This window comes from Marinobacterium profundum, from assembly GCF_001528745.1.
GTDB lineage: Bacteria > Pseudomonadota > Gammaproteobacteria > Pseudomonadales > Balneatricaceae > Marinobacterium_A > Marinobacterium_A profundum.
In genome coordinates this window covers 57672-115136 of record NZ_BCNS01000018.1, presented here as the reverse complement: position 1 = coordinate 115136, position 57465 = coordinate 57672, and the positions used below count along the sequence as shown (strand labels likewise).

Annotated in this window: 58 protein-coding genes and 1 other RNA gene (2 of these 59 running past the window's edge); 23 read left to right on the top strand and 36 right to left on the bottom strand. The window is 56.2% G+C overall.

Annotation, left to right across the window (positions count from 1 at the left end):
* The 14 genes from MPRO_RS01705 to ffh form a co-directional block, all read right to left on the bottom strand.
* Nucleotides 1-1602: the 5' portion of a sensor domain-containing protein gene (locus MPRO_RS01705; protein WP_067286221.1), read on the bottom strand. Its footprint begins 1056 nt before the window's first position; the window shows 1602 of its 2658 coding nt (coding positions 1-1602); its start codon is at nucleotides 1600-1602; its stop codon lies beyond the left edge, outside the window.
* 352 nt (nucleotides 1603-1954) lie between these two features.
* Entirely contained in the window at nucleotides 1955-2137 is a 183-nt protein-coding gene (locus MPRO_RS01700) for a hypothetical protein (RefSeq protein ID WP_067286219.1), read from the bottom strand.
* A gap of 50 nt (nucleotides 2138-2187) precedes the next feature.
* Entirely contained in the window at nucleotides 2188-3927 is a 1740-nt protein-coding gene (recJ, locus tag MPRO_RS01695) for a single-stranded-DNA-specific exonuclease RecJ (RefSeq protein ID WP_102136246.1), read from the bottom strand.
* Nucleotides 3928-3931: 4 nt separating this feature from the next.
* A complete protein-coding gene (locus MPRO_RS01690; RefSeq protein ID WP_067286217.1) occupies nucleotides 3932-4729 on the bottom strand; it encodes a YdcF family protein in 798 nt (265 codons plus the stop codon).
* 69 nt (nucleotides 4730-4798) lie between these two features.
* Nucleotides 4799-6193, bottom strand: coding sequence for a threonine synthase (thrC, locus tag MPRO_RS01685; RefSeq protein WP_067286216.1), 1395 nt, complete (start codon nucleotides 6191-6193; stop codon nucleotides 4799-4801).
* A gap of 10 nt (nucleotides 6194-6203) precedes the next feature.
* The gene (locus MPRO_RS01680; RefSeq protein WP_067286214.1) at nucleotides 6204-7505 is read right to left on the bottom strand and encodes a homoserine dehydrogenase; all 1302 of its coding nucleotides are present in this window, start codon (nucleotides 7503-7505) and stop codon (nucleotides 6204-6206) included.
* 204 nt (nucleotides 7506-7709) lie between these two features.
* The gene (locus tag MPRO_RS01675; protein ID WP_067286212.1) at nucleotides 7710-8456 is read right to left on the bottom strand and encodes a DsbC family protein; all 747 of its coding nucleotides are present in this window, start codon (nucleotides 8454-8456) and stop codon (nucleotides 7710-7712) included.
* A gap of 79 nt (nucleotides 8457-8535) precedes the next feature.
* Nucleotides 8536-9471, bottom strand: coding sequence for a site-specific tyrosine recombinase XerD (xerD, locus tag MPRO_RS01670; protein WP_216821211.1), 936 nt, complete (start codon nucleotides 9469-9471; stop codon nucleotides 8536-8538).
* 7 nt (nucleotides 9472-9478) lie between these two features.
* Nucleotides 9479-10975, bottom strand: a complete 1497-nt coding sequence (locus tag MPRO_RS01665; protein WP_067286211.1) for an LSm family protein — start codon at nucleotides 10973-10975, stop codon at nucleotides 9479-9481.
* Nucleotides 10976-11139: 164 nt separating this feature from the next.
* Nucleotides 11140-11496: a 50S ribosomal protein L19 gene (gene rplS / locus MPRO_RS01660; RefSeq protein ID WP_067286209.1), complete on the bottom strand. Its 357-nt coding sequence runs from the start codon at nucleotides 11494-11496 to the stop codon at nucleotides 11140-11142.
* A gap of 22 nt (nucleotides 11497-11518) precedes the next feature.
* Nucleotides 11519-12268, bottom strand: a complete 750-nt coding sequence (gene trmD, locus MPRO_RS01655) for a tRNA (guanosine(37)-N1)-methyltransferase TrmD (protein WP_067286207.1) — start codon at nucleotides 12266-12268, stop codon at nucleotides 11519-11521.
* Between the two features lie 3 nt (nucleotides 12269-12271).
* Entirely contained in the window at nucleotides 12272-12799 is a 528-nt protein-coding gene (rimM, locus tag MPRO_RS01650; RefSeq protein ID WP_067286205.1) for a ribosome maturation factor RimM, read from the bottom strand.
* A 24-nt stretch (nucleotides 12800-12823) separates the two neighbouring features.
* Nucleotides 12824-13075 (bottom strand): 30S ribosomal protein S16, encoded by a 252-nt coding sequence (gene rpsP, locus MPRO_RS01645; RefSeq protein ID WP_067286204.1) that lies wholly within the window; start codon nucleotides 13073-13075, stop codon nucleotides 12824-12826.
* A 178-nt stretch (nucleotides 13076-13253) separates the two neighbouring features.
* Nucleotides 13254-14654 carry a signal recognition particle protein gene (ffh, locus tag MPRO_RS01640; protein WP_067286202.1) on the bottom strand — a complete coding sequence of 467 codons (1401 nt, stop codon included), beginning with the start codon at nucleotides 14652-14654 and terminating at the stop codon, nucleotides 13254-13256.
* Nucleotides 14655-14831: 177 nt separating this feature from the next.
* Here ffh and MPRO_RS01635 point away from each other — a divergent pair, with 177 nt between their 5' ends.
* Both MPRO_RS01635 and MPRO_RS01630 read left to right on the top strand, forming a co-directional pair.
* Nucleotides 14832-15626, top strand: coding sequence for a cytochrome C assembly family protein (locus MPRO_RS01635; RefSeq protein ID WP_067286200.1), 795 nt, complete (start codon nucleotides 14832-14834; stop codon nucleotides 15624-15626).
* 89 nt (nucleotides 15627-15715) lie between these two features.
* Nucleotides 15716-16999, top strand: a complete 1284-nt coding sequence (locus MPRO_RS01630; protein ID WP_067286198.1) for an HlyC/CorC family transporter — start codon at nucleotides 15716-15718, stop codon at nucleotides 16997-16999.
* 56 nt (nucleotides 17000-17055) lie between these two features.
* On the opposite strand, the gene MPRO_RS01625 is transcribed toward MPRO_RS01630, so the two are convergent.
* The 3 genes from MPRO_RS01625 to MPRO_RS01615 form a co-directional block, all read right to left on the bottom strand.
* A complete protein-coding gene (locus tag MPRO_RS01625) occupies nucleotides 17056-17358 on the bottom strand; it encodes an MTH1187 family thiamine-binding protein (protein WP_067286196.1) in 303 nt (100 codons plus the stop codon).
* 12 nt (nucleotides 17359-17370) lie between these two features.
* On the bottom strand, nucleotides 17371-17562 hold the full coding sequence (locus MPRO_RS01620) for a DUF1289 domain-containing protein (protein ID WP_067286194.1): 192 nt from the start codon (nucleotides 17560-17562) through the stop codon (nucleotides 17371-17373).
* A 103-nt stretch (nucleotides 17563-17665) separates the two neighbouring features.
* Nucleotides 17666-18262 (bottom strand): CoA pyrophosphatase, encoded by a 597-nt coding sequence (locus MPRO_RS01615; protein WP_067286192.1) that lies wholly within the window; start codon nucleotides 18260-18262, stop codon nucleotides 17666-17668.
* A 142-nt stretch (nucleotides 18263-18404) separates the two neighbouring features.
* Here MPRO_RS01615 and MPRO_RS01610 point away from each other — a divergent pair, with 142 nt between their 5' ends.
* Nucleotides 18405-18959, top strand: a complete 555-nt coding sequence (locus MPRO_RS01610; protein ID WP_067286190.1) for an NUDIX hydrolase — start codon at nucleotides 18405-18407, stop codon at nucleotides 18957-18959.
* A 64-nt stretch (nucleotides 18960-19023) separates the two neighbouring features.
* On the opposite strand, the gene MPRO_RS01605 is transcribed toward MPRO_RS01610, so the two are convergent.
* Entirely contained in the window at nucleotides 19024-19986 is a 963-nt protein-coding gene (locus tag MPRO_RS01605; RefSeq protein ID WP_067286188.1) for a LysR family transcriptional regulator, read from the bottom strand.
* Between the two features lie 213 nt (nucleotides 19987-20199).
* Here MPRO_RS01605 and MPRO_RS01600 point away from each other — a divergent pair, with 213 nt between their 5' ends.
* Nucleotides 20200-21615 (top strand): acetyl-CoA carboxylase biotin carboxylase subunit, encoded by a 1416-nt coding sequence (locus MPRO_RS01600; protein ID WP_067286186.1) that lies wholly within the window; start codon nucleotides 20200-20202, stop codon nucleotides 21613-21615.
* A gap of 117 nt (nucleotides 21616-21732) precedes the next feature.
* Nucleotides 21733-23526: a sodium-extruding oxaloacetate decarboxylase subunit alpha gene (oadA, locus tag MPRO_RS01595; protein WP_067286183.1), complete on the top strand. Its 1794-nt coding sequence runs from the start codon at nucleotides 21733-21735 to the stop codon at nucleotides 23524-23526.
* Nucleotides 23527-23549: 23 nt separating this feature from the next.
* Here the strand turns inward: oadA and MPRO_RS01590 are convergent, their stop codons facing one another.
* A complete protein-coding gene (locus tag MPRO_RS01590; protein WP_067286181.1) occupies nucleotides 23550-24452 on the bottom strand; it encodes a DMT family transporter in 903 nt (300 codons plus the stop codon).
* Between the two features lie 198 nt (nucleotides 24453-24650).
* On the opposite strand from MPRO_RS01590, the gene MPRO_RS01585 reads away from it, so the two are divergent.
* Together MPRO_RS01585 and MPRO_RS01580 are read left to right on the top strand one after the other, a co-directional pair.
* On the top strand, nucleotides 24651-25259 hold the full coding sequence (locus MPRO_RS01585) for a MarC family protein (RefSeq protein WP_067286179.1): 609 nt from the start codon (nucleotides 24651-24653) through the stop codon (nucleotides 25257-25259).
* A 142-nt stretch (nucleotides 25260-25401) separates the two neighbouring features.
* Nucleotides 25402-25590: a hypothetical protein gene (locus tag MPRO_RS01580; RefSeq protein WP_067286177.1), complete on the top strand. Its 189-nt coding sequence runs from the start codon at nucleotides 25402-25404 to the stop codon at nucleotides 25588-25590.
* A gap of 19 nt (nucleotides 25591-25609) precedes the next feature.
* Here MPRO_RS01580 and MPRO_RS01575 read toward each other — a convergent pair whose 3' ends face one another.
* The 7 genes from MPRO_RS01575 to grpE form a co-directional block, all read right to left on the bottom strand.
* Nucleotides 25610-27562: a putative bifunctional diguanylate cyclase/phosphodiesterase gene (locus tag MPRO_RS01575; protein ID WP_158651716.1), complete on the bottom strand. Its 1953-nt coding sequence runs from the start codon at nucleotides 27560-27562 to the stop codon at nucleotides 25610-25612.
* A 237-nt stretch (nucleotides 27563-27799) separates the two neighbouring features.
* A complete protein-coding gene (locus tag MPRO_RS01570; RefSeq protein WP_067286173.1) occupies nucleotides 27800-28117 on the bottom strand; it encodes a YqfO family protein in 318 nt (105 codons plus the stop codon).
* Between the two features lie 130 nt (nucleotides 28118-28247).
* Nucleotides 28248-29051 carry a 4-hydroxy-tetrahydrodipicolinate reductase gene (dapB, locus tag MPRO_RS01565; RefSeq protein WP_173645489.1) on the bottom strand — a complete coding sequence of 268 codons (804 nt, stop codon included), beginning with the start codon at nucleotides 29049-29051 and terminating at the stop codon, nucleotides 28248-28250.
* A gap of 82 nt (nucleotides 29052-29133) precedes the next feature.
* On the bottom strand, nucleotides 29134-29937 hold the full coding sequence (gene cysE, locus MPRO_RS01560) for a serine O-acetyltransferase (RefSeq protein WP_067286172.1): 804 nt from the start codon (nucleotides 29935-29937) through the stop codon (nucleotides 29134-29136).
* A gap of 50 nt (nucleotides 29938-29987) precedes the next feature.
* Nucleotides 29988-31115 (bottom strand): molecular chaperone DnaJ, encoded by a 1128-nt coding sequence (gene dnaJ, locus MPRO_RS01555; RefSeq protein ID WP_067286171.1) that lies wholly within the window; start codon nucleotides 31113-31115, stop codon nucleotides 29988-29990.
* 110 nt (nucleotides 31116-31225) lie between these two features.
* Entirely contained in the window at nucleotides 31226-33148 is a 1923-nt protein-coding gene (gene dnaK / locus MPRO_RS01550) for a molecular chaperone DnaK (RefSeq protein ID WP_067286170.1), read from the bottom strand.
* 120 nt (nucleotides 33149-33268) lie between these two features.
* A complete protein-coding gene (gene grpE, locus MPRO_RS01545) occupies nucleotides 33269-33847 on the bottom strand; it encodes a nucleotide exchange factor GrpE (protein ID WP_067286169.1) in 579 nt (192 codons plus the stop codon).
* Nucleotides 33848-34032: 185 nt separating this feature from the next.
* On the opposite strand from grpE, the gene recN reads away from it, so the two are divergent.
* Entirely contained in the window at nucleotides 34033-35700 is a 1668-nt protein-coding gene (gene recN / locus MPRO_RS01540) for a DNA repair protein RecN (RefSeq protein WP_067286290.1), read from the top strand.
* Between the two features lie 89 nt (nucleotides 35701-35789).
* Here recN and fur read toward each other — a convergent pair whose 3' ends face one another.
* Entirely contained in the window at nucleotides 35790-36215 is a 426-nt protein-coding gene (gene fur / locus MPRO_RS01535) for a ferric iron uptake transcriptional regulator (RefSeq protein WP_067286168.1), read from the bottom strand.
* 76 nt (nucleotides 36216-36291) lie between these two features.
* Here fur and MPRO_RS01530 point away from each other — a divergent pair, with 76 nt between their 5' ends.
* Nucleotides 36292-36627 (top strand): outer membrane protein assembly factor BamE, encoded by a 336-nt coding sequence (locus MPRO_RS01530; protein ID WP_082708385.1) that lies wholly within the window; start codon nucleotides 36292-36294, stop codon nucleotides 36625-36627.
* 79 nt (nucleotides 36628-36706) lie between these two features.
* Here MPRO_RS01530 and MPRO_RS01525 read toward each other — a convergent pair whose 3' ends face one another.
* Genes MPRO_RS01525 through MPRO_RS01515 form a run of 3 tightly spaced genes read right to left on the bottom strand, consistent with a single transcriptional unit; the run spans nucleotide 36707 to nucleotide 38846 of the window.
* The gene (locus MPRO_RS01525; RefSeq protein ID WP_067286166.1) at nucleotides 36707-37012 is read right to left on the bottom strand and encodes an RnfH family protein; all 306 of its coding nucleotides are present in this window, start codon (nucleotides 37010-37012) and stop codon (nucleotides 36707-36709) included.
* Between the two features lie 23 nt (nucleotides 37013-37035).
* Nucleotides 37036-37467 (bottom strand): type II toxin-antitoxin system RatA family toxin, encoded by a 432-nt coding sequence (locus MPRO_RS01520; RefSeq protein ID WP_067286164.1) that lies wholly within the window; start codon nucleotides 37465-37467, stop codon nucleotides 37036-37038.
* Nucleotides 37468-37481: 14 nt separating this feature from the next.
* Entirely contained in the window at nucleotides 37482-38846 is a 1365-nt protein-coding gene (locus tag MPRO_RS01515; protein ID WP_067286162.1) for a sodium-dependent transporter, read from the bottom strand.
* Between the two features lie 235 nt (nucleotides 38847-39081).
* On the opposite strand from MPRO_RS01515, the gene smpB reads away from it, so the two are divergent.
* Both smpB and ssrA read left to right on the top strand, forming a co-directional pair.
* A complete protein-coding gene (gene smpB / locus MPRO_RS01510; protein WP_067286160.1) occupies nucleotides 39082-39555 on the top strand; it encodes an SsrA-binding protein SmpB in 474 nt (157 codons plus the stop codon).
* Nucleotides 39556-39653: 98 nt separating this feature from the next.
* Nucleotides 39654-40012, top strand: a transfer-messenger RNA (tmRNA) gene (ssrA, locus tag MPRO_RS01505).
* 140 nt (nucleotides 40013-40152) lie between these two features.
* Here the strand turns inward: ssrA and MPRO_RS25645 are convergent.
* Nucleotides 40153-40356: a hypothetical protein gene (locus MPRO_RS25645; RefSeq protein ID WP_067286158.1), complete on the bottom strand. Its 204-nt coding sequence runs from the start codon at nucleotides 40354-40356 to the stop codon at nucleotides 40153-40155.
* A 72-nt stretch (nucleotides 40357-40428) separates the two neighbouring features.
* Between MPRO_RS25645 and MPRO_RS01495 the strand changes: the two genes are divergently transcribed.
* The 8 genes from MPRO_RS01495 (at nucleotide 40429) to MPRO_RS24935 (ending at nucleotide 46491) form a co-directional block, all read left to right on the top strand.
* Complete coding sequence (locus tag MPRO_RS01495) at nucleotides 40429-41787, top strand: replication endonuclease (RefSeq protein ID WP_067286156.1); 1359 nt, start codon at nucleotides 40429-40431, stop codon at nucleotides 41785-41787.
* A 40-nt stretch (nucleotides 41788-41827) separates the two neighbouring features.
* On the top strand, nucleotides 41828-42121 hold the full coding sequence (locus MPRO_RS01490) for a hypothetical protein (protein WP_067286154.1): 294 nt from the start codon (nucleotides 41828-41830) through the stop codon (nucleotides 42119-42121).
* Between the two features lie 403 nt (nucleotides 42122-42524).
* Nucleotides 42525-42701: a MerR family transcriptional regulator gene (locus MPRO_RS25380; RefSeq protein ID WP_102136245.1), complete on the top strand. Its 177-nt coding sequence runs from the start codon at nucleotides 42525-42527 to the stop codon at nucleotides 42699-42701.
* A 12-nt stretch (nucleotides 42702-42713) separates the two neighbouring features.
* Nucleotides 42714-43022 carry a hypothetical protein gene (locus MPRO_RS01480; RefSeq protein WP_067286150.1) on the top strand — a complete coding sequence of 103 codons (309 nt, stop codon included), beginning with the start codon at nucleotides 42714-42716 and terminating at the stop codon, nucleotides 43020-43022.
* Nucleotides 43013-44101 carry an Arm DNA-binding domain-containing protein gene (locus MPRO_RS01475; protein ID WP_067286148.1) on the top strand — a complete coding sequence of 363 codons (1089 nt, stop codon included), beginning with the start codon at nucleotides 43013-43015 and terminating at the stop codon, nucleotides 44099-44101. Before MPRO_RS01480 ends, MPRO_RS01475 begins: the two co-directional genes overlap by 10 nt.
* A 26-nt stretch (nucleotides 44102-44127) precedes the next feature.
* The gene (locus MPRO_RS25640) at nucleotides 44128-44616 is read left to right on the top strand and encodes a hypothetical protein (RefSeq protein WP_158651715.1); all 489 of its coding nucleotides are present in this window, start codon (nucleotides 44128-44130) and stop codon (nucleotides 44614-44616) included.
* A complete protein-coding gene (locus MPRO_RS01470; protein WP_067286146.1) occupies nucleotides 44600-45349 on the top strand; it encodes a hypothetical protein in 750 nt (249 codons plus the stop codon). Before MPRO_RS25640 ends, MPRO_RS01470 begins: the two co-directional genes overlap by 17 nt.
* A gap of 167 nt (nucleotides 45350-45516) precedes the next feature.
* Entirely contained in the window at nucleotides 45517-46491 is a 975-nt protein-coding gene (locus MPRO_RS24935; protein WP_082708384.1) for a reverse transcriptase family protein, read from the top strand.
* 400 nt (nucleotides 46492-46891) lie between these two features.
* Here the strand turns inward: MPRO_RS24935 and MPRO_RS01465 are convergent, their stop codons facing one another.
* Nucleotides 46892-47449, bottom strand: a complete 558-nt coding sequence (locus tag MPRO_RS01465; protein WP_245635006.1) for a FlgO family outer membrane protein — start codon at nucleotides 47447-47449, stop codon at nucleotides 46892-46894.
* 9 nt (nucleotides 47450-47458) lie between these two features.
* Nucleotides 47459-48028 carry a hypothetical protein gene (locus MPRO_RS01460; RefSeq protein ID WP_245635005.1) on the bottom strand — a complete coding sequence of 190 codons (570 nt, stop codon included), beginning with the start codon at nucleotides 48026-48028 and terminating at the stop codon, nucleotides 47459-47461.
* Between the two features lie 512 nt (nucleotides 48029-48540).
* Here MPRO_RS01460 and MPRO_RS01455 point away from each other — a divergent pair.
* From MPRO_RS01455 to MPRO_RS01440, 4 genes are all read left to right on the top strand, one after another.
* The gene (locus MPRO_RS01455; RefSeq protein WP_067286142.1) at nucleotides 48541-49653 is read left to right on the top strand and encodes a phosphoribosylaminoimidazolesuccinocarboxamide synthase; all 1113 of its coding nucleotides are present in this window, start codon (nucleotides 48541-48543) and stop codon (nucleotides 49651-49653) included.
* Nucleotides 49654-50220: 567 nt separating this feature from the next.
* Nucleotides 50221-51189 (top strand): tripartite tricarboxylate transporter substrate binding protein, encoded by a 969-nt coding sequence (locus MPRO_RS01450; RefSeq protein ID WP_067286140.1) that lies wholly within the window; start codon nucleotides 50221-50223, stop codon nucleotides 51187-51189.
* A gap of 157 nt (nucleotides 51190-51346) precedes the next feature.
* Nucleotides 51347-51856: a tripartite tricarboxylate transporter TctB family protein gene (locus tag MPRO_RS01445; protein ID WP_067286138.1), complete on the top strand. Its 510-nt coding sequence runs from the start codon at nucleotides 51347-51349 to the stop codon at nucleotides 51854-51856.
* A 34-nt stretch (nucleotides 51857-51890) separates the two neighbouring features.
* Nucleotides 51891-53408 carry a tripartite tricarboxylate transporter permease gene (locus tag MPRO_RS01440; protein ID WP_067286137.1) on the top strand — a complete coding sequence of 506 codons (1518 nt, stop codon included), beginning with the start codon at nucleotides 51891-51893 and terminating at the stop codon, nucleotides 53406-53408.
* A 169-nt stretch (nucleotides 53409-53577) separates the two neighbouring features.
* On the opposite strand, the gene hutU is transcribed toward MPRO_RS01440, so the two are convergent.
* The 3 genes in view from hutU to hutI are tightly spaced (at most 11 nt apart) and all read right to left on the bottom strand, a layout consistent with a single transcriptional unit that may run on beyond the window.
* Nucleotides 53578-55251, bottom strand: coding sequence for a urocanate hydratase (gene hutU / locus MPRO_RS01435; RefSeq protein WP_067286135.1), 1674 nt, complete (start codon nucleotides 55249-55251; stop codon nucleotides 53578-53580).
* An 11-nt stretch (nucleotides 55252-55262) separates the two neighbouring features.
* On the bottom strand, nucleotides 55263-56234 hold the full coding sequence (hutG, locus tag MPRO_RS01430; protein WP_067286133.1) for a formimidoylglutamase: 972 nt from the start codon (nucleotides 56232-56234) through the stop codon (nucleotides 55263-55265).
* Nucleotides 56227-57465, bottom strand: partial view of an imidazolonepropionase gene (gene hutI / locus MPRO_RS01425; RefSeq protein ID WP_067286131.1) — the 3' portion only. It continues 27 nt past the right edge of the window; only the last 1239 of its 1266 coding nucleotides appear in the window; its start codon lies off the right edge, out of view — the gene reads right to left on this strand; it ends in the stop codon at nucleotides 56227-56229. The genes hutG and hutI overlap by 8 nt, the downstream gene beginning before the upstream one ends.

Below are 57465 nucleotides of genomic sequence, written 5' to 3'. Positions count from 1 at the left end.
GCGCGCGATAATATCGGTCTCGCGCAGCGTCACCCGCAGGTGCCCGGCGATCGCCTGCAACAGCCGGTCACCTATATCATGACCGAGGGTATCGTTAATCTGCTTGAAGTTGTCCAGATCCAGATAGAACACCGCCAACTGCTGGCCGGTGCGGCGCACCTTGCGCAGTTCCTGATCCAGCTGCTCGCGGAACAGTCGCCGGTTACCCAGCTGGGTAAGGGGATCATAGAAGGCCAGCTGCTCAATCTGCGCCTGGGAATGCTTCTGAGCGGAGATATCTTCACTGATGCCGATAAAATGAGTCACGTTGCCGTTATCATCCTGAATCGGCGACAGTGACAGTGCCGACCAGTAGAGCGCACCGGACTTGCGCCTATTGCGAATTTCACCGTGCCAGTCCTCCCCCGCCAACAACGCCTGCCACATATTGCGATAGACCTCGGGGTCAGTCTCACCGGATTTCAGCAGCGACGGACGCTGCCACAGCACCTCCTCAACGCTGTAGCCGGTGACTTCGCAGAACTCTTCATTCACGTATTCGATAATGCCGCTGGCGTCGGTAATTACCACCATGCTGGAGCTTTGCTCCACCGCCCGCGACAGCTTTCGCAACTGATCTTCGCGCCGGCTACGTTCCACCGCAAGACTCACCAGCCGCGCCGCCTGTTCCAGCAGCTTGATCTGCGCCGGTGTTGGCGCACCTGCTTCAGGCGAATACAAGCAGAAGGTCCCCAGGATTCCACCCTGACTGTCAAACACGGGCTCCGACCAGCAGGCTACAATATTGGCCCGTGCCACAACCTCTACAAAAGCAGAGAAATAGGGATGTTGCTGCGCATCCTCAACAAGCACGCGCTTGCCGGTGGCGGCAGCCGTACCGCAGGCACCAACGCCTTCTGCTGCGCTCAGACCGTCTGATATTTCGCGAAAATAATCCGGTAATGAGGGCGCAGCCGTAGAGCGCAGCAAGTGATCCTTATCGAGCAGCATGACCGAACAGAGCAGCCAAGGATAGGCCTGCTCAACCGTTTCAATAAGACGTTCAAGCACGATGGGCAGGGCAATGCCGCGCAGCAGACAGTCCAGTGTCATGCTCTGTAGCCGCGTGATAACGGCTTCCTGGCGCTGCTCGGTAATGTCACTGCCGATCACCAGTATCGTCTTTTCCTGCGCCCCCTGAATTGGCAGGCGGGTACGCAAAAAACTTACCAGCCGCGGTCGACGACCGACGCTATGTACCCAGTCTTCGCCAGCGAAAACCCCGTCTGACTCAAGCGCCTGGCGGTCCTGCACCGAAATGCGCTGCCCATCCGACGCCGAGAATATTTCACCACTGGTTCTTCCCTGCAGCGCAGCAACATCAAATCCGGTGAAAGCCTCAAAAGCACGATTACAATCCAGATACTGGCCACGGGCGTTTTTGATAGAAGCCGATTCAGGCAGCGTATCGAAGATGGCTTTATAACGATTGCGACTGGCCTCAAGTTCGCGCAACTGCGCCTGCTGACGCCAGCAGTGAAAACAGACAGCAGCCAGCGCTGCCAGAATGAGCACAAGCATCAACAGCAGGACAGCCGGCACAGGCCCGGGATTATCAAGCAACGTCTGGACGCCTGCCGCTCGCAAGGTCGAAGGCAACAGCATCAAAGCGGGCACAGTTACCAGAGCCAGCCTCGGACACAGCAACCGACTTTGCGCTATACAAGCAGACAAATTGCTGCGTCCTGCTGACATCAATGGCTCCTGACTTGCGTGACCCGACAAAGGCACGGTCAACTTCAATGCTTAGATGCGATGACAAAGCGCTGCGGCGGCAATCAGCACCGCCAAGTCTGGCTGTATTCTTCCCTGAGATCCACCCATACCGCATCCCGCACAATGTCAGCGAGCGGCACAAACCGGCACGATCAATCTGCCAACCATTGCTGCTGACTATAGGTGGCGCTAAGCAGCATTATAGTTTGCAGGCACCGCCGGCGCAGTCGTCAAAGTCCATGCTGTCCAGTTCTTCGCGCTCAGCCTGGGCCTGGCTCAGACGCTGCAGCAGCTCACCCTCGGCACCTGCGCCCGTTTCAACGCCAGCCCTGGCGAAAACCGCCAGCAGGGTGTTGAGTTCATTCAGCGTCAGATCATTCATTCCCGTATTTCCTTTTATCAACAAATTCTGGAGCCAGTACGACCCCACACTTATGCGCTGATCGCTTCGAGGTGATCCACCATCAGCTGCAGATTACGCTGGCCGCGAAACTCATTCACGTCCAGCCGATACACCACCCGTACCCGTTGCACCGAGGTGTCTGGCCAGAGTGCCGTATCAATATTAAACCAGATGGCATCGATCGCGAGCCCGGTGGCCGGCTCCATCAGAACCAGCTTCAGATGCCGCTGCCCGACAATGCGCTGCTGCAGCAAACCAAACTCACCATCGAACAGTGGCTCCGCAAACTGCTGCCCCCAGGGCCCGCCTTCTCGAAGCACTTCCGCCAGCTCGATACTCAGATCGGCGGCACTCAATGCGCCATCCGTCAGCAGACGTCGTGTGAGGGCTTTTTCATCGAGTTGTTGTCGCACTTGCTCATCAAAGGCCGCACTGAAGTCGTCAAAACGTGCCGCATCCAGCGTCATGCCCGCCGCCATCGCATGGCCGCCAAACTTGTGCAGCAAGCCGGGGTAGCGCGCAGCTATGGCATCAAGCCCGTCGCGGATATGAAAACCGCTGATCGAGCGGGCCGATCCCTTGATCTCACCATTGTCGCCAGGGGCAAAGGCAATGACCGGGCGATGTACCCGCTCCTTGATGCGCGAGGCCAGAATCCCGATAACACCCTGATGCCAGCTTTCATCGTACAGGCAGAGCCCCACGGGCAACGCTGTCTCATCCAGCTCCAGCCGTGCCAGCGATTGCAGTGCCTGCTGCTGCATCTCCTGCTCAATACCACGACGCTCCTGATTCAGCTCATCGAGGGTACGGGCAAGCTCCAGCGCACGATCAGGATCATCGGTGAGCAGACATTCGATGCCGATAGACATGTCTTCGAGCCGGCCGGCGGCGTTGAGGCGCGGCGCCAGGGCAAAGCCAAGATCACTCGCTACCAGACGCGACTGGCTGCGGCCCGACACCTCAATGAGCGCCCGCAAGCCAGGACGCGCCTTGCCAGCCCGGATACGCTGCAGACCCTGGTGCACCAGCACGCGGTTGTTGTGCTCCAGCGCCACCACATCGGCCACAGTCCCCAGCGCCACCAGATCCAGCAGACTGGCGAGGTTCGGCGCCCGCAGGTTACGCTGTTCAAACCAGCCACTGGCGCTAAGCGCTCGGCGCAGCGCGATCATGACGTAAAAAATCACCCCGACACCGCAGGTCGACTTGGCAATAAAGCCGCAGCCCGGCTGATTGGGGTTGACGATGGCGCAGGCCGCCGGCAGTTCGCTGCCGGCCAGGTGGTGATCGGTCACCACCACATCCATGCCACAGGCATTGGCGCGGGCCACCCCCTCAATACTGGAGATGCCGTTGTCGACCGTCACCAGCAGATTCGGGTTCTGCTGACGGGCCACTTCAACGATTTCAGGACTCAGGCCATAGCCGTACTCAAAGCGGTTGGGCACCAGGTAATCCACCTGGGCTGCGCCCATCATGCGTAGCGCCAGCACCGCCACTGCGGTACTGGTGGCACCATCGCAGTCAAAGTCGCCGACAATCAGTATGCTCTCGCCGGCGCTAATCGCCTTTACCAGCCGGGCCACCGCCGCATCCAGCCCCTGCAGGCCGGAATCCGGCAGCAGCTCTGCAAGTGAACGCCCCAGATGATCCAGCGATTGCACGCCGCGGGCGGCATAGATGCGCGCCAGCACGGCATGGGTTTGACTGAAAACCGGCAGGCTGCTGTCCGGCGTCGGGCGCCGTTCGATCTGTATATCCGTCATGGCATCAGGCCTCGGGTGCCGGGAAAAACGCAGTGGTGCGCCCTGTGAGGTGGTAAATCAGCAGACCTGTCCATTCTCGCACGCCCACCACCAGATCACGCAGATTGAGGGCGAACTGCACCCGCACCAAATCCCCGGAGCTGATGTAGTCCACCGGATAAGGCACTAGCTGCCAGCCAAGCTGTCGATAGATACCCACGGAGCGTGGCATGTGGAAGGCCGAGGTGACCAGCAGCCAGGGTTGCTCAGGTACGCCACCCAGCAGGCGAGCGCTGAAGAGCGCATTTTCCCAGGTATTACGCGAATCTCGCTCGAACAGCACCGGCCGCTCGAACAGGGATGCCGGCAGCGTGGCCAGCCAGTTCTGGGCCACATCGGCGCCGCGGTACTGTGCATCCAGCACCGCGGCAGAGCCACCACTGAACACAACCTGGGCGTCAGGATAGCGCTGCATCAGCTCTGGCAGCACCATCAGACGCTCGGCCGCACTGTTGAACTGGCTTTGCTCCCAGCGCGCACTCAGGTCGGCATCCTCGCCGCCGCCCAGTACCATAATGCCCGCCACCGACTCGGGCAGTGCCGCAGGCAGAAAGCGTGATTCCAGCGGCTGCAGCAGCAGATTACCCAGTGGCAGCAGCATAAGACTCAACATGGCCAGGGCCAGAAAACCCAGCAAAACCCGACCCCAGCGACGCCCTAGCCAGACACCCCAGGCCGCCAGCAATAGCAGCAGAACCAGCAGGTTATCCGGCTGTACCGCCAGCCACAGGGTTTTGGAAATGAGGAAGAACAGATTATCCATGCAGCTACAGCCGATAGGCAGCGCCACAGGCACTGCAAATCGGCCTCAGCACATCAGGCGCTGGTACTGTCACGCCTTGTGAACATGGGAGGCCAGGAATGCCTGTACCACGGACAGGTCATTAGCCAGCACTTCATAGTGCTCGGGGCGCTCAAACAGATCCGCCATGCCTTCTGGCAGCTGCGGCGACTCGAGACCCGCCTTGACCACCGGCTCCGGGAACTTGACCGGATGGGCCGTGGCCAGGGTGATCATCGGAATGCTGCGATCACGGTTGCGGTCACGCCCGGCCTGCAGACCAATGGCGGTGTGCGGATCCAGCAGATAGCCGGTTTGCGCATGCACCTCACGAATCAGCTTGCAGGTGGTTTCGTCGTCTACCGCCTGACTGTCGAACAGCTCGCGGACATTGGCCCAGCGCGCTGCGTCGAGCTGTACGGCATCGGTACGAAAACGCGCCATCAGATCAGAAATGGCCGCGCCATCACGGTCGTACACATCGAACAGCAAACGCTCGAAGTTGGACGACACCATGATATCCATTGACGGTGACAGCGTGTGCACCAGCTCACCGCGGCTCATGTCGTTACCGGAAATAACCCGGTGCAGAATGTCGTTGCGGTTGGTAGCAACCACCAGCTGAGCGATGGGCAGACCCATCTGCTTGGCCAGGTAGCCTGCGAAGATATCGCCGAAGTTGCCAGTCGGCACCGAAAAGGCGACTTCACGATGCGGGCCGCCCACGGCCAGGGAGGCTGCAAAGTAGTACACGATCTGAGCCATGATGCGGGCCCAGTTGATCGAGTTGACGGCACCGAGCTTCAGCCCCTTGAGGAAGCTCTGATCGGCAAAGCTGTCCTTGACCATCTGCTGGCAGTCATCAAAGTTGCCTTCCAGTGCAATATTGAAGACGTTATCGGCCTTCACTGTGGTCATCTGGCGACGCTGAACCTCAGACACCCGCTTGTTGGGGTGCAGGATAAAGATATCCAGATGATCACTGTGACGGCAGCCTTCGATGGCAGCGGAACCGGTGTCACCGGAGGTGGCACCCATGATAACCAGACGCTCGCCGCGCTTGGCCAGCACATGATCCATCAGCCGGCCCAGCAGCTGCAGCGCAAAATCCTTAAATGCCAGCGTCGGGCCATGGAACAGTTCCAGCACCCATTCGTTGCTGCCCAACTGTACCAGCGGCGCCACGGCGCTGTGATCAAAAGCGGCGTAGGTTTCATCCACCATTTTTTTCAGGTCAGCATCATCGATGCAGTCACTGACGAAGGGCTGAATCACCTTGAAAGCCAGCTCGTGGTACGGCAGTGCCGCCCAGGATGCGATTTCTTCAGTACTAAAGGTCGGCAGTGTTTCGGGCACATAAAGCCCGCCATCACTGGCCAGTCCTGCCAGCAGCACTTCTTCAAAATTGAGTGCCGGCGCCTGACCCCGGGTCGAAATATATTTCATGCTCGTTTCCTCAATCCTTCAGCAACTCGACACGGATGCGGGTTACCTTGCCAAGGATATCGTCCAGCGCCTCGATCTGAGCCAGAGCATCATTCATCACCCGCTCCTTCACCCGCTGCGTCAGGATAATCACCGGCACTTGCTCGGCGGTGGTTTCCTTCTGGATTATGGCTTCGATGTTAATACCGCTATCACCAAATATTTTAGTGATATGGGCCAGTACGCCGGGACGCTCGATAGCGTGAATGCGCAGATAGTAAGCAGTCTGAATGTCCTCCACCGGCAACACCGGCAGGTCCGAAAGCTGACTCGGCTGGAAGGCCAGATGCGGTACACGGTTGCCCTGCGCGGAATCCAGCATGCGCACCACGTCGATCACATCAGCCACCACGGCAGACGCCGTAGGTTCCGCACCCGCGCCAGCTCCGTAGTACAGCGTCTGACCCACGGCATCACCGTCGACCATAACCGCATTCATTACACCTTCGACATTGGCCAGCAGCAGCGGCTTGGGAATCAGTGTCGGATGCACCCGCAGCTCGATACCCGCGTCAGTACGACGGCTGATACCCAGATGCTTGATGCGATAGCCCAGCTCGTCGGCGTAGGTCACGTCGTCCTGAGTAATGGCGCTGATACCTTCGGTATAGGCCTTGTCGAACTGCAGCGGAATACCGAATGCGATGGAAGCCAGGATGGTCAGCTTGTGCGCTGCATCGATACCTTCCACATCAAAAGTAGGATCGGCTTCGGCGTAACCCAGCGCCTGGGCTTCGGCCAGCACATCGGCAAAGTCACGGCCCTTCTCACGCATTTCGCTCATGATGAAGTTGCCGGTGCCATTGATAATGCCCGCCAGCCAGTTGATCTGGTTGCCGGCCAGGCCTTCACGGATCGCCTTGATAATAGGAATGCCGCCGGCAACCGCCGCCTCGAAGGCCACGATGACGTTGTTCTTCTGCGCCGCTGCAAAAATCTCGTTGCCGTGCACGGCGATCAGCGCCTTGTTGGCGGTGACCACATGCTTGCCGTTTTCGATCGCCGTCAGCACCAGCTTGCGGGCGACATCATAGCCACCGATGAGCTCAACCACGATATCGATTTCCGGGTTGGTCGCAACCGCGAAAATGTCGGCGGTAAGGTCAATGCCGCGGGTATCAGCGTTCGGGTTTTCACGCCGCGCGCCCACCTGGGCTACGACTATATCGCGGCCTGCACGACGACTGATTTCCTCTCCATTGCGCTGAAGCACATTGAAGGTGCCGCAGCCTACGGTGCCAAGACCGCAGATACCAACTTTAACCGGTTTCAAATCAATACCTCACTCGCTGTTGAGTCGAACCGGATGACCTTTCGTCATCCGCGGTAAAAATGGGTGAGTATTATAACGGGAGTTGGACCCGACTTGGATAGGGATATACAGAAGATGCAGGATGAATTTGCCGAACGGCAGATCAGGGAAGGACAAACAGACAGCAAGTGACACGAACAAACCGTGCCACTTGCAGGAACAGTTTTACTGTGCCAGACCGAGCATCTGGGCCAGACGCGCCGCCGGCATGTACCCCGGAACCAGGCTACCATCTTCAAATACCAACGCAGGCGTACCGGTTACGCCCACCTTTTGCCCCAGCGCGAACTGATCCATTACCGGCGAATCACAGGCCAGAGCCGTGATGGTTTCACCGCCCTTAACCTTCGTCAGGTTCTCGGCACGCTGATCCGGCGCCGAACACCAGACCGACTGCATCTTGGTAAAGGCTTCGGAACGCTCACCTCCGCGCGGAAAGGCCAGGTAATCCACCTGAATCCCCATGGCATTCAGCTTGGGAACCTCATCGTGCAGCTTGCGGCAGTAGGGACAATCAACGTCGGTAAACACCGCTATCGTCGCCTTGACCTCACCCTCAGGCTTGAAAGAGATGCGATCTTTCGCATCGACCCCCTCTATAAGCGCGACCCGTTGCGTATTCAGACGCGCTTCCGTCAGGTTTACGAAACCCTTGTCATCACTCAGTTTGTAGAGCTGACCCAGCATGAAGTACTCGCCTTTCGGATCGGCATAAAGCACTTCACCGGTACCCAGAACAACTTCATAGATACCCGGCATCTGCGCTTCAGTAACGGACTCCACCGGAATACGGGCATCGACCTTCATCAACTGCTGGGAAATGATTTCGGTAATCCCGGCATCAGCCTCAGCTGCCTGCAACGTGCCACTGAAGCCCAGCACCATAAGGGCACTCAGGATAGATTTATACATAAAAACCCTCAATATCAGTCGATGTTTATAGACCTTCTCAGACGAGACAGGCACTAATAAGTTCCCTGAACCCCAGCTGCTAGCCCCGCGGATGGTGCTGACGGTGTACGGACTGCAGCCGGTGCTGCGCGACCTGAGTATAAATCTGCGTGGTTGAAAGATCGCTGTGACCCAGCAACATCTGCACCACTCGCAGATCAGCGCCATGATTCACCAGATGGGTAGCGAAGGCATGACGTAGCACATGGGGGGACAGGGGCTTATCGATACCGCCTGTCACGGCATGCAGCTTGACCCGATGCCAGAATGTCTGGCGCGTCATTTGCTGTCCGCGTCGGCTGGGAAACAGCACCTCGGAACCCGTTTCAATCAGTTCTCGACGCGCCTGTAGCAGATAACGCTGCAGCCAGTGCACGGCCTCGTCACCCAGCGGAACCAATCGCTCCTTGTCACCCTTGCCAATCACCCGCACCAGCCCCTGACGCAGGTTCACTTGCCCACAGGACAGACCGACCAGCTCCGACACCCGCAGACCGGTGGCATAGAGCACTTCCAGCATAGCCCTATCCCGCAGCCCCAGGGCATCATCCAGCGGCGGTGCAGCCAGCAGCTGCTCAACATCTGCTTCGGTCAGAGTTTTAGGTAATGGCCGGGCACGGCGCGGACTGTCGATCTGCAGCGTCGGATCATCTGCCAGGCGCTCTTCTCGAATCCAGTAACGATAAAAGCCACGCAGACAGGACAGCAGACGCGCCGTGGAACTGGCCTTGAGCCGGGCTTCGAGCCGCCAGTCTAGATGACGGCGCAGCAGCGCCCGGTCCGCGTCAAGCAAGGCCGCACCCTGATCATTAAGCCAGCAGGCAAAAATACTGAGATCACGCCTGTATGACGCCAAAGTATTGGCACTGAGACCCTTTTCAAGCCAGAGAGCATCGATATACCGCTCTATATCGCGCTGATCGGCCTCCTGGGGCGAGCGCCGGCGCAAGCGGCCGTCACCTTCAATATCCGACACGGCCGCCTTAACGCCAGACAGACAGCTCTGCCACCTTGTCAGCCGCAATCGGGAAAACTGCCACTCCGCGGTCCAGACGCTGCTCTACTTCCAGATTACCCCCAGCCACCCGCACCAGGGTGCCTTCGATACGGCGCCCAAAATAGGTTCGCAGCTTAACCTTCTGTCCGGCATAGCTATGCACCTGCTGCACCGCCGTGGGCTTGTAGGTTTTTTCCGCTGCTCTGGCCTTGACCACTATCCCCGGCATAACCTGAATTACATCAGGATCAATAATAGTGGTCACCGACGATGGCTCAGGCCTGGGCTGCTCTAGTTCAACCACCAGGTCTTCTTGCTCGGGCGCACGCTTTTCAACCACGCCTGCGGCCAAGGGCTCCGGCTCCTGCAGTGCGACCGACTGCTCTTCAGTTTGCGGCACTGCAGCGCCCAGCGCCCCATCCGGCAAAGCCTCAGTAGCAGCACCATCTGCGGCAATAGCCTCACCTGGATCAAGCGACCAGTCGATCGTACTCAAATCCTGACTCACACCATTAACCGACACCTGAACATTCAGCAAACCAAGCAGGTCTTCCGGTGATGAAATCGTTGCTATGGATTGAGCCCCAAAGCCCGGCGATGGCTCGGCTACCAGCTGTAAAATGGCCCGCGGCTGCTGCAGATCCGCATAGGCTTTAACCAGCAGATCAGGCATCAACCAGCCAAGCTGCCTCAGCTCGGCCTGCACCATTTCACTGTGTCGCTGTGCATACTCAGCCGGCGCGTAACCACCACTCAGAGCACAAAAACGATTGCGTCTGGCGTTGTAGCCCAGGTCTGCGTAATCCAGCGAGACACGCTCAACCGACGGCTGCGCCTGCACCAGCGAACCTATAGAAAGCACATTACTGGCCAAAGACAGGTCGACATAAAAACTGGTTTTCGCCATATCGGCGACATTGACATCGGAGCGCAGTCGCAACGACTGGGAGCCAGGCATAAAGTCCATCGCCACCAGCATATCCATGGTCAGGCGCTGATACTTCATGGCCCGGGTCGTTGCCAGGTCAAAGCGCTGCACATCACCACAGGCGAGAGCCTCAAAGCCGGTACCTTGCTGAGGCACGGCAAAGGACTGCCCCATGGCCTCCCACTGCGCCAGATAGTCGGCATCAAGAGTCATACTCAGACCCGTAACCGACAACGCCATATGCTCGGGCCAGTTGCCTTCGCGCAGGGTCTTCTCGGCATCAAGGTAAAACAGCGGATCAGGCGCCTGGAACAGCACAGACCCGATCAGCACAGAATCCTTGCTACCCACAGGGGTTATCTGCACGCCAGCAACGCCAGCACTTCCATCGATCCCGGCCACAACACGCGCATAGGTGATTTTAGCGAAGGGCGCCGCAGCCTCAACCATGCGATCGGCGGAGGTTTTTACCTGGTACCAGTAATATCCATAGGCACCACCGACGATCAACGCCGGTATCAGTAAAAATCCCAGCAATCTAAACAACTTCCGCATAGCTGCAGTTCCTTTTGTAGTCTGTCAGTACCGGCTTACAGAGATTTTAATACTAGGCATCATAGCGATAAATGGCGAACAGGCCAACGACAGAGCTACTTAAGCCCGAACGCAAAAAGGGCGACCCGAGGGCCGCCCTTTTAGAAACTGAAGTGAGCCAAGGCTCAGCCCAGCTTTTCCTTGATACGTGCAGACTTGCCGCTACGTTCGCGCAGGTAGTACAGCTTGGCCTGACGCACGTCACCGCGACGCTTGACACCAATGCTGTCAACAGTCGGGCTGAAAGTCTGGAAAGTACGCTCAACGCCCACACCGTGGGAGATTTTACGTACGGTGAAGGCAGAGTTCAGGCCGCGGTTACGCTTGCCGATCACTACACCTTCAAATGCCTGCAGACGCGTACGAGCGCCTTCAGTTACTTTAACCTGTACGACAACGGTATCACCGGGGCCGAATTCAGGGATCTGCTTACCCATCTGCTCAGCTTCGATCTGCTGAATGATAGAGATTTTGCCGCTCATAGCTCGCTCCTAGAGTGAGTACTCAACCGTCGGACCTCTGGGTCTCACGGATGTATTCGTTTAACAACGTCTGCTGCTCGCGATTCAGCTCGAGGATTTCCAGCAGGTCCGGGCGCCTTGTCCAGGTTCGGCCCAGTTGCTGTTTCAGACGCCAGCGCCTGATTTCCTCGTGATTGCCGCCTAGCAGCACCTCGGGTACTTGCATTCCGTCAAACTGTTCCGGTCTCGTGTAGTGTGGGCAATCCAGCAACCCCTCGCTAAAGGAGTCTTCGGCAGCGGAGCTTTGATGACCCAGCACACCAGGCACAAGCCTGGATACTGCGTCGATCAGCGTCATGCCCGGCAGTTCGCCGCCGCTGAGGACAAAGTCTCCCAGCGACCACTCTTCATCGATTTCAGTTTCCAGCAGGCGCTCGTCGATACCTTCGTAACGCCCCGCCACCAAAATCAATTTCTGCCTTGCTGCCAGCTCACAGGCACCGACATGATCCAGCCGTCGCCCCTGGGGCGACAGATAAATCACCGTCGCACCTTCGCCAGCAGCGCTGCGCGCAGCCTGTATCGCATCCCGCAATGGCTGAACTTTCATCAGCATGCCAGGACCGCCACCATAGGGACGGTCATCGACAGTACGGTGTTTGTCCAGAGTATAATCCCTGGGATTCCAGCACCGGACGTCAATCAGCCCATTGCGCACCGCCCGTCCCGTGACCCCGTAAGCCGTAACGGCTTCAAACATCTCGGGAAAGAGGGTGACTACACCAAACCACACCGCCTAAAACTCCGGATCCCAGTCAACCCGAATGCTACCCTTAACCAAATCAATTTCTTTGATCACCTGATCGGGCAAGTAGGGAATCAAACGCTCGCGGCGATCGATACTCTCTTCGGTGCCCCGCACGATCAAAACATCGTTGGAACCCGTTGCGATCAGATGCTCTACCTTGCCCAGCAACTGGCCGGACTCGGTATATACCAGCAGGTCTTCGAGCTGCCTCCAGTAGTACTCACCGGCTTCCAGTTCAGGAAGGCGGCTGCGCTCGACCAGAATTTCAGCACCGCAGTAAAGCCGCGCCACATCCCGATCATCTACTCCAGCCAGCTTGGCCACCAGGCCTTTGCCATGAACCCGACCACTTTCAATCTCGACGAATTTTGTTTCGTTTCCGATTTTCAGCTGCCAGGGGGCATAGTTCAGGATGTTTTCCATCGGTTCGGTACTGGAATGAACCTTTACCCAACCTTTGACGCCGTACAGAGTTGTAATCTTGCCCAGCGTTATAAGAGAACTTGTATCTTCCATCCTTCGACCCGGCCCAACCTTGCGTTACTTAGCTGCTTTCTTTGCTTCTTTGATCAGCTGAGCAACACGCTCGGACAGGCTAGCGCCTTTTTCCTGCCAGTACTGAACACGTTCCAGATCGACGCGCAGGCTTTCTTCCTGACCGCGAGCAACTGGGTTGAAGAAACCAACGCGCTCAATAAAGCGACCATCACGCGCATTGCGAGAATCGGCTACGGTAAGGTGATAAAACGGACGCTTTTTGGCGCCGCCACGAGACAGACGAATTGTTACCATGTGCATGGTCCCTTTATTTGCGCGGGTTTTAGGATCGCCCGCGGTTTCAAATCCGGGCTACACCGGGACTAACCCCATGCAGCTACCGGGCCTACAAAATCAGGGCCGAGATTTTACGTCAAACAGGGCCCCGACAAAAGTACTTTGTGGATATATATTAAGCAGTACCGACGGCGCATTACATGCGGGGGAAGCCGCCACCGCCTCCGCCGCCACCCATGCCCGGCGGCAACATGCCTTTCATGCCACGCATCATTTTGGCCATGCCACCCTTGGTGGAGAATTTCTTCATCATCTTGGCCATCTGCTTGTGCTGCTTGAGCAGGCGGTTCACATCCTGAATCTGAGTACCCGAGCCCAGCGCGATACGACGCTTGCGTGAACCGGAGATAACATCGGGATTGCTGCGCTCGCCGGGCGTCATGGAGTTGATAATCGACTCCATTTGATGCATACCCTTTTCCGCCTTGGCGGCATCGGCAACCTGACCCATCTGGCCCATTTGCCCCATACCCGGCAGCTTGTCGAGCATGCCCGCCATACCGCCCATGTTCTTCATCTGCTGAATCTGCTGACGGAAGTCTTCCAGATCAAAGCCCTTGCCCTTCTTGATTTTCTGGGCAAATTTCTCGGCTTTGTCCTTGTCGATCTTGCGCTCGGCTTCCTCGATCAGGGACAGGACATCACCCATACCCAGAATACGCGATGCAACACGATCAGGATGGAAGGCTTCGAGTGCGTCGACCTTTTCACCCACACCGATAAACTTGATCGGCTTGCCAGTGATATAGCGTACCGACAGCGCGGCACCGCCACGGGCATCACCGTCCGCCTTGGTCAGAATCACACCGGTCAGCGGCAGCACATCACTGAACGCCTTGGCCGTGGTCGCGGCGTCCTGGCCGGTCATGGCGTCGACCACAAACAGGGTTTCCACCGGATTGATGGCACTGTGCAGACGCTTGATCTCATCCATCATGTCGCCATCGACATGCAGACGGCCCGCCGTATCCACCAGCACCACATCGTGGTGCTGGATTTTGGCGTGGGCAATCGCCGCCTGTGCGATCTGCACCGGATCCTGATCAGCGCTGGACGGGAAGAAGTCCACTTCCACTTCGCTGGCCAGCATTTCCAGCTGCTTGATCGCCGCCGGGCGATATACGTCCGCCGACACGACCAGAACCTTTTTCTTGTCGCGCTCGCGCAGGGTGCGCGCAAGCTTGGCGACAGAGGTGGTCTTGCCTGCGCCCTGCAGACCCGCCATCAGCACTATGGCCGGCGGCTGGGCAGCCAGATTAAGTTTTTCGTTAGCCTCGCCCATGATCTTGACCAGTTCTTCCTGGACGATCTTGACGAACACCTGGCCTGGCGTCAGGCTCTTGCTGACTTCCTGGCCGACAGCCCTGTCCTTGACGCTGTTAACGAATTCCTTGACCACCGGTAGCGCGACATCTGCCTCCAGCAACGCCATTCGCACTTCACGCAGCGTGCCCTTGATGTTGTCTTCGGTGAGTTTCGCCTGACCGGTAACGGTCTTGAGCGTTTTCGTGAGCCGATCTGTCAGATTTTCAAACATATCCTGCCTCTGTTTTTCTCCACCGGCTGGGCCGAATCGGGCCCCTGAAGCGGCGAGGGAGACGCCTTGAACTTGCAAAGGATGCGCATTATACAGCAGGGCTCCGGAGGGCGGCACCTCATATTTCACGCCCCCCTTTTTTGTGACACACTTAGCGCCTTTCCATGGAGGTCCCGGATGCTGCCGACGTCGATACTTGTTGCCGTGCTGTTTTACCTGGCTGCAACCCTGTTGCAGTGGCAAGTATTGCAGGGTCAGAAGCGACCCACACGCAACCTTATCCGTGGTCTGGGCCTGTGCGGCGTCATCGTACATGCACTGGCTGTATATCTCGTAGTGCACCAGGGCACTGGACTCAACCTCGGCTTTTTCAGTGTTGGCAGCCAGATCAGCTGGCTGCTGGCGGCGCTGGTTTTGCTGAGCAGCTCACGCCAACAGATCGACAACCTCTTTATCGGCGTATTTCCCGTCGCCATCATTACTCTTGTTACCGCGACCCTGGATCCTGACACCAGCCTGCACCGCAATTATGGCCCCGGCCTGATCGCACATATACTGCTGTCGATACTGGCCTACAGCATTTTCACTCTGGCAACACTGCAGGCGCTGCTGCTGTGGCGGCAGAATACCGCACTCAAGCAGCACCATACCCGTGGTCTGGTGGCCAGCCTGCCGCCGCTACAGACCATGGAGCGCCTGCTGTTTGAAATGCTCTGGACCGGCATCATTCTGCTGTCAGCCTCACTGATCAGCGGCTTCATCTTTGTCGACGATTTTTTTGCACAGCACTTGATTCACAAAACCACGCTGTCGATTCTGGCCTGGTTTGTCTATGCCATTCTCCTGGCTGGCCACAGCCTGCTGGGCTGGCGTAGCCTGCGCGCCATCCGCTGGACCATCGGCGGTTTTGTCGCCCTGATGCTGGCATTTTTCGGCTCGAAACTGGTCATAGAATTCCTTCTGCCAGGCTAGCCGAATGTAATCCCGTGCAGCTCGCTTGACAGCCCCCTCGGCGGGCCAGACAATGGACGCCCTATTGGCTAGTCTAAGGTTCACCCGTCTTGGAAGACGCATCGATAAGTACCCTCGTCGGGATTCTCATCTTCCTCATCTTTTGTTCGGCTTTTTTCTCCAGCTCTGAAACCGGCATGATGTCGCTCAACCGCTACAGACTGCGGCACCTGGTGAAGAACAAGCACCGCGGCGCTCGCAAGGCAAGCCGCCTGCTGGAAAGGCCCGACCGACTGATTGGCGTCATCCTGATCGGCAATAACTTCGTCAACATCCTCGCCTCCGCCATCGCGACCGTGGTCGCGGTACGCCTGTGGGGTGACGCCGGCATCGCCATCGCCACAGCGGGCCTGACCCTGATTATTCTGATTTTCGCTGAAGTCTCCCCCAAGACTGTCGCAGCCATGTTCCCCGAGCGCATCGCGTTTCCGGCGTCCTATGTGCTGTTGCCACTGCTGAAGATCACCTACCCGCTGGTATGGGTCGTTAACAGCATTACCAACGGCCTGCTACGCCTGTTCGGCATCAAGGTGGGCGAGGGCAACAATCACCTGCTCAGCACCGAAGAGCTGCGCACCCTGGTGCACGAGGCCGGCGCCCTGTTGCCACAGACCAATCAGTCCATGCTGCTCGGCGTGCTCGAGCTGAACGATGTCACCGTCAGCGACATCATGATTCCGCGCAATGAAGTCGAAGGTATCGACCTGGATCACGATCTGGATCAGCTATTGCATCAACTGTCCCACACCAGCCATACGCGCCTGCCGGTTTACCACGGCGACATCAACAAGGCAGTCGGCACACTGCACATGCGCAACCTTGCCCAGCTGATTCAGCAAGGCCAGGTCACCAAGGCCTCGATTTTACAGGTGGTGCGCGAAGCCTATTTCGTACCCGAACGTACACCGCTGCATACCCAGCTACTCAATTTTCAGAACGAAAGCCGCCGCATTGGCCTGGTGGTGGACGAATACGGCGATATTCTCGGCATAGTTACGCTGGAAGATATTCTGGAAGAAATCGTCGGCGAACTGTCGGCCCAGAACAAGGCCAGCAATCAGGAAATCCACCCACAGGAAGATGGCAGCTTCTTTATCGAAGGTACGGCCTACATTCGCGAGGTCAACAAGAGCCTGGGCTGGGATCTGCCCACCGACGGGCCCAAAACCCTCAACGGCCTGATTACCGAGAACCTTGAATCCATTCCCGATGCCAATGTCTGCCTGGAGCTGAACAGCTACCGCTTTGAAACCTTGCAGATCAGTGACAACCTGATCAAGACGGCACGGGTTTTCCGCTATCACTCGAGCCCGCACAACGACGAAGACGAATAAACGCACACTGGCCGGCGCCGCTCACACCTGACAGCGACGCCGGCCAGAGATCTGAACTACTGCGCCAGCTTTTGCTCTACGCTACTAATTTTGTCTGCAATAGTCTGTTCACGGTCGGTACGGGTACCCACCCGCATTGAGGTCGACACGCGGGGCGCACCCATGTCGTGCAGCACCTCATGACAACGCCGCACCGCGGCAAATACCGCTTCCCACTCCCCTTCCACGTTAGTGCCATAGGCATGCATCTGATGACTCAGACCCGCATCCTGAAACACCCGTTGGCAGGCCGCCACATGGGGTGACACTGATACCCCGACACCCAGCGGAACAACACACAGATCAATCATTACGTTCATGCTTTAGGCTTCCTAACAGACTTCACCCTTTTCACGCCGCCGAATCAAAGCCAGCACCGCTCTCTTTTCATCATTATTCAGCACACCCCACTCGGCGATTTCCATCGCATTGCGCAGACATCCGGTGCACAGATTGCGCTCACCGGGACAGCAGGCACCGACACAGGGGCTGCGTATCGGCCGCTCTTTTTCAATCGTTTCCATAAGTCTCCAAAACTCTGCACAACCAAAATACGGTTAGTAACCCTAAGGGTCACTGCGCGAAACAGGGATGCCGCATCATTGCGCCTGCCCGGAAGAAATCAGGTTAATAACCACCAGGGTCATGTTCAGGCCGGGGCTTCATCGGGATACCGGCGTCAAAGCCGACATTCAGCAGTTCCACCAGCATGTAGGCGGTCAAACCCCAGATAACGTAACCATCATATTCGTAGGCCGGCACATAGTGAGTCATACCCCGAAAACGCACTATATCGGTACGCTGGCGTCGATCTTCCATAAAGAAGCTCAGCGGCACCCGGAAAAGACTTTCAAGCTCCGCGGGGCTCGGTGTAAGTATTACATCCCGCGGCACTATCCCGACCCAGGGCGTTACCTGCAACTGATGCTTGGACATGACTTGCCCCAGAGGCCCCAGCACATCCACCAACCCTGGCTCCAGGCCCACTTCCTCCTGCGCCTCGCGCAGGGCTGTAAAGAGCAGATCTGGATCGGTATCGTCCTGCTTGCCACCGGGAAAGGCGACCTCTCCCCGATGGGTCGACAGATGGGAGGCACGTCTTGTAAGGATGACGTGCGGCTCAGCCTCGTCCGTCAGGGCGATCAGCACACTGGCATTGGGACGTTCCGATAACAGGCGACGTGGCCGGTAATCGGCCAGGCGGCGGCGCAGCAACTCAAGCATGAGGTCACTCTTTCACGAATAGTAACGCCATGATAACGCGGCGCAGGGCCAAAAATGAATGCCAAAACACCACCGCAGCCAACAGCCTTGTCGCCGACAAAGGCCTGCCATTAGAATGGAGGCAATCAGAAGAGGACATGTCTTGAATTATTGCAGCGATTGCGGGCACAGCGTCAGCCAGAGTATTCCGCCGGGTGACAACCGCCCGCGCCACGTATGCGACCGCTGCGGCACTATCCACTACCAGAATCCGCGCATCATCGCCGGCTGCCTGCCGGTACTGGGTGATCGTGTACTGCTGTGCAAGCGGGCCATAGCCCCGCGCATTGGTTACTGGACGCTGCCGGCCGGCTTTATGGAAAATGGCGAAACAACGGAACAGGCCGCCGCCCGCGAGACGCTGGAGGAAGCCCGCGCCCAGGTCAGCATTGGCGAGCTCTACACTGTGACGTCCATCATTCACGCCAATCAGGTACAGATGCTCTATCTGGCCGAACTGAAAACGCCGGAATTTGGCCCGGGAGAAGAATCACTGGAGGTCGAACTGTTTACCGAGGAGGAGATTCCCTGGGAGGACCTGGCGTTCCAGACCATCCACAACGCCCTGAGATTCTACTTCGAAGACCGTCGCAACAACCGCTTCCCACTGCGCCACCTCGAGCTGGACACGCCCAGGGGCAAGTACATGGCCTGCTAACAGCCTGTCGGACTTAACACTGATCCACTGCGGAAAAGCCAGACAGGCCTTTAGCCCCCTTGTACTATTCTGGGTCGCGTGGGCCGTAGAGGTTTTCAAACTGGGTTTTGATCTGGGCCAGATTATCACGCACATAGGCCACAAAGGCCTCGGCCACAGGCGTCAGATGCTTGCTGCGCGGATAGACCGTACACCAGGATCGACGTAGCGGAAAGCCGGTCACATGAGCCTGTTGCAGCAGGCCGTTATCCAGCTCAAGCTGTACGCTGAGACGCGGCATCACCGCCACCCCCAGCCCTGCCAGCACACCGTGCTTGATCGCCGCATTGGAGCCCAGCTCCATATAACCATTGAGCGGCAAACGGTGCTCGGAGCAGAAAGACTCCAGCGCCCGCCGGGTGCCGGAACCCTGTTCGCGCAGCAGCAGCGGCTGCGCCAGAAAGGTCGCCAGCGGTACCGATTTTTTCTTGCCCAATGGATGCCCCGCAGGCACCAGCGCGATCAGCTCGTTATCCAAAAACGGCATAAAGGTCAGCGAGCGATCCTCAGGCACCATGCCCATGATCACCAGATCATCGTGATTTTCCGCCAGGCGCTCGATGGCCTGGGCACGGTTAACCACCTTCATCTTGACCTCAACCTTGGGATACTGCTTCAGAAACCCCGACAGCAGATGAGGCACCACATATTGGGTTGTACTGACCGCCGCCAGGCTGAGGGTACCGGACACAGTTCCCTCAAGCTCGGACAACTGCATCTGCAGCTGCTCCAGCTCACCAAATATCTGCCGCACACTGCTCGCCAGCTGCTCACCGGCGGCGGTGGTATAGAGTTTTTTGCCGACGTAATCGAACAGCGGTTGCCCCAGGGCCTGTTCAAGCTGGCGTATCTGGGCACTGATGGCCGGCTGTGTCAGCCCCAGTTCAGCAGCTGCACGACTATAGCCTTTCAGACGGTAAACCGTCGAAAACACCTGAAGCTGACGAAATGAAAGCCGGTTCAGCAGCTGTGGCAGTGAATAAGCCATACGAATCTCTCAACAGTTAACACCGGGCAAAGACCGGATTCTCACCGAACAATCCCCTTGCGGGGCGATTTTGACACAATGTATAAGCCAAAAATTATACAAAAACAAAAAAATATCAATTTTTAATTAACATTGTGCCTGTACTACCTTAAAACGGTCACTGACGCACCACTATCATCTTCGCATGTGCGCTCCCGCTGACGGAGGAACTCAATGTTCAAAAAGTTGTTGATCGCCAACCGTGGCGAGATTGCCGTACGGATAGTCAGAGCCTGCGCAGAAATGGGTATCCGCTCGGTCGCCATATTCACCGAGCCTGACCGCTACGCCCTGCATGTCAAGCGTGCCGATGAGGCTCACTTCGCCGGAGCAGACCCTCTCGCGGGCTATCTGGATCCGCGCCGCATCGTCAGTCTCGCGGTGGAGACTGGCTGTGACGCCATTCACCCAGGTTATGGTTTTCTGTCTGAAAACGCCGACTTCGCCCGCATCTGCGCCGAGCGTGGTATTGCCTTTGTCGGCCCCAATGCCGACGTAATATCCCGCATGGGTGACAAGACCGCTGCGCGCAGCAGCATGATCAGCGCAGGTATTCCCGTCACGCCAGGTTCAAACGGCAACCTGGCCGACCTCAAGCAGGCGCTCAGCGTGGCCGAGCAGATCGGCTATCCGATTATGCTCAAGGCGACCTCCGGCGGCGGCGGCCGTGGCATCCGCCGCTGCGACAACCCGACCGAGTTGCGCGCCCAGTACCCCCGTGTTATTTCCGAAGCCACCAAGGCCTTTGGTTCGGCCGATGTATTCCTCGAGAAGTGCATCGTGGACCCCAAACACATAGAGGTACAGATACTCGCCGACAGTCAGGGTGAAGTCATTCACCTGTTCGAGCGTGACTGCTCCATACAGAGGCGCAACCAGAAGCTGATCGAGATCGCCCCCAGCCCACAGCTGACACCGGAGCAGCGCGCCTATGTCGGCGAACTGGCGGTACGGGCCGCCCGCGCAGTGCATTACGAAAACGCCGGCACCGTTGAATTCCTGCTATCGAACAATGAAGTGTATTTCATGGAAATGAATACGCGCGTGCAGGTCGAGCACACCATTACCGAGCAGATCACCGGCGTCGATATAGTCCGCGAACAGATCCGCATCGCCGCCGGATTGCCGCTGCAATACCGCCAGCAGGACATTCAGCACCGCGGCTATGCGCTGCAGTTTCGCATCAACGCAGAAGACCCTAAAAACAACTTCCTGCCCAGCTTTGGCAAGATCACCCGCTACTACGCCCCCGGCGGCCCTGGCGTGCGTACCGATACCGCCATCTACACCGGCTACACCATTCCGCCCTACTTCGACTCCATGTGTCTGAAACTGGTGGTCTGGGCGCTGAACTGGGAAGACGCCCTGGATCGCGGCGCCCGGGCCCTGGCTGACATGCGCCTGCAGGGTGTTCGCACTACGGCGCCCTATTATCAGGAAATTCTCAAGAGTCCGGACTTTCGCAGCGGTGTATTCACCACCAGCTTTGTTCCCAACCATCCGGAACTGCTGAATTATTCGGAAAAACGTCACCCCAGCGAAATCGCTCTGGCCATCGCCGCCGCTATCGCCGCCCATGCCGGACTCTGACGCCCGGATAAGCTGCAGTAAAAACAGCAGCGCAGGCCACACGCGAGCCCTGAATTCAGAATTGGTACTGCAGGCGGCACTTGAGCAAACCGCCGGGCAGTACCCAGAGGAAAGAAAATGAGCAAAGTTAATGTAACCGACGTTATTCTGCGCGACGCCCATCAGTCCCTGATCGCAACCCGCATGCGTACCGAAGACATGCTGCCCATCTGCGACAAGCTGGATCAGGTAGGTTACTGGTCGCTGGAAGTCTGGGGCGGCGCCACCTTTGATGCCTGCGTGCGATTCCTCAAGGAAGATCCCTGGGAGCGCCTGCGCCAGCTCAAGGCCGCACTGCCTAATACCCGCCTGCAGATGCTTCTGCGTGGCCAGAACCTGCTGGGTTACCGCCACTACGCCGATGATGTAGTCGAAGCCTTTGTCGAACGCGCCGCCGCCAACGGCATCGATGTGTTTCGCGTCTTCGATGCCCTGAATGATCTGCGTAACCTGGAAACCGCCATCAAGGCGGTAAAGAAAGCTGGCAAGCACGCCCAGGGCACCATCTGCTACACCACCAGCCCGGCTCACACCACCAAGCTGTTCGTCAAACAGGCAAAGGCGCTGCAGAAAATGGGCGCAGACTCAATAGCCCTCAAGGACATGGCCGGGCTACTGACGCCCTACGCCACCTACGAGCTGGTGAAAGCTATCCGCAAGGCGGTCAAACTGCCAATCTTTATCCACTCCCACAACACCGCAGGCATAGCCGCACAGTGCCAGCTAAAGGCCATCGAAGCCGGCGCCGAGCATATAGATACCGCCATCTCGGCTTTCGCCTGGGGCACCAGCCATCCGGCCACCGAATCCCAGGTAGCGGCGCTGCGCGACTCCCCCTGGGATACCGGGCTGGACCTGGAGCTGCTGCAGGAAATTGGTGACTACTTCCGCGAAGTGCGGAAAAAGTACCACCAGTTCGAGAGCGAATTTACCCGCGAGGATGTCGGCGTACAGATAAACCAGGTGCCGGGCGGCATGATGTCGAACCTCGCCAACCAGCTTAAGGAGCAGAATGCTCTCGGGCGGATTCGCGAAGTCTTCGCCGAAATTCCCCGCGTGCGCGAAGACCTTGGTTTTCCGCCTCTGGTGACGCCAACGTCTCAGATCGTTGGCACCCAGGCTGTACTCAACGTGCTGTCGGGCAAGCGTTACAACACCATCACCAACGAGGTGAAGCGCTATCTGGCAGGTGGTTACGGCCAGCCCCCGGCGGAGGTCAACAAGGAACTGCAGAAGCAGGCCATCGGCAATGGCGAAATCAATGAAGGGCGCCCGGCAGACCAGTTGCCCGCCGAAATGGCGCGCCTGAAAAAAGAGATCGGCGACCTGGCCCAGAGCCCTGAAGATGTACTGACCTTTGCCATGTTCCAGGATATAGGCCGCCAGTTCCTCAGCGAGCGCCGCGACGGCACGCTCAAGCCCGAAGTACTCCAAGGCATCGAGAGCAAGAGCCGTGCGAGTGGTGAGGGCGTTCCTACCGAATTCAAGATTGACCTGCACGGCGAAACCTATGAGATCGCCGTGACCGGTGTCGGCACTCTGGACTCAGGCAAGCGACACATATTCATGACGCTGGATGGCATGCCCGAGGAAGTGGTGTTTGAACCCCTTAACCTTTACGTGGCAGGCGCTGCCAGCGACCGTGCCAAGGCGACGAGCCCCGGCCATGTCACCACTGCCATGCCGGGTAACATCGTTGATGTACTGGTCAGCGTAGGCGATACCGTGACGGCAGGTCAGGCTATTCTGGTAACCGAAGCCATGAAAATGGAGACCGAGGTGCAGGCGCCAATTGCCGGAACCATCAAGGCCGTAAATGTTGCCAAGGGTGATCGCATTACACCGGGCGAGATACTGATCGAAATCGAGTAAGCCTGCGCACTGTCACTCTGCCTTCAGCCCGCCACCGCCTGGGTCGCCGACCGCGACTCGGGCCACTGACTCAACACCACACCGCCAATAATCAGCGCCGCAGCAGCCAGTTGCTGAACATTCAGGGTTTCGCGCAACAGCACATAGGCCAGGATAACGGTAAACACCGGAATCAGGTTGATGTACGCCGACGCCTGGCTGGCCGGAATCCAGGACACGCCGAGATTGAAGAGTCCGTAGGCAAAAATATTCACCACCAGCCCCAGATACAGGATGGCCAGTACCGCCTCCGTTACCCAGACGGTCGGCATTTCCACCCCTGGCACCGCCAGCGCTGGCACAAAGAACAGCGTGCCACAAAACGACTGCAGCGCCGTCAGCAGCCAGGGTGAATAGCGTGATGACAGCCGTTTAAGACATAGGGTATAGACCATGGCGCACAACATGGCGCAGAACTCGAGGAAGTTGCCCAGTAACGGATTAGGCGCCACATCCGATACCTGAGCGGCAAAACTCAGCCAGAGCGCGCCTGCGACCGCCAGGGCAAAACCCATCCAGGCTTGCAATCGCAAGCGCTCACGCAAGAAGAACCAGGCACCCAGGGCAACCAGCAACGGCAATAACGCGGTGATCATGCCGGCCTGGGCCGCGCTGGTGTACTGCAGCGCGCTGGCCTCGAACAGGAAATAAAGGCAGGGCTCGGCCAGCATCAGCAGGCCGATAAGTTTCCAGTCGCCGGCACTGTAGCTCACAGGCCCCAACCGTCGCAGCACCCAAAAAAAGCAGCATGATGCCACCAGCATGCGCCCCGCCAGCACCACCATGGGATCGTAATGGCGGAACGCCAGCTTGAGGGCGATAAAGGCACTGGCCCACAGCAGCATGGCCAGTGTCAGACAGAGAATGGGCGTGATACGGGACGACATGACAGCGATATCCAATAAAGGCGCCGCGAAAACAGGCGACGATAAAATCGGGCAGGATAACGCGCAGGGGTATGAATGACAGTTAATTATTTTGCAGCGGCATCAGTAATACTGATCCGCTACGCCTGCAATAGATACAGGTATACCCGTATAGCGTGATAAGATGCGCCCCCTCCCAACTTTTTGAGCCCTGTAGCAATGAGCCTGTTGGTTACCACCTGGATCAAGTTTCTGTTCCTGTTCGCACCTTTTTTTGTGGTCTCGATGTTTCTGTCACTGACCCGCAACGACAGCCGCGCCGAGCGCCGCTCCATTGCCAACCGTGCGGTTCTCGCAGCCTTCTTTATCTGCCTGATGCTGTTTTTCTTCGGCAGCCCCATGTTTGATGCCCTGGGCATCACACTGGATTCATTCCGTGTAGGCGCCGGTGTACTGCTGTTTTTGTCCGGCGTGAGCCTGGTGCGCGATGGCGTGCGCGTCAATGCCGAACTCCCCCACGAGCAGCGTGACGATATCGCCGTAGTGCCACTGGCGATGCCCACCATCGTAGGGCCCGCCACCATAGGCGCTATTCTGGTGTACGGCGCAGAGTTAGAGGGGCTGAACATGATCTTTGGCATCGCCGGCATGATGGCGGCTCTGGGCTGCCTGCTGGGCTTTCTGCACATGGCCACCGCCATGGAACGCCTTTTGGGCCGCACCGGGCTGAATATTCTCAGCAAGGTCACCGGCCTGATTCTGGCAGCGATGGCGTCCCAGATCGTCCTCACCGGCATACACGGCTTTATCCAGGCCAACGCCTTCTGAAATTACTGCCGGTCGCCCTCTGTCCCATGCCGATCTAAGACTATCTACCGCGGAAAAACCCGACAGACTGCTAATATTCAGGACTTGGCGCGACCGGCGCGAGCGGGTTTCGAGCACTCAGACAATAACAGGGCAGACAAGAATGCTGCGGCTGATGATGGTACTGGCAATCATTGCGATAGGCGCAGTGAGCATGAAAAGCTGCGATGCTGCCGTGGCCCTGAAAACCGAGCAGACCCTGATGCGCAAGGAGCATATCAGGGAAAAGATACAGCAAAGCGAAGATCAGGTACGTGAACGACTGCAGCAGGGCGAGCGCCAGACGCAGTAACCAAAAACACCGACAAGCATTACGCCTGTCGCAATTCTGGCTGAGGTTCATACATGGCTGCTGCCGCCAGGCGCGCCGTCATCTGCCGCGTACTCAGCGGCTTGGCATACAGGTATCCCTGTCCGGTCTCACAGCCAAGGGATGCCAGAAAGTCCTGCTGCTGCAGCGTCTCGATCCCCTCAGCCACCACACTCAACCCCATATGCCGGGCCACATCCAGCATCGCCTTGATGATGACACTATCATCCGCATCCTCCGGCAGACCACTGACAAATGAGCGGTCAATCTTCAGTTTGTCGAGCGGGAAGCGCTTCAGGTATGCCAAGCTTGAATGACCGGTGCCGAAATCATCCAGCGCCACAGTGACCCCCAGTTTCTTGAGTTGCAGCAACAGCTGCGTCGTTTGATCAAGATCCTGCATTAGCGCGGTCTCGGTCACTTCAATCACCAGCAGATGCGCCTCAAAGCCGGAGTCCTGCAGCGCATGAGCCACCTTGGCAGGCAGCTCTGGCCGAAACTGGCAGGCCGACACATTCACCGCCAGCGGCATTGCAATGCCCTGGGCGAGCCACTGCGCGCCTTGCTCACAGGCGCTGCGTAGTACCCAGTCACCGATCGGACCTATCAAACCCGTTTCCTCGGCCAGCGGAATAAAGTCTGCTGGCCCTATAGGCCCAAGCACGGCAGAATGCCAGCGCAGCAGGGCTTCAGAACCCGACAGTCCACCACTGGACAGAGAGTATTGCGGCTGATACACCAGGCGCAATTCATTACGGCTCAGCGCCTGACGCAGGGCATTTTCAGTCTGCAACCGCTTCGATACACGACGATTCAGCGCCGGCATGAAAAACTGATATTGATTGCGCCCTTGTGCCTTGGCGAAGCTGAGCGCGGCATCGGCATTGCGCAGCAGCGTTGAATAGTCATTACCATCCTGTGGATAAACTGCCACACCGATACTGGGGGTCACTATCAACTCCTGCCCCTGCTGCGTTACCGGCTGTGCGATCTGCGTCAGCAGCGTCTGAACCAGCGCTCCGACTCTGAGCAACGAGGGCTCATCCGGTAGCAGCACGGCAAACTCATCCCCACCCTGGCGACACAAGATGCCACCCTGCGGCATCAGCTCGACCAGACGACCGGCGACGCCCTGCAAGACCCGATCGCCTATTTCGCGCCCCAGCGAGTCATTGATATTGCGAAAGCGATCCAGATCGATCAACAGAACCGCAAACACAAGCTCCCCAAAGCCCCCCGACTGTACGATGGCCTGACTGACCTGCTCCGCAAACAAGTGCTGGTTAGGCAAGTCGGTCAGCCTATCGTAGCTGGCCAGATAGCTCAGCCGTTCCTGGGCTCGCTTGCGCTCGGAAATATCACGGAAGGTGGCAATATAGTTTTCGATCTGATGCTCAGCATTGCGGTGCACGTTGATGGATAACCACTCGGGGTACAGCTCGCCGTTTTTGCGCCGGTTCCACACCTCCCCCTGCCAGCAATCCTGCTGCTCAAGCTCGTGCCACAACTGGCGATAAAAGCCCGCGTCGTGCCGCCCCGACGACATAAAGGACGGATTGCGGCCTATGGCATCCTCGGCACTGTAGCCGGTGATCTCGCAGTAAGCGCTATTGACCGCCTGAATCCTGTTGTTCGCATCAGAAACGATAATGCCCTCCCGCGAAGCGTCGAATACCCGTGCCGCAACCTGCAGCGCCTGAGCGTTGCGGGTCAACTCCAGCTCACGCCTATTGATGTCATGCTGGTAGCGTGCAAACAGTGCCTTGTTCCAGCGGCCATAAAACAGCGACACCAGCAAGATCACCGCCGCCGCCAGATCGAGCGCGCCGCGGCTATCCAGATAATTGCTACCCATCAGATCGCTCAGAACCACCAACAAAAGGAGCAGAACAGCACCGATCACGCCCACAGTCAGATAGCGGGGCATCAGGGTAGCGTCAGTACGAAAAGACATGTTTGGACCAGCAGTAAATAGGTGAAATAACGCGGGGATATAACCGTTGCTGCGCGTCACAGTAAAATCCGGGCAGGCCCCAGCGGCTATCTCAAACAGCCAGCGCAGAAAACCAAAAAGCGAACGGTTACAAGAACAAACGCCCTTGTAGCAGGGCATCAGCCAGACTGTCGAACGCTACCTGCTGTGTTATTGATCCAGATCAATAAGCAGCCAAAAAAACCTGCCGCTTCGTTGTCAATCGTCAAAAGACTCCAGGCGCCAGGCATCGAACGCCACTTCCTCATAGGGGTGTGCCAGCTTCAGGGTGGTCACGGCAAGACGAATCAAACTGTCGTCACACACCATTTCCACCTTCCATTCACTGAGCTGCTCCAGCTCACCCTGACGGCCAATATGCGGATCACTGCCTGCAAGAGGCCGGAACTGCCCCGTACCCAGGGTTTGCCAACAGCAGCTGTCGTAATCACCAATGCGACCCACACCGGCATCAAACAGCGCCTGCTTTACGCTCTGCAGATTTTCATCCGGTACATAGAAACACAGCTTGTACATACAGCTCCTCCTTGCCTGCGGGCACCTCTTTCCCCAGCCCCGCAAGAACGACAATGTCACTTGAATCCAGACGCCTAAAAGTGAAAAGGGAGCCTCAGGGCTCCCTTTTACTCAATGTTCACCACCGATCTTAGCGCAGATCCAGCACGTCCTGCATGTCGTACAGGCCCGGTTCACGCTGACCCAGCCACAGGGAAGCCCGTACAGCGCCCTTGGCAAAGGTCATGCGACTGCTGGCCTTGTGGGTAATCTCGATGCGCTCGCCTTCGGTAGCGAACAGAACCGTATGATCACCCACCACATCGCCGGCACGAATGGTCTCGAAACCAATTTCCTTGCGTGAACGTGCCCCCGTCTGACCTTCACGGCCATAGACTGCACATTCCTTCAGATCCCGCCCCAACGCATTGGCCACGACCTCACCCAGACGCAACGCAGTGCCTGAAGGCGCATCTACTTTATGGCGGTGGTGAGTTTCGATGACTTCGATATCGTAGTCATCGCCCAGGGTTTTGGCGACCAGATCCAAAATCTTGAAGCAGACATTCACACCAACGCTCATGTTGGGTGCAAACAGAATGGCGATCTGGGTGGCACGCACTTCCAGCTCGCCTTTTTGTTCCTCGTCCAGGCCCGTGGTACCGATAACGATTTTCTTGCCGTGCTGGGCACAGATAGCAACGTTATCCATAGTGGTCGCCGGCGTGGTGAAGTCGATCAGTACATCGAAGTCATCCAGCACATCGTTGATATCGCCCACAAGCGCAACGCCCAGACGCCCGACACCGGCCAGCTCACCCGCGTCGGCGCCCAGCAGCGAACTGCCTGGCTCAACAATGGCGGCACTCAGCTCGACGCCTTCTGCCAGATGCAGCGCCTCAATATTGGTCTTGCCCATACGCCCGGCTGCACCGGTAACTGCTACTCGAATCATGTTTACAGAATCCATCGTCGAAAAAGGGAGGCTGAGCTGTGACAGCACTGCGCCACTCGCGGCCTGGCAGCCTGTCTGGCTACTAGCAACCGTCCTTGGGAAAAGACTGGTTCATGTCCAGCGCCGGCTTGTCACAGCCAGGATGACCCACCACCCGGGCCGGCACACCCACCACAGTGGTGTGGGGTGGCACATTTTCCAGCACCACACTGCCGCCACCAACCTTGGCGCCGGCACCGACTTCGATATTGCCGAAGATCTTGGCGCCCGCGGCGATCAACACACCTTCGCGAATCTTGGGGTGACGGTCGCCACTGTCCTTGCCGGTACCGCCAAGGGTCACGTTCTGCAGGATCGAGACATCGTTCTCAATCACACTGGTCTCACCGATAACAATACCGGTGGCGTGATCGAACATAACGCCGTGACCAATACGCGCCGCCGGGTGAATATCCACCTGCATCACCGAACTCACACGACTCTGGAAATAAAGCGCCAGGGCACGACGTCCCTGTTTCCAGAGATTGTGGGATACACGATGGGTTTGCAGCGCAGAAAAGCCCTTTAGATACAGCAATACGGTACAGAGACTGTCGACCGCCGGGTCACGGGTTTTTACGGCCATCAGATCAAGGCAGGCACAGTGGATAATGCCCGGATCGTCGGCATAGGCCTGCTCGATCATTTCGCGCAGCGAAACCGCCGACATAACTTCGTCGGCAAGCTTTGAGGCCAGCAGAAACGACAGCGCCGAGGACAGGTCCTTGTGACTGATAATGGCGGCATGATAGAAACTTGCCAGAAAGGGCTCACGCTCTATCTCAAGCCTGGCTTCCTGCTGAAGCTGGGCCCAGAGCGCGGCGGGTTCTATGGCTACAGAGTTCATAGCTCCCCCTTGGATGCGAAACACGGGTACCTGTCAGGCACCCGGTTTGATCAGGTCATATCTTCGAAAAACTGCTTAACAGAATCAAAGAACGAATTTTTTTTCGGGCTGTGCTTCTTGCCGCCTTCGGTATCCTTCTGGAAATCCTTCAGCAACTCCTTCTGACGACTGGTAAGGCTCACCGGCGTCTCCAGCACCACACGCACCAGCAGGTCACCCACAGGACCACCGCGCACAGGGGTTACGCCCTTGCCCCGCAGACGGAACAGCTTGCCGGTTTGCGTTTCAGCAGGAACCCGCAGCTTGACCCGACCGTTCAGGGTCGGCACTTCGAGTTCGCCGCCGAGCGCCGCATCCACGAAGCTGATCGGTATCTCGCAGTATAGATCGCGCCCGTCGCGCTCGAAGATCGGATGCTGGCGAACGTTAACCTGCACATACAGATCCCCGGCCGGGCCGCCGTGACTGCCCGCCTCACCTTCACCGGAAAGGCGAATACGATCGCCGGTATCCACACCTGGCGGAATCTTCACCGACAGCGTCTTAACCTGCTCAACCCGACCCTGACCACGGCAGCTGCCGCAGGGCTCGGAAATCACCTTGCCCTCGCCACGACAGGTCGGGCAAGTCTGCTGGACCGAGAAGAAGCCCTGCTGCATGCGCACCTGGCCATTACCGCCACAGGTACCACAGACCTTGGCACTGGTGCCGGGCTTGGCGCCGGAACCATTACAAGGATCGCAGCCGACCAGCGTAGGTACACGAATCGATTTCTCGACACCGCGCACAGCATCTTCGAGGCTCAGATCCAGGTTGTAACGCAGATCTGCACCACGCTGCACGGAACTGCGACGACGGCCACCACCAGCGCCACCACCAAAAATGTCGCCGAAGACATCGCCGAAAATATCGGAGAAGCCGCCGTCAAAACCACCCTGGCCTCCGGCGCCCTGCTCGACACCGGCATGGCCATACTGGTCGTAGGCGGCCTTTTTCTGCGCATCGGACAGTACTTCGTAGGCCTCGTTGACCTCCTTGAACTTGTCTTCAGATTCAGCATCACCCGGATTACGGTCCGGGTGAAACTTCATCGCCATGCGCCGGTAGGCTTTCTTGATATCGCGGTCGGCCGTGTCTCGCGACACGCCCAACACTTCGTAATAATCTCGTTTGGACATAAGCGGGTCTGTCATGTTGCAGCGGTTGGCTCCACCGGGAGCCGGACACGACAACGCGGGCTATTGCCCGCGCTGCCACATTTCAGAGTATTGCGAAGCTACTCAACGACTTACTTCTTGTCGTCTTTGACCTCTTCAAACTCTGCATCGACAGCATCTTCGCCGGGCTTGCCGGACGCTTCTTCACCTGCCTGCTCGCCTTGAGCTTCTGCTGCGGCATCGGCATACATCTTCTGTGCCACACCGGAGATAGCTTCGGTCAGGGTAGCAACCTTGGTATCGATACCTTCCTTGCTGTCACCCTTGAGGGCTTCTTCCAGTTCGGAAATGGCTTTCTCGATCTGCTCTTTCTCTTCTGCAGTTGCCTTGTCGCCGGCTTCGGTCAGCGTTTTGCGCGCCGAGTGAACCATGGCGTCGCCCTGGTTACGAGCCTGAGCCAGCTCTTCGAACTTGCGGTCTTCATCAGCGTGGGACTCAGCGTCCGCTACCATCTGATCGATTTCGTCATCCGACAGGCCGGAAGAAGACTTGATCACGATGGACTGCTGCTTGCCGGTGGCCTTGTCCTTGGCGGACACGTTCAGGATACCGTTGGCATCAAGGTCGAAGGTGACTTCGATCTGCGGCACGCCACGCGGCGCCATCGGGATATCTGCCAGGTCGAAACGGCCCAGCGACTTGTTCTGCGCCGCCTGCTTGCGCTCACCCTGCACCACGTGAATGGTGACAGCGTTCTGGTTGTCGTCAGCGGTAGAGAACACCTGCGACTTCTTGGTCGGGATAGTGGTGTTCTTCTCGATCAGACCTGTAGCTACACCACCCATGGTTTCAATACCCAGGGTCAGCGGCGTTACGTCCAGCAGCAGTACGTCTTTAACATCGCCAGACAGTACGGCGCCCTGAATAGCAGCACCAATGGCAACAGCTTCATCGGGGTTAACATCCTTGCGCGGTTCCTTGCCGAAGAACTCGGCAACGGACTTCTGCACCATAGGCATGCGGGTCTGACCGCCCACCAGGATGATTTCGTCGATAGCAGATGCGCTCAGGTCGGCATCTTTCAGGGCAATACGGCATGGATCCAGAGTGCGCTTGACCAGATCTTCAACCAGGGATTCCAGCTTGGAGCGGGTCACCTTGACGTTAAGGTGCTTAGGACCTGTAGCATCGGCGGTGATGTACGGCAGGTTGACGTCGGTCTGCTGGGCAGAGGACAGTTCAACCTTGGCCTTCTCGGCGGCTTCTTTCAAACGCTGCAGTGCCAGCGGATCGTGGTGCAGATCGATGCCGGACTCTTTCTTGAACTCAGCCGCCAGGTAGTTGATCAGCTTAAGGTCGAAATCTTCGCCACCGAGGAATGTATCACCGTTGGTAGCCAGTACTTCGAACTGGTGCTCACCATCAACATCGGCGATTTCAATGATGGATACGTCGAAGGTACCACCACCCAGGTCGTATACGGCGATGGTGCGGTCACCCTTGCCCTTGTCCAGACCGTAGGCCAGTGCAGCGGCTGTCGGCTCGTTGATGATGCGCTTGACGTCCAGACCGGCGATACGGCCAGCATCCTTGGTCGCCTGACGCTGAGCATCGTTGAAGTAGGCCGGCACTGTGATAACGGCTTCAGTTACCGCTTCACCCAGGTAGTCTTCGGCGGTCTTCTTCATTTTTTTCAGGATTTCGGCAGACACCTGGGGTGCAGCCATCTTCTTGCCTTTAACTTCAACCCAGGCGTCGCCATTGTCGGCTTCAACAATGGAATACGGCACCATCTTGATGTCTTTCTGGACGACATCATCTTTAAAACGACGGCCGATCAGGCGTTTGATGGCAAACAGGGTATTGGTCGGGTTGGTTACAGCCTGACGCTTGGCCGGCTGCCCTACCAGGATTTCGCCATCGTCGCTGTAGGCAATGATGGACGGCGTGGTGCGGTCGCCTTCGGCGTTTTCCAGCACACGAGTCTTGTCGCCATCCAGGATCGCCACACAGGAGTTGGTGGTTCCCAGGTCGATACCAATAATTTTACCCATGTCTCTTTGCTCCAGTTCTGCAGTGCCTGTGTTGCAAGGCACGAAATCCGATTAACTTGCTTGCAGTTCTATATAGGGCCGAATATCGCCGTTTCAAGCGCCAGCCCCTAAAGTCTCTGCTTAACTTTTCGAAACCATGACCATCGCCGGGCGCAACAAACGACCGTTGAGGGTGTAGCCCTTCTGCACCACCGCGACCACGGTGTTGGGCGCCGTATCAGGCGCATCCACCAGCGACATGGCCTGATGCAGGGCCGGATCGAAGGGCGCACCCTGCGCCTCGACAGACTCGACTTTGAACTTGTTCAGACCCGACACCAGCATGCCCAGCGTCAGCTCGACACCTTCACGAATGGCCTGGGTCGCAGCATCTTCCTTGTCGAAATTTTCAACCGCACGCTCCAGGCTATCCAGCACCGGCAGCATTTCGTTGGCGAACTTCTCGACACCAAACTTGTGCGCTTTTTCCACGTCCTGCTCGGCACGACGACGAACATTCATGAAGTCGGCCTGGGTGCGCAGCAACTGATCGCGCAACTCATCCATTTCAGTGGTGACAGTCTCGAGTTCCTGAGCCAGGGTTTGAGCATCAGGCAGCTCTGCGGCATCTGCTGTTGCAGCGTCTGCGTCTGTCTTCTGTTCTTCAGCTACCGGTGATTCCAGGATTTCATCCGCCGGATTTTTCTCTTGCTCTGCCATTCCTGCTACCCACCTCAACGCAAAGATGTTTGAAAACATTACTGCTGCTGTATATGGGGTTATTCACCGGTGATTCAACCGTTAGCACCGAAAAAATTTGCTGCGCGGCGCGGCGATGATTGCAACGGCCATGGAAATGACCTATACAGTAAAAGTACTGTATGAAAACACAGGTAAATACCATCATGCTCAGTCAGCTGACGATCCGCAACTTTGCCATTGTCGAAAGCCTGGACCTGGAACTTGCCGCCGGCATGACCGTTGTCAGCGGTGAAACCGGGGCCGGCAAGTCCATTATGCTCGATGCCCTCGCCCTTGCCCTGGGCGATCGCGCCGAAACAGGCGTGGTACGCACGGGCGCCGAGCGCGCCGAGATTGTCGCCAGTTTTAATATCAGCGGTCTTCCCGATGCCACCGCCTGGTTGCAGGAGCAAGATCTCGACCAGGCAGGCGATTGCATCCTGCGTCGGGTAATCACCCGCGAAGGGCGCTCGCGTTCCTATATCAACGGCCAGCCCTGTCCGGTCACGGCCATTCGCACTCTGGCGAGTCACCTGGTGGATATCCACGGCCAGCATGAGCACCAGCGCCTGCTCAAGCGCGACTACCACCGGATTCTGCTGGATGAACACGCAGGCCAGAGCAAACAGGCCAACCAGGTACGTGACTCCTACCTGCGCTGGCGCCGGCTGGATCAGGAACTAAGCAGCCTCACAGAACAAAGCGCGGAACAGGCCGCCCGCATCCAGCTACTCAGCTACCAGACAGACGAACTGGATCAGCTTGGGCTGCAGGACGATGAACTCAGCGCACTGGAAGAAGAGCAGAAAACCCTGACCAATGCCGATGATATTCTGCACACCGGTCACCAGCTGCTGGAGCTCACCGCCGACGCCGAACAGGCCAACTGCCTGAGCCTGCTGGCACACTGCGAACAGCTGCTGCACTCTCTCGACGTTCAGTCGCCAGCCCTGCAGCAGGCCGCCGAGATGCTCGGCAGCGCGCAGATACAGATAGAGGAAGCCAGCCAGGAGATTCGCCACTATCTGGATCGGGTTGAGGTAAACCCGCAGCGCCAGAAGGATGTCGAAGAGCGCCTCTCCAGCATCTATGACATAGCACGCAAGCACCGCATCAAGCCCGAAACGCTGGTGAGTTTTCACGGCGAACTGCAGCAGGAGCTCAACTCCCTGAGCCGCTCCGATGAAGAGCTCGATCTGCTTTCCCAGGCGGTCACCGCAGCGCGGGAATCCTACAGCAAGGCCGCGGCGCGGCTAAGTCGCGGCCGACAAAAAGCGGCACGACTGCTCGGCAAGGCCGTGGATGCACAACTGCACGAGCTAGGCATGAATGACGCCCGCTTTGAAGTCAGCCTCAGTCCATTGCCGCCGGAGCGCCAGGGCGCCTATGGGATGGAAGAGGTGGAATTCCTGATCAGCGCCAACCGTGGTCAGCCCGCACGCCCACTGGGCAAGGTCGCATCAGGCGGCGAGCTGTCCCGTATCAGCCTGGCGATCCAGGTCATTACCGCACAGACATCCGCCACCCCCACACTGATATTCGACGAAGTCGATGTCGGCATAGGCGGCGCCATCGCCGAAGTCGTCGGCCGCATGCTGCGCGAGCTCGGCGAACGCGCCCAGATCCTTTGCGTAACCCACCAGCCACAGGTCGCCTCCCAGGGACACCAGCACCTCTTCGTCAGCAAAATTGCCGGCGATGTGCATACCCACACCCGCATTCGCAACCTGGACAGCAACGATCGCGTGCAGGAAGTGGCCCGCATGCTGGGCGGTATCGACATCACCGAGCGCTCCGTCGCCCATGCCCGGGAAATGCTGGGTTTCGGATAATACCTGCACTGGCTTAACAGCTTTTCAAACGCAAGAAAGCCGGTTTTCACCGGCTTTCCTGTGTGTAACTCATGTCCTGTAAAAAGCGCTTAGCGCTTTTCGCAACCATCCTTGCACAGGCCATACAGATACAATGTGCGGTCGGTCAGGCGAAAGCCCAGATCTTCTGCAATCGCATTCTGGCGCCGCACCAGCTCAGGATCGGTAAATTCCCGCACCTTGCCACAACGTACACAGACCACATGATCGTGCTGCTGATCACTGGCCAACTCGAACACTGAATGCCCGCCTTCGAAGTGATGGCGCGACACAAGACCTGCCGTTTCAAACTGCGTCAACACCCGGTAAACCGTTGCCAGGCCGACGTCTTCTCCCTGTTCAATCAACAACTTGTATATATCTTCAGCGCTAAAGTGATCTCCTTCACCGGCACGCTCCAGAATCTGGTAGATCTTGACCCTGGGCAGGGTGACTTTCAGTCCTGCTTTACGCAGTTCCTGATTTTCAAGCGCCATAATCTTTCTCTATGCTGTTCGCGATTTTGGATGTTAGACTTCATTATCTTTGTTTATGCACCATAGTGGAAGTTTAATGCAGATACGGAAGTTTCTTATCGGCATCACCGCCAGCGTTTTGATCACCGGCTGTGCCGAGTTCCCCGGCGTCCACAAGATTGATATCCCGCAGGGCAACGTCGTTTCACAGGAAATGGTCAATCAGCTTAAGCCCGGCATGACCCGAAATCAGGTCCGCTTTGTGATGGGCACGCCACTGATCACCGATACCTTCAGCCCAGATCGCTGGGACTACATCTACAGCATGGAAAAGGGCGGAGAAGCCCGAACCCAGGAAGGTGTATCCCTGTACTTCAGCGGCGATCAGCTGAGCCGCATCAGCGGTGACTACCGCCCCGTCGCCACTCAGTAACGACCTGTTTACGGCAGCGCATCCGTCGCTGCCGAGCTCCCACCTGCTCCTTTCCGTTTTTTAAAGACCCGCTTCAGGCTTAATCCTGACCGGAGCCCTTTTGCGCCTTCATCTTGGCGGCCCGCTTGGCACGCGCTTCCTTGGGGTCTGCGATCAGCGGTCGATAAATTTCGACCCGATCACCATCACGCATCACATATTCCCGGGGATTTCGAATCGCCTTGCCGAAAACACCCATGGGCGCCTGATCGGGATCGATCTGCGGAAACAACCCCACTATGCCAGATTTGATCACCGCATCATGCGCCGTACAGTCACTTTCCACTTGCAGCGATATGATTTTCTGTTCGTTGGGCAGCGCAAAGGCAACTTCAACTGTAATCATCTGTATTAGGTCCTTGAATTAACTTAGCCGTATACCTTGTCGGCTCGTGTCACAAAGGCATCCACCAGCGTCGTTGCCACCTGGCTGAACACCTTGGACATCGCCATTCCGGTCAACTTGCCGGCAAAATCAAAGCTCAAATCAAGATGCACCTTGCAGGCTTCATCACTGAGCGGCGTGAAGGTCCAGACACCGCTAAGTGATGCAAAAGGCCCTTGCACCAGTTCGATGATCATCCTCCCCGGCCTATCGAGTCTATTGCGGGTCGTGAAGCTGTACTTCAGCCCAGCCTTGGCTAGGTGCAGCGTTGCCACCAACTCATCTTCCGATGACCTGATCAGCTCCGTGGACGCACACCAGGGCAGAAACTGCGGGTAGGCATCGACATCATTGATGAGGTCAAACATTTCCTCGGCTGTATGCAGCACCAGGGCGCTGCGCTCGACACGGGTCATCGGATAAGCGTCCTTCAGGCCAATTTTTGATACAGATTAAGCGCGAATATTATCGCCACCGCAACCGGCGCCACGAATCGCACCGCGCCGTACCACAAAATAAAGTGCAGTGGCTTTTTCATCGCCAGCTCATCCATGATTGCCGTGCGCTGCATAAACCAGCCTACATAGATCGCCAGGAAGAGCCCGCCGAGCGGCAACATGATATTGGCCGTCACGAAATCGAGAAAATCGAAGGTGGTCATCCCCAGGAGCTTGAAGTCCGCCAGCACGTTGAAGGACCCCAGACTCAGAATCCCCATGGCCCAGCCCGCAGCACCCAGAATAAGACAGGCCGGCAGGCGCTCCAGCTTGAGCCGCTCAACCAGCCAGGCCGTTGCCGGCTCCATCAGCGAAATCGCCGATGTCCAGGCGGCAACACCCACCAGCAGGAAGAACAGGAAGCCAAACAGCTGACCGCCTGGCATCTGACCAAAGGCCACCGGCAGGGTGATAAACATCAACCCTGGGCCCGCGCCGGGATCCAGCTCGTTGGCGAATACGATAGGGAAAATCGCCATGCCCGCCGCCAGCGCAACCAGAGTATCCAGAAAGGCAATTGTCATAACGGTGCCGCCAATAGACGCATTCTTGGGCATATAGGAGCCGTAGGCCAAAATGGCCCCCATCCCCAGGGACAGCGTGAAGAAGGAGTGCCCCAGAGCCACCAGCACGCTGTCCCAGGTCAGATCTTCAGGCGCAAAATGGAACAGAAACTCCAGACCCTCAGTGAAATGCCCGGTCGTAAAGGAGTAGCCCAGCAGTAGCGCCAGCAAGGCAAAAAGCGCCGGCATCATGATACGGGTAGCGCGCTCAATCCCCTTGTTAACGCCACCGACCACGACCAGCATCACCAGCACAACAAATACCGAATGCCAGACCAGCATCAATTTGGGATCTGCCAGCAGCAGTTCGAACTGGGCTGCGGCCTGATCCCGCCCCATATCGATATAGTCACCGCGCACCATGCCAGCGATATAGTTCAGCACCCAGCCGGCCACCACCGAGTAGAAACTGAAGATCAGGAAACCCGCCAGTGCCGCCATCCAGCCGATGGCCTGCCAACCGGTTGAAAGACCCGACTCGCTGGCGGTGATCTTCATGGCATTGACGGGGTTAGTGCGCGCACGCCGCCCGATCAGCGCTTCGCCCATCATGATGGGCACGCCGACCAGCAGGATGCAGACCAGATAGACCAGTACAAAGGCACCACCACCATTCTCTCCGGTGATGTAGGGGAATTTCCAGATATTGCCCAGACCGACGGCCGAGCCGGTCGCTGCCAGAATAAAGATCCAGCGGTTGGCCCAGGTACCATGTATCGACTGCCGTTCCTGCATATTTGCCTCTATCAAAGCTATCAAATCGCGCTGTCTGCGAATGCAGATACCTATAAATGCAACACCTGAGCGGTGCCGGCACTCGAACTTCACAACGCAAAACGGGGCATTCTTCCTATTTTGCCGGATTCAGGCAACCGTTTTACCCCACCTGGGCTGTTTTTTTGCATTTGTCAGCCGCGAAACTCAAGGTCCTGCTTTCCAGCTCGACAGTGCATCGATATAATCGCCCACCATGGCAACCAAGAAATCCAAGAACACCAGCTCGACAATCTGTCTCAACAAGAAGGCACGGCACGAATACAGCATCGAAGAAAAATTCGAAGCAGGTGTCGCCCTCACCGGTTGGGAAGTTAAGAGCTTGCGCGAGGGCCGCGCACAACTGGTCGACTCCTACGTCATCCTCAAAAACGATGAGGCATGGCTCGTGGGCGCTCACTTCACTCCACTGCTCAGCGCTTGCACCCATGTGGTTGCAGACCCCAGGCGCGATCGCAAACTGCTGCTGCACCGTCGTCAGATCGACAAGCTGGAAGTCGCAACCCAGGCCAAGGGCCACACCTGCGTGGCGCTGGCCATGTACTGGAAAGGCGGCCGGGTCAAATGCGAAATTGCCCTCGTAAAAGGCAAGAAACTGCACGACAAACGCGCTACCGAAAAAGACCGTGAAGGCGAACGCGAGAAACAGCGCGCACTGGCTACACACTAGCCTCCCCCTCTTTTTACAGCCTGTTAAAAACGCTGCGTTTTGCGGGCTGCAAAAAGATACCACTCCTGCTAGAAAAACCGTATACTGGCCGCATCTACGGGGGTGACTTGGCTTCGACGCTGATTACGAACCCTTGGGTGCATGTCGAGTTTGTAGTGAATCTCGTAAATCCGTCACTACACAGTTATAGTTGCTAACGACGATAACTACGCTCTAGCAGCTTAAGGCCGCTAGCGCCGCTCTCTAAGGTGTCTGTAACTCAGAGGTTTTGCGGTGTCATTGGAGACAGAATCGCCTGGATGCTTTGTCTCAAGCTGAACGGTTAAAACTAAAGAGGCTCGCCCACAGCACCCTGGCTCTCGGGTCGCGACGGGTTAATTTAATTGAGATGCCTAAGCATGTAGATCTTAAGGCAGAGGATTGGCGGACGCGGGTTCGAAACCCGCCACCTCCACCAAATGCAGGAACGGCCTAGACCGCTCCAGACCACTACAGGCCAGCAACCATGCGGCCTGTAGTCCCCCTCCCCAGAATTCCCAACTAGTCTCCAATGGTCCACACCGGTCCCCGGTTTGGCACAATCTCGTCACAACTTCGTCACAGCATTCCGCTGATGCGGCCTGTGACCTGCTCCGTGACTATGGCACCCACGAGTGCCACGACTTCCGCAAGCGCATCTTTCTCAAGCATGAAGCCCTGGTGCCAGAGCTGGCCGGTGGCTATCTCCTTGCTGTTCAGGAAAGCAGTTACGTCGAAGCTAACCGCAGTCTGCTCGGTATCGACAGCCGTCTGTCCATCCAAGACCTGAACCTCTCTGCCGAATTGGACGACATTAAGCGATTCTGCCGCAGGCGGGCACAGGAGTGCACGACTGTGGCTGAACACAACCGCTATTCAGCGGCGGCATTCGACTGGACCAGCAACCTCGTACAGCAATACAAGCTGACAGCCCCAAGCCCGAAAGACTTCCAGGGCGATCTTTACCCCTGCATCAAGCGCATGTGCAGCGAACGGTGGTGGATGCGTAAAGTGCTGGGGCTACAGCGGCGCACCATCGAATCAATCGCTAGAGATATAGGGTTGGTCTGTTCGCAGCGCTCGGCCTACTCCAGCCGCTTTACAAAGGCGGCAAGAAAACGCCAGAAAGAGCGCAATGCTGCGTACCTGGAAAACACCTATATCGAGAACGATGCTGGCGACCAGTTCAGCCTCAAGGAGCTACACGATAAGTCCGTCGCTAATCCCGCAGTACGTCGGGCTGAATTGATGACCAGAATAAAAGGCTTTGAGCTAGTCGCACAACACCTGGGACACTGCGGCGAGTTTTACACCATCACCACACCATCGCGGATGCACGCCAGGCTAAAGCGCGGCGGGAAAAACCCACGATACGACGGCACAACTCCCGATCAAGCGCACCAATACCTGACCAACCTATTCCAATGTATCCGCGCCAAACTGCATCGCAATGGCCTGCATGTCTATGGCATCCGTGTTGTGGAACCCAACCACGACGGCACACCGCATTGGCACCTGCTGTTGTTCATGGAGCCATCCAAGTGCGACGAGGTGCGCGGCATTTTTCACGACTATGCACTGCGCAGCAATCCGGACGAAAAAGGCGCTGCCAAACATCGCTTCACCGCAAAGGCTATAGACCCAAATCGCGGCAGTGCTGCCGGCTACGTCGCAAAGTACATCGCCAAGAACATCGACGGCGAGTACCTGGACGTTGATAAAAACGGTCAGGATGCGAAAGAGTCTGCCAGGGCAATCGACGCCTGGGCAAGTACCTTCAATATCCGCCAGTTTCAGTTTATCGGCGGCCCCAGCGTCACAGTCTGGCGAGAACTTCGAAGGCTCGCCCGATCTGAACAAGAAGCCCCTTCCCCCGTGGTTGTCCAGCAAGCAACGCTGGCGGCTGATGCTTCGGAGTGGGCTGCATTCGTTATGGTCATGGGCGGGCCGATCATGCGGCGGGTATTGCGACCCATCCAGTCACTGTATGAACGCAAGCAACCATTCGACCCAGAAACCGGCGAAGTGGATACAGACGCGATTACCGTGTACGGCGACCCGAAAGCACCTCGCATCATCGGACTGCTTGCTGATAGCACGCGGATTGTCACCCGCACTCGCCTTTGGAAATTAGTCACAGGTGGAGCGCATTCGCCCCCTGTGGACTCCGGACACAGGGCGCGAATGCGGCCTGTCTTGGACTTGTGTCAATAAGTGTACGCAGTGAAGAACCGAACAAATCGGAGATAGAAAAGTGGGCGAAGAATACGAAATGACAACGGTTGGTGACTGGAATCCGGAACTGAGCTTTGAACTCCAGGAGGCATTCGCATTGGTTAACAGGGAAGTGATCCGCCTAGAAGATCGGGACACGCTGCCAGCACCTCCAATCGAAGCCATCGGGGTCGTCTGTGGTGTGCTAACCATGAACGACGAGATAGAAATCCTGGTTCGTTTCGCCGATAGCATGGAGCAACTGGTAAAAACTGAACTGTGCGGGGATTACCTGCTGCTCAACGATACGGGCGCCCCTGTCTCAGAGCACTAAACCCGAGTAGCGCTCAGATGGTCAAGCTTAAGGTCAAGGAGGGACTCGACCGGAGGGGCCCCCGCTTGCGGGGAGGAACCGGTCGTGGCAATCCTTTACCGCCACGGAGCAAGATAGAATGGAATAAGGTGAAGATGTCGCAAAGCGACAGCTTTACCTTGATCACCAATACCACCAAAATATATTTACTGGAGACCGGTCCAGACTATTTACAAAACAATTTTTATCAGCTAGATTCGGAAACAAGTTTACGGGTTACGAGTCATCTGACTCCGACTGAAAACTTTAAGATCTTCCCTTCGGGCAACTGCCCAAACACTTTAAAACTTAACCTAACTACCGATCCCATCCTGTTCTTGAAAAAGAACCGGGAGGCTTTCGCACGTCTTAAGGAAATCAACCGATGAACTGGAAAACGATTCAGAAAATATCTGAAGAAACAGGCATGTCCCAAGAATCTCTACGCGCTCTGAAAAAGAAAGGTGTATTGCGCGAAAAGATACACTGGATAAAGGCGCCTAACGGTCGCGTTCTTATCAACATCCAGGCACTAGAAAAGTGGCTTCTAACAGGCGTTTGAGGAGAGATAAAAATGGATAGATTAGCACAAGAGCGATTGAAGAAAGAGTTCAGCCTTCCCGGCGGAACAAAGTGCCTTGGTTACGTAATCAATGAAGAAAGATCGGACGAATACCTCCACTCCTTTAACGAGAATGACTATTTGTATAGCTGGTACTGGACTATTAGGCCTGAGCTTGCATTCCGCTTCAAAAAGCTCCACAGCGCAAAGAAGGCTAAGCAAGGCTATACAAAGAGAGCGACTATAATTTGCTATCTCTTTGAAACGCCGACTCATTTCTTCGTCACACCGGTTGAAGGAGAAATCAAAGAATGGGTATAGACTTCCCAGGCGTCCGTCCACGCGGAAACAGCATCGTGATTGACTTCAACTTTAACGGGACTCGCTGCCGCGAGTCTCTACGTATTAAACCAACAAAAACGGCAGTGAGGGAAGCCGTTCGTAAGCGAGAAGCTATTCTATTCGAGATAGCGATGGGAAACTTCGACTATGGAAAGCACTTTCCCAATAGCAAGAACGCCCTGAAATTTTCAAAGAACAAGAGCGCTCTCGTCACTGTCGAGGAAACTCTAAAACAATGGATCAAGAAGGCAGAGATGCGTTGCCAACACAGTACTATCAGAGATTATAACAGTGCAATTTATTACCATCTCATTCCGGCGTTCGGCCAAATCACGCTAGAAGATTTCAATGTTTCTTATGTCTATGACTGGCTGGATGAGATAAACATTTCGAACAAGCGGATCAACAATGTGCTTGGCCCGCTACGCCAAGCGCTGCAAGACGCCTTCTATGATGGCATCATTGAACAAAATCCAATGGACCGATTCCGCTACCTCTCGCCCGAAACCCGTGAACCTCAGCCCTTCAACCAGGATGAAATCAATCGAATACTAAACCAGTTGGAGGGACAGTGCCGCAACCTTATACAGTTTGCATTCTGGTCAGGCCTTCGCACATCTGAACTGATTGCGCTTCGCTGGCAAGATGTGGACTTACCAAACAATAGAGTCCATATCCGCACTGCCATCGTTCGGAAACGTGAAAAGACGACCAAGACCGTATCAGGACTGCGAACAGTGGAACTACAGCCCAAGGCACGGGAAGCTATAGAAGCCCAAGCGACTTGCAATGGTCAGTCATTGCGAGTCTTTCATGACCCCTCATCAGACACACCCTGGGCCGGCGATCACATCATTCGTAAGCGCCTCTGGATACCGGCGCTCAACGCCGCAGACGTGACTTACAGGAACCCGTACCAGACAAGACATACCTTTGCATCAATGCTATTGTCCGCTGGTAAGAATCCTCTTTGGGTGGCTCAACAGATGGGACATAAGGATTGGGGAATGATCCGAAAAACATATGGAAGATGGATACCGGCTTCAACCGGTAATTAGAAACACGCTCGATAGGGAGTTATGAGTTGAAAATAGTTGGTGACGCACTTACACAGCTAGCTAACGAGAATAATGGCAACGATGCAGAGCTATTCTGTAGAAGCGCCTTCAATCGCTATTACTATAGCGTATACTGGAAAGCTAGAGAAATGCTTTCTGAAGTTGGAATAGATGAAAAAGGACACGCAAATATACCAAGCCTCCTCTCTGGAAAAATTAAGAGAAGAATACATGCAGAGATAAGAAAACAAGAATTAAATGGACTATTGAAATCTAGTGAAGCATACAAATTAAAAAATACTGTGACGAGCAGTATAGGTAGCTTGGCGACCATACTTACTACTGCTCGAAACATCAGAGAAATTGCAGACTACGAGCCAAACTATAAAATTAATATAAAATCATATAGCTTCATCATCGACGAATGCTCTCTAAGTACCGCTGAGAAGTGGCCTGCAAAAGCATCCGCATATTGCAAAACAATAAGGAGGGTATGGAGTGAGCTCGGACTCTGAAGATCTATCCATTGTTAAATCATTTCTTTCTAGAAAGAAATTTCCATACGTTCGTGAAGTAAAAACAAACCCACTCTCTGGGAAGGTTGTCATATATGTATCATTTGATATTACCTCTAAAGAGTACAAAAATAACACTGCATCTAATCGGCAAATATCATACTTAAAAAGAAGGATATTTAAAGATCTTGAAATTGATATAGAAACAATAAAAATAGAGGGGGCAAATCATCAAGATCTAGAAGATTCATTTTTAACAATTATTCATCAAGATTTTCCACATTCAGTCGAATCGATATCGATAACAGGCGAAAGAGACAGGCAAACAATAATAATAGAAACTGGAAATTTCCCTATAGACAAAAAGATCGAAATAGAAAGAAAAGTCAAAGAACTAATTAATCTTTCTAGTTTGAAACCCGAGAATATACTTTGGGTTTCACCGGAAAAAACAAAGCCAACAAAGGCATTTATTCTCAAGAAAATAAAGATACTACAACCAATATCTTTAGATGATTTAAACGTAGAAATTAATCTTCACGAACTGTTCTACTGCGACCCAAAATGGCTAAATTCAATGCTAGATAACCTGAGAAAGAAGAAATTCATAACACGCTCAAAAAATGCAGGCTACAGTCTCACGGCTCTGGGCATAGAGATAGTTCCTGCTGGCACATCGCGCACTAGTTCAGACATTGAGAGGGCGCTTGCTATCTCTAAAAAAAAGTGGTGAAATGTGGCCGGGAGTGGTGGAAAAAGATCACGCAGGTGTGCATCATGCCTATTAGTGAAGGCTTACCACAGAAGGGCCGGCAGTCTATTGGCCTCCGCCCCTTCGGGACGTCAGCCAATAGACTGCCGTCATCAACGAAAGTCAACCGACTTTGCTATAATTAAGCTATGAATATTCCACCACTCCTTTTTTCTTTTACAACATTGGATCAGCTCATTTCCTCGCTAGATGAGGAAACGAGACATTCAAAAGAAAACGAAATAGCAAGCCTATTTAAAAATAAGCTACCCCCACTTGTATCAATACAGGTATTATCAACTCTAACTGGGTTTAGCATACCATTCATATATTCGATGACTAATAAACCTGAAAAATATTATCGCACGTTTATTATTAGCACTGGAAAAAAGAAAAGAATAATTCACTCTCCAAGGGTATCTATAAAAATAATACAGAAGTGGTTGGCGCATCATATATCAAGCTCGGTTAACTTTAATGAATGCGTGTATGGTTTCGTAAAGAAAAAGTCACATATATTAGCCGCGTCAAAACACTGCGGTTCAGATTGGGTATACTCAGTTGATATAAAGGACTTCTTCCCTTCTACTACAATAGAAAAAGTCCGACTCGGATTGATTGATATTGGATATTCCGAGAAAGCAGCAGATCTAATATCAAAAATATCTTCTTTCGAGTCGTGCCTTGCTCAGGGGTCACCGTTGAGCCCATGCCTTTCTAATATTGTATTTAAAAATGTGGATAATAATCTTTGCGAAATCGCAAAAAATTACGAATTAACATACACCCGATACGCCGACGACATTGTTTTTTCGGGAACTGGTAATAAACCATCCCAGCTATCGAGCGCCATCAAAGATGAGATAGAATCTGCTGGATGGAAGCTAGCACCAGGAAAAGAGTTCTACTCAGATAGAAAAGACCATTTGAAGGTACATGGCCTATTAGTAAATAGTAATAGACCAAAGCTTGGAAAAAGATATAGAAATAGAATACGCGCATATGAACATTTGCTACGGAATGATAAAATTTCTCCAGCAGACAAGCCAAAAATAATGGGGCACGTATCATATCGGGACTCTGTAGATACGCTTGGAAAAAAAGAAGACACAACTCCGGCCTAGCTGAAGCTAACCATATGATAAGTAGGGCAATATGAAAGGTTCGAAACCCGCCACCTCCACCAAATATCGACAACGAAGGTCACCGAAAGGTGGCCTTTTTTGTTGGAATTTTGAAAGTAATGGACTGGAGCGCCCGCGTAATAAATGTCGGCCTAGATTTGCTACATATGGCAGCAATTACTATCCAGCCCACCACCTATCTATAGAGGCGCCCATTTACAAATAGCCGGATGCCATCACAATAGCTCACTGAGATACTCAAACGGAGCTTGCCGCTTGCTTATTGAACGATGCGGACTTCCCTGTCCTCACGTCATAACTCTTCGTTACCCCGTCAGCGGCACCACATCCTCGATCAAGGTGCAGATAGCCTTACTTAACTTACTTAGAAGACCGAGGGCTAGCGACGTCTCGGCAATAGACTGCGCATATCCCGGTTGATCGGTATAATAAAGTCGTCAGCAGCAAGGATCAGGTTATCAGAAGTTCTAACAAGCCTGACGGTTACATAGACGTTGCTACCCCCCATCGCGTAGGTTCCAACGACAACAGCCTGCGCATCATGCGCTTGTACAATATTGTGCAATTGCCGCGATAAAAGCAGCTCACCTGTTCCCTCTTTTATGAACAGAGCCTCCCGCATCTTGACCTCTACCATTGGTAGACCAGCCTGAGTCATCGCACTCGAAAACTGCTCGCCAAGAACTCGCCCTAATGTGGAAGACTGGCTCAAGTCATCAATATCCGCGAAACTAGTGGCGATAAATGGTTTCCCCTGCACAAAGTTACCAGGCTGGGATACCAGTTTCTGTGCCGCACTAGCGACCACCGCTTCCAAATCCACAACAGGGTCAGTAGACGCCACGACGCTGTTTGTACTGCAACCAACGGTACCAAGAAGGAGAATAGACAGCCCGGCGGTCAGAAGACCTTTCCGGTAGTGAGAAATCATAGACATAACGCCTCCTTACCACTGATCCGTTACACGAAGGGCTCGCGCAGGCTTATCACTCTTTGAGTAGTGATCACTGTCGCCGCCATTGATGTAATAAATATTGGAAGAGGAATACAGTATCTGATCACCCACAGTCGCCTGAGTTGTAATAACGACTTCCTGGTTTGTTTCGCTAGTCCAACTGCCACTAAACAGGTCAGCCGCTGCAGCGAGTGGAATGAGGGCCAGGGCAGGCTCAGCCCAATTGTTAAATGGAACCGTCGCTACCGCTATACCCGCTGCCAATGTCGTTAAAGCACCTTCTGGCGCCCTAATCGGGCCACGATCCTTGTGTTTAATCGGCTGCACCTTGTAACCAATCTTGGCTGCACCTGTCTCTGTCGTTTGGACCCTTCCACCTTTTGATACAAGCTCACTTGTGAGAAGAGAATCAAAGGTGTCTGAAAACGGCGTGGATTCTCCCGAACCGCCAATGTACAGGGGGCGACCGCGAAGCAAGGGAGTTGTAAGCAGCTGGTCCGCTTGATGCTGCGCCAACACATTCCAGTGGTGCGCGGCTTGCATTTTCTGCTGTTCTGTCAATGGATAGGTACTTGCAATGGGCGCCTGCGATGTATGAACATTAAAGCATCCCGATAGCAGGGTACTGCTTATCCCTAAGATACACACTGTCCGAAGCATGGTAGTTCCTTATGTTTTGATCCTTCGAAATCAAGAATAACGCATAGGTGCGGTTATCACTACGATTCAACAGACAATAAAATGTCGAAGTTGCATGTAAGGTAGGATGCACTAAGCAACACGCTTACACGACCTAGCAGGGATGTCACACCTTCCGAAGCGATTGAAACATGGCCATCCCCACCGTAGTGCTTTCTTGTTGATTTACCTGCCTCTTATAGTCCTGCATTACACTTCAGCCTCATCTTCACGCTCCGGCAATACACAATGAAGTCCAGTGCTGAGGCAACGGCACTGCAACAGGATGTCAGGGCCGGCCAGATCTGCTACATTCGCGCTCTTGAATTTGCTCGTAACGTGCTTGTGTATCTGCAACTATTAACTCTATCCAACTCGACACAGGACAACTTGCCATGAGTCTTGCCAACCAAGTATTGGCCGTGAACAATGATCTGCCGATTCGTACCGATCGCCCTGTCCACAGTGGCAAAGTCCGCTCCGTGTACTGGCTGACCGAAGCGGATAGCCGTCGCCTGATCGAAGAAAAAGGCTATGACGTTGTCTCCGACGCCCCCTTGGCCATCATGGTAATCAGTGACCGCATCTCCGCCTTCGACTGCATCTGGCACGGCGAAGGCGGCATGCAGGGCGTACCCGGCAAGGGCGCCGCCCTTAACGCTATCTCCAACCACTGGTTCAAGCTGTTCCGCGAGCAGGGCCTGGCCGACAGCCATATTCTGGATATCCCCCACCCCTTTGTCTGGATAGTGCAGAAAGCCCGCCCGGTGATGATTGAAGCAATCGGCCGCCAGTACATTACCGGCTCGATGTGGCGCGCCTATGCCAAGGGAGAACGCAGCTTCTGTGGCATTGAGCTGCCCGATGGTCTGCAGAAAGACCAGCAGCTGCCTGAACTGCTGATCACCCCTTCTACCAAAGGAATTCTGCAGGGTATCCCTGGCGTACCGGAAGCGGACGATGTAAATGTATCCCGCAACGATATCCGCGACCACTACCAGGCCTTCAACTTCCGCAGTGCCGAGGATATAGAGCGCTACGAAGAACTACTGCGGGACGGCTTTGGCGTGATCAGCACTGCGCTGGCCAAGCTGGATCAGGTCTTTGTCGATACCAAGTTCGAGTTCGGTTACGTCACCGACCGTAGCGGCGCCGAGAAGCTGATCTACATGGATGAGGTCGGCACGCCGGACTCGTCCCGCATCTGGGACGGCGCGGCGTACCGGACCGGCAAGGTAGTAGAGCAGTCCAAGGAAGCCTTCCGCCAGTTACTGCTCAATCATTTTCCCGATCCCGATATTCTGCTCAACAAGGATCGCATGCGCGAGCGCCAGGCACTGGCACAGGACAACGCCCTGCCACAGGAAGTGCTGATGCAGGTATCCGCAACCTATCGCGCCATTGCCGAGAAAATTACCGGCACCCCCGTCGAGCTGCCGCAGAACCCAAAGGCGGAAATCATCGCCATCCTGCGCGATCAGTACAACCTGATCGACACAGACGCATAACAACACCCCAACCGAGGGCTCGGCATACCCGCGCCCTCGGCGATCAGGCGATCACTAGTGCCAAGCGGTACATCGCCTTCCTCTCGCTCATGCCCTCCGGACACTCCACTATTCATTCCATTCACATGGGCCGCCCACACCTGGCCACACCGCTTAGCTGACACAGGCAGTGTCACCCACCTGATAAAGATCCCGGCAACTCACTATGCAGGCGGGGCTTGCCTACCTCAGAAGCCGCTGCGACACAGCGCTGGGAGCAGCTATACTCATGCTGGAAATGGCGCTGTTAAAATACAAATACTTACAAATAATTACAAGATGGCTTGATTTTATAAGTCATACAATACTATTATTGCTGTCAGCGAGAACGGGGGACGGCTGACGCCTAAGCTGGAACAGCTTTAGACCGGGACAGCACAGGTGATAGTCTTTTGAAAATCCAGACTATTTCTGCACTCACCGCCGTTACATCTCGCCAATGCACAACACCTGAGCAAGGCTCATCGGCAGGCTATGACCGCCAGCCAATGAGCCAGTATAGGCTCTCCATAAAAACAAGAGGTTAGTATGAAATCACGCAAGCTTGTAAGCACATTGGCCAAAGCAATTATCACCAGCACCTTTATACTGGGTTCGATCGCCAGCGCCGCCAGCTATCCGTCCAAGCAGATTGAAGTCATAGTGCCCTATTCCGCCGGTGGCGGCACCGACCTGGTAACCCGGGCCTTTGCCGATGCCGCCAAACAGTACCTCCCCGAAGCTATGGGCGTCGTGAACAAGACAGGTGGCGGTGGCGCTGTAGGCCTGTCTGAAATAGTGCGTGCTCGCGCCGATGGATACCATATCGGCATGGGTACCGTTGAACTGGCGATGCTGCCGCACCTTGGAATGGTCACTTTCCAGGCTGAGGACTTTGTCCCTATCGCCCGTCTAAACGCCGAACCCAGCGCCATTTCAGTTAACGCCGACTCCCCGTGGCAGACCTATGACGAGTTCATTGCTCACGCCAAGGCCAACCCCGGCGCCATCCGCATTGGCAACTCAGGTACAGGCGCTATCTGGCACTTGGCAGCTGAAGCCCTCGCCGACAAGACCGGCACCCAGTTCAGCCACATCCCTTACGATGGCGCCAACCCTGCGGTTACAGCACTGCTCGGCGGACACATTGAGGCGGTTACTGTGAGCCCGGCTGAAGTGGCCAACCACGTTAAAAACGGCAAGGTTCGCATCCTGACGATTATGTCGGATGAGCGCATCGCCGGCTTCGAAGATATCCCGACACTCAAGGAAAGCGGTGTTGATCTGAGCATCATGACCTGGCGCGGTATCGTCGTTCCGAAGAAAACACCTGAAGACATTCAGATGGTTCTGCGTGACGCTGTAAAACAGACCGCCAACGATGACGGCTTCAAGAGCGCGCTGGCCAAAATGAACCTGACCCATGCCTACCTGGATGCGCCTGAGTTTCAGAAAACCATCAGCAGGGATGATGTATTTTTCAAAGACCTCATGAAGAAACTGGGACTGGGCAGCTAAGCGGTAGTCCTCCTAAAACCCGGTCTCTGTGCATCTGCATGGGCCGGGGCATCTGACGCTTAAGGCCGGCCCCAGGCCGGCCTTAAGCGCAAACACGACACTATAAGAATCAGGCAGCATAAGATCCGTACCAGGCTGCAGACAGAAGGTACCGCCCATGAGCGCGCAACAGGAAAAAAGCTGTCCTGGCTTTCAGATTCACAGCCGCTGGCTTGAGCTCAGCATACCGCTGATCACCATTGCACTGGCGTCTTTTGCACTTTTTACCGCATCGTTCTTTCCGGCATCGCTGTTAAAAACCGATGTTGGCCCCTCACGCTTCCCCATTGTCTACGCCATTTTGCTAATCGCACTCTGCCTGGGGTTAATCGTACTTATATTGCGCACCAAGAACGCAGCATCAACGGCCAAAATATCCCTGCGAGACTTTCGCACCGAAATCAAATCCGTCGTCGGCATAGTCGCTTCAGTTGCGAATTTCGTGCTGATCCCGCTGGTCGGTTTTCTAGTCGCCAACACTTTATATATGACCTGTCTCATATGGCTGCTCGGTTATCGCCATCGCCTCATGACGCCGCTGGTGGCCGTGGCCATCACCAGTCTCATCTATGTTGTTTTTTACTTCGGATTGAATGTTCCCTTGCCAGAAGGTGAATTACTTGATTAATCCTTCTGATTCCTGCTCGACAAGGAGAATATAAATGCAAGATTTCAGCATGCTCATCAACGGCGTATTGGCGCTGTTTGATCAGCCCATGTCACTGCTATTCGCCGTGCTTGGCGTCACTCTGGGTGTATTGCTCGGCATACTTCCAGGCCTTACAGCGACCATGGGCGTCGCTATACTGCTGCCCTTTACCTTCGGAATGGATCCGGTGCCAGCACTGCTGATGATTTCGGGTGTGTACTTCGGTGGCATCTATGGCGGCTCCATCACCGCGATTCTGCTGAACATCCCGGGTACGCCCGCCGCCGCCGCCACAGCGCTGGACGGCTACCAGCTGACCCGCCAGGGCAAGGCCGGCATAACCCTTGGCACCGCGACACTGTCGTCCTTTATCGGTGGCACCATCAGCATACTCATCCTGATATTCATGGCGCCGCTACTGGCCGACTTTGCGTTAAAGTTCAGCGCCGCAGAAAACTTTGCACTGGCTGTTTTCGGCCTTAGCATCATCGTCAGTATCTCCAGCCACTCCATGCTCAAGGGCTTGATTGCGGGCGGCATCGGCCTGCTGATCGCCACCGTGGGGCTGGACCCCATGAGCGGCTACCCGCGCTTCACTGGCGGCTTTAACGAGCTGATGAGCGTGCCCTTTATTCCGATCATGATCGGCCTCTTTGCCGCATCGGAAGCTTTCAAGTCGCTATCCGAAACCCAGGCCGCACGGTCCAGCGCCAGCGCCATCGGTCGCATCATCCCAAGCTGGAGCACCTTTAAGGGCCTGATTCCCACAATTCTGCGCTCAGCGGGCCTGGGCAGCTTTATTGGTTCCATACCCGGCGCCGGTGCCGACATCGCATCTTTCGTGGCCTACAACGAAGCCAAGCGTTTCAGCAAGAACAAGGAGAATTTCGGCAAGGGCGAGCTTCAAGGCGTTGCCGCCGCTGAGTCTGCCTCCAATGGCTGTACCGGCGGCGCGCTGCTGCCCATGCTGACCCTGGGTATTCCAGGCGATGCGGTTACCGCCGTCATGCTTGGCGCTCTGGTACTGCAGGGTCTGCAACCCGGCCCCATGCTCTTCGCCGAACATGGTGAGCTGGTATTTACGGTCTTTGCCGGCATGCTGTTCTGCTACCTGATACTGCTGGCCATTGGTCTTGCATCCCTGCGAATGGTGGTAAAGATCATCCGTATCCCCAAGGCGATACTGACACCGACCATTCTGTCGCTCTGCGTGGTAGGCACCTACGCCATCAACAACAGCGTATTTGATATAGCGATCATGCTGGCCGCAGGCATTGCCGGCTACATCATGCAAAAGCGTGATTTCCCGCCCTCGCCCATAGTGCTGGCGCTGATCATGGGACCCATGGCAGAAAGCAACTTCCGCCGGGCACTGTCACTGCAAGGCGGCAGCTATGACTTCCTCTATACCCGCCCTATCACAGTGGTACTGCTGTCCATCGCGCTGCTCACCCTGAGCTACCCGATTTACCGCAAGCTGCGCAGCAAACCCAAGGCACAGGCCGCGGCGGATGCGGCTTCAGGCCAGTAATTCAAACAGGCAATAAATGATCGATTGATGACGCAAGCCGACACTTGCGCCAGGCACAAAAAACAAGGCCTCCTTTCGGAGGCCTTGTTCGTTTTGAAGCCTGATCGAGCCATTGTTTAAGCAGGCTTGGCAGTCCCTTGCCGAGCCTTAGCCAACTGTAATGCCCAACTTAGCTCTCAAGCATGGGCAGATCAAGGCCCTGCTCTTTGGCGCAGTCAATAGCCAGGTCGTAACCGGCATCGGCGTGGCGCATGACACCGGTACCCGGATCATTGCGCAGCACACGGCCCAGACGCTTGTCCGCCGCCTCGGAGCCATCGGCCACTATGACCATGCCAGCGTGCTGGCTGAAGCCCATACCGACGCCGCCGCCGTGGTGCAGAGAGACCCAGGTGGCGCCGCCTGCCGTGCTGAGCAGTGCATTCAGCAGCGACCAGTCGGAGATGGCACCGGAGCCGTCTTTCATGGCTTCGGTTTCACGGTTCGGGCTGGTAACGGATCCGGAATCCAGGTGGTCGCGGCCAATTACGACCGGTGCCTTGAGTTCGCCACTGCGCACCATTTCATTGAACGCCTGCGCCAGACGGGCACGGTCCTTCAGGCCGACCCAGCAGATGCGTGCCGGCAGACCCTGGAAAGCAATGCGCTCGCGCGCCATGTCCAGCCAGTTGTGCAGGTGGGCATCGTCCGGGATCAGCTCCTTCACCTTCTGATCCGTCTTGTAGATATCTTCCGGATCACCGGACAGCGCCACCCAGCGGAAGGGCCCTATGCCTTCGCAGAACAGCGGACGAATGTAAGCCGGCACAAAGCCAGGGAAGTCGAAGGCATTCTCGACGCCCTTCTCTTTCGCCATCTGGCGGATATTGTTGCCGTAGTCCGTGGTGGCGGCACCGCGCGCCTGCAGCGCCAGCATTGCCCGTACCTGCACGGCCATGGATTCCTTGGCAGCATCCACCACAGCAGCTTCATCTTTCAGACGCATCTGTGCGGCATATTCCATGGTCCAGCCCTGGGGCAGGTAGCCGTTCAGCGGGTCATGGGCGCTGGTCTGGTCGGTGACTACGTCCGGCGTAATGCCGCGCGCAACCAGTTCCGGGAAAACATCGGCGCAGTTGCCCAGCAGGCCTATGGAAATGGCTTGGCCATTCGCCTTGGCGTCGTCGATCATCTGCAGCGCTTCATCCAGGCTGTAGGCCTTCTTGTCGACATAGCGGGTACGCAGACGGAAATCGATGCGGGTCTCGTCACACTCAACGGTGATGCAGGAGAAGCCGGCCATGGTGGCGGCCAGCGGCTGAGCGCCCCCCATGCCACCAAGGCCACCGGTCAGCACCCAGCGACCGGACGCATCGCCGCCAAAGTGCTGCTTGGCCATGGCAACGAAGGTCTCATAGGTGCCCTGGACTATGCCCTGGGAACCGATGTAGATCCAGGAACCGGCGGTCATCTGGCCGTACATCATCAGGCCCTTCTTATCCAGCTCGTTGAAGTGTTCCCAGGTCGCCCAGTGCGGTACCAGGTTAGAGTTGGCGATCAGCACGCGGGGCGCATCGGCGTGGGTCTTGAACACGCCCACCGGCTTGCCGGACTGAACCAGCAGGGTTTCGTCGTCCTCAAGACGTTGCAGCACTTCCACTATCTTGTCGTAGCATTCCCAGTTACGGGCGGCGCGGCCGATGCCACCGTACACCACCAGCTCTTCCGGGCGCTCGGCCACGTCTGGGTGCAGGTTGTTCATCAGCATGCGCATGGCGGCTTCGGTCAGCCAGCTCTTGCAGGTAATTTCGCTGCCGGTGGGTGCCTTGATGACACGGCTGGTATCGCGACGGGTATTGGTCATTTTTATGGGCCTCATTTAACAATACAGTGGAGAAGACGCGCGGCGACCCGGGCGGTCCAGTTATCAATATCAAAGGTCGGGTTATATTCCGCGACATCGGCAAGTGTGAGTTTTCCGGTGTGTCGGACTGACTCGATCAGGGGCTCCAGAACATCCAGACCTACGCCCCGGGGGGCCGGTGCACTAACGCCGGGCGCTACACTCGCCGGCAGTACATCCAGGTCTATGGTCAGGTACAGCAGGTCACAGTCGTCCATAAAGCGCTCGAGCTGCATACGGGCCTCGTCCAGCTGGTTGAGCCCCATGTCACTATCGCGGCGATAGCTGACATTCAGTTCATCCGCGCGTCTAAACAACGCGGATGTATTCGACAGTTCACTCACGCCCAGGCAGCAGTAGCGGAAATCCCAGCCCTGCTGCGCGCAGCGCTGCGCGATCTGATAAAAGGGTGTGCCGGAGCTGCAGCCATGAGTGTCCAGGCGCAGATCAAAGTGGGCATCGAAGTTGATGATGCCGATGCGCGGCATTATCGCGCCGACAGCCAACTGCGACTCGCAATGCTGTGCCAGACCCAGCCAGCTGCCATAAGCAACTTCGTGACCACCGCCCAGCACCAGCGGAAAATGCGATGCACCAAGGCACTGCTGCACCCGGCTGGCCAGGGCCTGATGAGCGGCATCAAGCTGCTCGGCCTGGCACAGCACATTGCCGGCATCCCAGGCGGAACGCTCAGGGTGCCAGGGCATGTTGGCCAGAGCGCGACGCAACAGATCCGGCGCCAGCCTGGCACCCACACGGCCCTTGTTGCGACGCACGCCCTCATCGGAACAGAAACCAATAATCGCCAGGCCTGCTGGGCTGCCTTCCTGCAGCGGTGCAATGACCTGGTGCAGGCGCGTGGCAAGCTCGGCCTGTTCTTCAGAATCGACGCGACCGCTCCAGAGGTCGCTGAAATTCTCCAGGCTGTAATTCGGCTCAAACATTACGCACCTCCCCTGCCACGATGCGCTCACGCACAAGATTGACGCCAAACTGATAGGCAAGCTCTGCCGGATGATCAATATCCCAGAGCACCATATCCGCCTGCATGCCTACCTTGAGTTCACCCACCTTGCCCTCAAGCCCCAGTCCTCTGGCGCCAAAACGGGTACAGCCGGCCAGGGCTTCTTCGGGCGTCAGGCGAAACAGGGTGCAAGCCATGTTCATCGCCAGGCGAATGGATGCCAGCGGTGAGGAGCCCGGATTCAGGTCCGTCGCCACCGCCATGCCGACGCCGTGCTGGCGCAGCAATTCGATGGGCGGAATCCGTGTCTCGCGCAGGAAATAAAAGGCACCGGGCAAAAGGGTTGCAACGGTACCGGCTGCGGCCATCCCCTGGACACCCTCTTCATCGAGCCACTCCAGGTGATCAACGGACCAGGCGCCGTAGCGGGCGGCCAGCGCAGCACCATGCAGATTCGATAGCTGTTCGACGTGGGCGCGCACACCCAGACCATGCTGCTGCGCCGCCTTGAATACGCGCTCACACTGGACTGGCGAAAAGGCGATGCTTTCGCAGAACACATCCACCGCATCCACCAGGCCTTCAGCCACGGCAGCCGGGATAATCTCGTTGCAGATCAAGTCAATATAGCCATCGGCGTTACCGGAAAATTCCGGCGGCAGCGCATGGGCGGCCAGCAGCGAGGTCGATACCCGCACCGCGTTGCGCTCACCCAACCGGCGTGCCGCCCGCAGCATTTTCAGCTCATCATCAAGACTCAGGCCGTAACCGGACTTGATCTCGACCGAGGTCACGCCCTCGCGCATCAGCGCCTGCAGGCGCGGCTCGGACAGGCGAACCAGCTCCTCAACCGTCGCGCTGCGCGTGGCTCGCACGGTAGAAATAATGCCGCCGCCATTGCGGGCGATCTCTTCGTAGCTGGCGCCCTTGAGGCGCTGCTCGAACTCCTGCGCCCGGCTGCCAGCAAACACCAGATGGGTGTGCGCATCCACCAGGCCCGGCGTCATCCAGCCACCGCGGGCATCGATGATCTCGGCCGATACCGCGGACACATCAAAGGCAGCCATGGGAGCTATGGCGGCTATACAGCCATCACGCACGCCTATCGCCTGGGCAGCCAAGGCACCGTAGCTCGCCTGGACAGCAGCATCGAAGGTCGCGAGGTTTGCATTGATCCAGATTCGCTCACAGGTATCGAACACTGCGTTCAC

Excerpts from the sequence above, each read along its gene's own strand:
- MPRO_RS01700 (WP_067286219.1), bottom strand. The coding sequence starts at position 2,137 with ATGAATGATCTGACGCTGAATGAACTCAACACCCTGCTGGCGGTTTTC.
- oadA (WP_067286183.1), top strand. The coding sequence starts at position 21,733 with ATGAGCAAAGTTAATGTAACCGACGTTATTCTGCGCGACGCCCATCAG.
- dnaJ (WP_067286171.1), bottom strand. The coding sequence starts at position 31,115 with ATGTCCAAACGAGATTATTACGAAGTGTTGGGCGTGTCGCGAGACACG.
- MPRO_RS01445 (WP_067286138.1), top strand. The coding sequence starts at position 51,347 with ATGAGCGCGCAACAGGAAAAAAGCTGTCCTGGCTTTCAGATTCACAGC.
- MPRO_RS01585 (WP_067286179.1), top strand. The coding sequence starts at position 24,651 with ATGAGCCTGTTGGTTACCACCTGGATCAAGTTTCTGTTCCTGTTCGCA.
- MPRO_RS01520 (WP_067286164.1), bottom strand. The coding sequence starts at position 37,467 with ATGACCCGTGTCGAGCGCAGCGCCCTGGTGCTGCATACAGCCGAGGAA.
- ffh (WP_067286202.1), bottom strand. The coding sequence starts at position 14,654 with ATGTTTGAAAATCTGACAGATCGGCTCACGAAAACGCTCAAGACCGTT.
- MPRO_RS01450 (WP_067286140.1), top strand. The coding sequence starts at position 50,221 with ATGAAATCACGCAAGCTTGTAAGCACATTGGCCAAAGCAATTATCACC.
- MPRO_RS01615 (WP_067286192.1), bottom strand. The coding sequence starts at position 18,262 with ATGCTTGAGTTGCTGCGCCGCCGCCTGGCCGATTACCGGCCACGTCGC.
- cysE (WP_067286172.1), bottom strand. The coding sequence starts at position 29,937 with ATGAACTCTGTAGCCATAGAACCCGCCGCGCTCTGGGCCCAGCTTCAG.
- MPRO_RS01580 (WP_067286177.1), top strand. The coding sequence starts at position 25,402 with ATGCTGCGGCTGATGATGGTACTGGCAATCATTGCGATAGGCGCAGTG.
- MPRO_RS01530 (WP_082708385.1), top strand. The coding sequence starts at position 36,292 with ATGCAGATACGGAAGTTTCTTATCGGCATCACCGCCAGCGTTTTGATC.
- MPRO_RS01590 (WP_067286181.1), bottom strand. The coding sequence starts at position 24,452 with ATGTCGTCCCGTATCACGCCCATTCTCTGTCTGACACTGGCCATGCTG.
- MPRO_RS24935 (WP_082708384.1), top strand. The coding sequence starts at position 45,517 with ATGAATATTCCACCACTCCTTTTTTCTTTTACAACATTGGATCAGCTC.
- MPRO_RS01600 (WP_067286186.1), top strand. The coding sequence starts at position 20,200 with ATGTTCAAAAAGTTGTTGATCGCCAACCGTGGCGAGATTGCCGTACGG.
- fur (WP_067286168.1), bottom strand. The coding sequence starts at position 36,215 with ATGGCGCTTGAAAATCAGGAACTGCGTAAAGCAGGACTGAAAGTCACC.
- MPRO_RS01455 (WP_067286142.1), top strand. The coding sequence starts at position 48,541 with ATGAGTCTTGCCAACCAAGTATTGGCCGTGAACAATGATCTGCCGATT.
- MPRO_RS01605 (WP_067286188.1), bottom strand. The coding sequence starts at position 19,986 with ATGGCTTATTCACTGCCACAGCTGCTGAACCGGCTTTCATTTCGTCAG.
- grpE (WP_067286169.1), bottom strand. The coding sequence starts at position 33,847 with ATGGCAGAGCAAGAGAAAAATCCGGCGGATGAAATCCTGGAATCACCG.
- MPRO_RS01620 (WP_067286194.1), bottom strand. The coding sequence starts at position 17,562 with ATGGAAACGATTGAAAAAGAGCGGCCGATACGCAGCCCCTGTGTCGGT.
- MPRO_RS01575 (WP_158651716.1), bottom strand. The coding sequence starts at position 27,562 with ATGTCTTTTCGTACTGACGCTACCCTGATGCCCCGCTATCTGACTGTG.
- MPRO_RS25380 (WP_102136245.1), top strand. The coding sequence starts at position 42,525 with ATGAACTGGAAAACGATTCAGAAAATATCTGAAGAAACAGGCATGTCC.
- MPRO_RS01440 (WP_067286137.1), top strand. The coding sequence starts at position 51,891 with ATGCAAGATTTCAGCATGCTCATCAACGGCGTATTGGCGCTGTTTGAT.
- MPRO_RS01515 (WP_067286162.1), bottom strand. The coding sequence starts at position 38,846 with ATGCAGGAACGGCAGTCGATACATGGTACCTGGGCCAACCGCTGGATC.
- smpB (WP_067286160.1), top strand. The coding sequence starts at position 39,082 with ATGGCAACCAAGAAATCCAAGAACACCAGCTCGACAATCTGTCTCAAC.
- rplS (WP_067286209.1), bottom strand. The coding sequence starts at position 11,496 with ATGAGCGGCAAAATCTCTATCATTCAGCAGATCGAAGCTGAGCAGATG.
- MPRO_RS01635 (WP_067286200.1), top strand. The coding sequence starts at position 14,832 with ATGCTGCCGACGTCGATACTTGTTGCCGTGCTGTTTTACCTGGCTGCA.
- rpsP (WP_067286204.1), bottom strand. The coding sequence starts at position 13,075 with ATGGTAACAATTCGTCTGTCTCGTGGCGGCGCCAAAAAGCGTCCGTTT.
- MPRO_RS01525 (WP_067286166.1), bottom strand. The coding sequence starts at position 37,012 with ATGATTACAGTTGAAGTTGCCTTTGCGCTGCCCAACGAACAGAAAATC.
- rimM (WP_067286205.1), bottom strand. The coding sequence starts at position 12,799 with ATGGAAGATACAAGTTCTCTTATAACGCTGGGCAAGATTACAACTCTG.
- MPRO_RS01625 (WP_067286196.1), bottom strand. The coding sequence starts at position 17,358 with ATGAACGTAATGATTGATCTGTGTGTTGTTCCGCTGGGTGTCGGGGTA.
- MPRO_RS01675 (WP_067286212.1), bottom strand. The coding sequence starts at position 8,456 with ATGTATAAATCTATCCTGAGTGCCCTTATGGTGCTGGGCTTCAGTGGC.
- thrC (WP_067286216.1), bottom strand. The coding sequence starts at position 6,193 with ATGAAATATATTTCGACCCGGGGTCAGGCGCCGGCACTCAATTTTGAA.
- MPRO_RS01690 (WP_067286217.1), bottom strand. The coding sequence starts at position 4,729 with ATGGATAATCTGTTCTTCCTCATTTCCAAAACCCTGTGGCTGGCGGTA.
- hutG (WP_067286133.1), bottom strand. The coding sequence starts at position 56,234 with ATGTTTGAGCCGAATTACAGCCTGGAGAATTTCAGCGACCTCTGGAGC.
- hutU (WP_067286135.1), bottom strand. The coding sequence starts at position 55,251 with ATGACCAATACCCGTCGCGATACCAGCCGTGTCATCAAGGCACCCACC.
- MPRO_RS01480 (WP_067286150.1), top strand. The coding sequence starts at position 42,714 with ATGGATAGATTAGCACAAGAGCGATTGAAGAAAGAGTTCAGCCTTCCC.
- MPRO_RS01665 (WP_067286211.1), bottom strand. The coding sequence starts at position 10,975 with ATGCGGAAGTTGTTTAGATTGCTGGGATTTTTACTGATACCGGCGTTG.
- recJ (WP_102136246.1), bottom strand. The coding sequence starts at position 3,927 with ATGACGGATATACAGATCGAACGGCGCCCGACGCCGGACAGCAGCCTG.
- MPRO_RS01475 (WP_067286148.1), top strand. The coding sequence starts at position 43,013 with ATGGGTATAGACTTCCCAGGCGTCCGTCCACGCGGAAACAGCATCGTG.
- dapB (WP_173645489.1), bottom strand. The coding sequence starts at position 29,051 with ATGATTCGAGTAGCAGTTACCGGTGCAGCCGGGCGTATGGGCAAGACC.
- MPRO_RS01465 (WP_245635006.1), bottom strand. The coding sequence starts at position 47,449 with ATGTCTATGATTTCTCACTACCGGAAAGGTCTTCTGACCGCCGGGCTG.
- recN (WP_067286290.1), top strand. The coding sequence starts at position 34,033 with ATGCTCAGTCAGCTGACGATCCGCAACTTTGCCATTGTCGAAAGCCTG.
- dnaK (WP_067286170.1), bottom strand. The coding sequence starts at position 33,148 with ATGGGTAAAATTATTGGTATCGACCTGGGAACCACCAACTCCTGTGTG.
- MPRO_RS01570 (WP_067286173.1), bottom strand. The coding sequence starts at position 28,117 with ATGTACAAGCTGTGTTTCTATGTACCGGATGAAAATCTGCAGAGCGTA.